This is a genomic window from Streptomyces sp. NPDC031340 (assembly GCF_055569945.1).
Map to the genome: position 1 here is coordinate 1 of NZ_JBVIIE010000015.1, position 54,769 is coordinate 54,769.

The 54,769-nt window shown below is 72.1% G+C and carries 55 protein-coding genes (1 of these 55 cut by a window edge); 36 read left to right on the forward strand and 19 right to left on the reverse strand.

All coding sequences use genetic code 11. The features are described from left to right. Nucleotides 1–218: 218 nt before the first annotated feature. The 6 genes from ACZ5GT_RS13755 to ACZ5GT_RS13780 all read left to right on the forward strand — a co-directional run bounded on the left by ACZ5GT_RS13755 (nucleotide 219) and on the right by ACZ5GT_RS13780 (nucleotide 7,151). Nucleotides 219–1,049: a tryptophan 2,3-dioxygenase family protein gene (locus ACZ5GT_RS13755; protein WP_469020823.1), complete on the forward strand. Its 831-nt coding sequence runs from the start codon at nucleotides 219–221 to the stop codon at nucleotides 1,047–1,049. Then, on the forward strand, nucleotides 1,042–2,235 hold the full coding sequence (kynU, locus tag ACZ5GT_RS13760; protein WP_469020828.1) for a kynureninase: 1,194 nt from the start codon (nucleotides 1,042–1,044) through the stop codon (nucleotides 2,233–2,235). The genes ACZ5GT_RS13755 and kynU overlap by 8 nt, the downstream gene beginning before the upstream one ends. Before the next feature lie 307 nt (nucleotides 2,236–2,542). Then, the gene (locus tag ACZ5GT_RS13765) at nucleotides 2,543–3,412 is read left to right on the forward strand and encodes an alpha/beta hydrolase (protein ID WP_469020831.1); all 870 of its coding nucleotides are present in this window, start codon (nucleotides 2,543–2,545) and stop codon (nucleotides 3,410–3,412) included. A 455-nt stretch (nucleotides 3,413–3,867) separates the two neighbouring features. Further along, nucleotides 3,868–5,217 (forward strand): sensor histidine kinase, encoded by a 1,350-nt coding sequence (locus ACZ5GT_RS13770; RefSeq protein ID WP_469020837.1) that lies wholly within the window; start codon nucleotides 3,868–3,870, stop codon nucleotides 5,215–5,217. Next, nucleotides 5,214–5,879 carry a response regulator gene (locus tag ACZ5GT_RS13775; protein ID WP_469020843.1) on the forward strand — a complete coding sequence of 222 codons (666 nt, stop codon included), beginning with the start codon at nucleotides 5,214–5,216 and terminating at the stop codon, nucleotides 5,877–5,879. The genes ACZ5GT_RS13770 and ACZ5GT_RS13775 overlap by 4 nt, the downstream gene beginning before the upstream one ends. 66 nt (nucleotides 5,880–5,945) lie before the next feature. Then, nucleotides 5,946–7,151 carry a cytochrome P450 gene (locus ACZ5GT_RS13780; RefSeq protein ID WP_469020846.1) on the forward strand — a complete coding sequence of 402 codons (1,206 nt, stop codon included), beginning with the start codon at nucleotides 5,946–5,948 and terminating at the stop codon, nucleotides 7,149–7,151. Between the two features lie 90 nt (nucleotides 7,152–7,241). Here ACZ5GT_RS13780 and ACZ5GT_RS13785 read toward each other — a convergent pair whose 3' ends face one another. Both ACZ5GT_RS13785 and ACZ5GT_RS13790 read right to left on the reverse strand, forming a co-directional pair. Then, the gene (locus ACZ5GT_RS13785; RefSeq protein ID WP_469020849.1) at nucleotides 7,242–8,846 is read right to left on the reverse strand and encodes an ABC transporter permease; all 1,605 of its coding nucleotides are present in this window, start codon (nucleotides 8,844–8,846) and stop codon (nucleotides 7,242–7,244) included. Beyond that, nucleotides 8,843–9,736, reverse strand: a complete 894-nt coding sequence (locus ACZ5GT_RS13790; RefSeq protein ID WP_469020852.1) for an ABC transporter ATP-binding protein — start codon at nucleotides 9,734–9,736, stop codon at nucleotides 8,843–8,845. The genes ACZ5GT_RS13785 and ACZ5GT_RS13790 overlap by 4 nt, the downstream gene beginning before the upstream one ends. A 73-nt stretch (nucleotides 9,737–9,809) precedes the next feature. Between ACZ5GT_RS13790 and ACZ5GT_RS13795 the strand changes: the two genes are divergently transcribed. Both ACZ5GT_RS13795 and ACZ5GT_RS13800 read left to right on the forward strand, forming a co-directional pair. Next, nucleotides 9,810–10,343, forward strand: coding sequence for a GbsR/MarR family transcriptional regulator (locus tag ACZ5GT_RS13795; protein ID WP_469020855.1), 534 nt, complete (start codon nucleotides 9,810–9,812; stop codon nucleotides 10,341–10,343). A 76-nt stretch (nucleotides 10,344–10,419) separates the two neighbouring features. Further along, nucleotides 10,420–11,031, forward strand: coding sequence for a Uma2 family endonuclease (locus ACZ5GT_RS13800; RefSeq protein ID WP_469020860.1), 612 nt, complete (start codon nucleotides 10,420–10,422; stop codon nucleotides 11,029–11,031). Here the strand turns inward: ACZ5GT_RS13800 and ACZ5GT_RS13805 are convergent. Further along, the gene (locus ACZ5GT_RS13805) at nucleotides 11,009–11,848 is read right to left on the reverse strand and encodes a diacylglycerol kinase family protein (RefSeq protein WP_469020863.1); all 840 of its coding nucleotides are present in this window, start codon (nucleotides 11,846–11,848) and stop codon (nucleotides 11,009–11,011) included. The genes ACZ5GT_RS13800 and ACZ5GT_RS13805 overlap by 23 nt on opposite strands. Before the next feature lie 196 nt (nucleotides 11,849–12,044). On the opposite strand from ACZ5GT_RS13805, the gene ACZ5GT_RS13810 reads away from it, so the two are divergent. Together ACZ5GT_RS13810 and ACZ5GT_RS13815 are read left to right on the forward strand one after the other, a co-directional pair. Continuing rightward, nucleotides 12,045–13,328: an adenylosuccinate synthase gene (locus ACZ5GT_RS13810; protein ID WP_360745625.1), complete on the forward strand. Its 1,284-nt coding sequence runs from the start codon at nucleotides 12,045–12,047 to the stop codon at nucleotides 13,326–13,328. A 206-nt stretch (nucleotides 13,329–13,534) separates the two neighbouring features. Next, nucleotides 13,535–14,014 carry a hypothetical protein gene (locus ACZ5GT_RS13815; protein WP_469020867.1) on the forward strand — a complete coding sequence of 160 codons (480 nt, stop codon included), beginning with the start codon at nucleotides 13,535–13,537 and terminating at the stop codon, nucleotides 14,012–14,014. Nucleotides 14,015–14,116: 102 nt separating this feature from the next. On the opposite strand, the gene ACZ5GT_RS13820 is transcribed toward ACZ5GT_RS13815, so the two are convergent. Further along, nucleotides 14,117–15,151 carry a GNAT family N-acetyltransferase gene (locus ACZ5GT_RS13820; protein ID WP_469021398.1) on the reverse strand — a complete coding sequence of 345 codons (1,035 nt, stop codon included), beginning with the start codon at nucleotides 15,149–15,151 and terminating at the stop codon, nucleotides 14,117–14,119. Between the two features lie 161 nt (nucleotides 15,152–15,312). Here ACZ5GT_RS13820 and ACZ5GT_RS13825 point away from each other — a divergent pair, with 161 nt between their 5' ends. Continuing rightward, entirely contained in the window at nucleotides 15,313–16,101 is a 789-nt protein-coding gene (locus ACZ5GT_RS13825) for an SMI1/KNR4 family protein (protein ID WP_469020873.1), read from the forward strand. Nucleotides 16,102–16,132: 31 nt separating this feature from the next. Here the strand turns inward: ACZ5GT_RS13825 and ACZ5GT_RS13830 are convergent, their stop codons facing one another. Both ACZ5GT_RS13830 and ACZ5GT_RS13835 read right to left on the reverse strand, forming a co-directional pair. Then, nucleotides 16,133–16,498 carry a hypothetical protein gene (locus ACZ5GT_RS13830; RefSeq protein WP_398274258.1) on the reverse strand — a complete coding sequence of 122 codons (366 nt, stop codon included), beginning with the start codon at nucleotides 16,496–16,498 and terminating at the stop codon, nucleotides 16,133–16,135. Nucleotide 16,499: 1 nt separating this feature from the next. Continuing rightward, the gene (locus tag ACZ5GT_RS13835) at nucleotides 16,500–16,985 is read right to left on the reverse strand and encodes a TetR/AcrR family transcriptional regulator (protein ID WP_469020882.1); all 486 of its coding nucleotides are present in this window, start codon (nucleotides 16,983–16,985) and stop codon (nucleotides 16,500–16,502) included. A gap of 506 nt (nucleotides 16,986–17,491) precedes the next feature. Between ACZ5GT_RS13835 and ACZ5GT_RS13840 the strand changes: the two genes are divergently transcribed. From ACZ5GT_RS13840 to ACZ5GT_RS13850, 3 genes are all read left to right on the forward strand, one after another. Beyond that, nucleotides 17,492–18,070 carry a chymotrypsin family serine protease gene (locus ACZ5GT_RS13840; protein ID WP_469020889.1) on the forward strand — a complete coding sequence of 193 codons (579 nt, stop codon included), beginning with the start codon at nucleotides 17,492–17,494 and terminating at the stop codon, nucleotides 18,068–18,070. Continuing rightward, nucleotides 18,064–18,564 (forward strand): hypothetical protein, encoded by a 501-nt coding sequence (locus ACZ5GT_RS13845; protein WP_469020895.1) that lies wholly within the window; start codon nucleotides 18,064–18,066, stop codon nucleotides 18,562–18,564. The genes ACZ5GT_RS13840 and ACZ5GT_RS13845 overlap by 7 nt, the downstream gene beginning before the upstream one ends. A gap of 211 nt (nucleotides 18,565–18,775) precedes the next feature. Continuing rightward, nucleotides 18,776–19,621 carry a hypothetical protein gene (locus tag ACZ5GT_RS13850; RefSeq protein ID WP_469020898.1) on the forward strand — a complete coding sequence of 282 codons (846 nt, stop codon included), beginning with the start codon at nucleotides 18,776–18,778 and terminating at the stop codon, nucleotides 19,619–19,621. 159 nt (nucleotides 19,622–19,780) lie between these two features. Here the strand turns inward: ACZ5GT_RS13850 and ACZ5GT_RS13855 are convergent, their stop codons facing one another. Further along, on the reverse strand, nucleotides 19,781–20,350 hold the full coding sequence (locus ACZ5GT_RS13855) for a TetR/AcrR family transcriptional regulator (RefSeq protein WP_469020901.1): 570 nt from the start codon (nucleotides 20,348–20,350) through the stop codon (nucleotides 19,781–19,783). 154 nt (nucleotides 20,351–20,504) lie between these two features. Here ACZ5GT_RS13855 and ACZ5GT_RS13860 point away from each other — a divergent pair, with 154 nt between their 5' ends. Both ACZ5GT_RS13860 and ACZ5GT_RS13865 read left to right on the forward strand, forming a co-directional pair. Then, nucleotides 20,505–22,007: an aldehyde dehydrogenase family protein gene (locus tag ACZ5GT_RS13860; protein ID WP_469020903.1), complete on the forward strand. Its 1,503-nt coding sequence runs from the start codon at nucleotides 20,505–20,507 to the stop codon at nucleotides 22,005–22,007. A gap of 145 nt (nucleotides 22,008–22,152) precedes the next feature. Continuing rightward, entirely contained in the window at nucleotides 22,153–22,692 is a 540-nt protein-coding gene (locus tag ACZ5GT_RS13865) for a GNAT family N-acetyltransferase (protein ID WP_469021401.1), read from the forward strand. 82 nt (nucleotides 22,693–22,774) lie between these two features. Here ACZ5GT_RS13865 and ACZ5GT_RS13870 read toward each other — a convergent pair whose 3' ends face one another. Next, nucleotides 22,775–22,960, reverse strand: a complete 186-nt coding sequence (locus ACZ5GT_RS13870; RefSeq protein ID WP_469020905.1) for a DUF397 domain-containing protein — start codon at nucleotides 22,958–22,960, stop codon at nucleotides 22,775–22,777. After that, a complete protein-coding gene (locus tag ACZ5GT_RS13875) occupies nucleotides 22,957–23,793 on the reverse strand; it encodes a helix-turn-helix domain-containing protein (RefSeq protein ID WP_469021404.1) in 837 nt (278 codons plus the stop codon). Before ACZ5GT_RS13875 ends, ACZ5GT_RS13870 begins: the two co-directional genes overlap by 4 nt. Nucleotides 23,794–23,917: 124 nt before the next feature. Between ACZ5GT_RS13875 and ACZ5GT_RS13880 the strand changes: the two genes are divergently transcribed. From ACZ5GT_RS13880 to ACZ5GT_RS13895, 4 genes are all read left to right on the forward strand, one after another. Further along, nucleotides 23,918–24,307, forward strand: coding sequence for a hypothetical protein (locus tag ACZ5GT_RS13880; protein WP_469020907.1), 390 nt, complete (start codon nucleotides 23,918–23,920; stop codon nucleotides 24,305–24,307). A 140-nt stretch (nucleotides 24,308–24,447) separates the two neighbouring features. Then, on the forward strand, nucleotides 24,448–25,293 hold the full coding sequence (locus ACZ5GT_RS13885) for a hypothetical protein (protein WP_469020909.1): 846 nt from the start codon (nucleotides 24,448–24,450) through the stop codon (nucleotides 25,291–25,293). Between the two features lie 114 nt (nucleotides 25,294–25,407). Continuing rightward, nucleotides 25,408–25,671, forward strand: coding sequence for a hypothetical protein (locus tag ACZ5GT_RS13890; protein WP_232108223.1), 264 nt, complete (start codon nucleotides 25,408–25,410; stop codon nucleotides 25,669–25,671). A gap of 5 nt (nucleotides 25,672–25,676) precedes the next feature. After that, nucleotides 25,677–26,081, forward strand: a complete 405-nt coding sequence (locus tag ACZ5GT_RS13895; RefSeq protein WP_469020911.1) for a PIN domain-containing protein — start codon at nucleotides 25,677–25,679, stop codon at nucleotides 26,079–26,081. A gap of 60 nt (nucleotides 26,082–26,141) precedes the next feature. On the opposite strand, the gene ACZ5GT_RS13900 is transcribed toward ACZ5GT_RS13895, so the two are convergent. From ACZ5GT_RS13900 to ACZ5GT_RS13915, 4 genes are all read right to left on the reverse strand, one after another. Beyond that, nucleotides 26,142–26,792, reverse strand: coding sequence for a hypothetical protein (locus ACZ5GT_RS13900; RefSeq protein WP_469020914.1), 651 nt, complete (start codon nucleotides 26,790–26,792; stop codon nucleotides 26,142–26,144). 104 nt (nucleotides 26,793–26,896) lie between these two features. After that, nucleotides 26,897–29,338, reverse strand: a complete 2,442-nt coding sequence (locus ACZ5GT_RS13905) for a glycosyltransferase (RefSeq protein ID WP_469020917.1) — start codon at nucleotides 29,336–29,338, stop codon at nucleotides 26,897–26,899. Then, nucleotides 29,335–30,036 carry a GntR family transcriptional regulator gene (locus ACZ5GT_RS13910; protein ID WP_469020923.1) on the reverse strand — a complete coding sequence of 234 codons (702 nt, stop codon included), beginning with the start codon at nucleotides 30,034–30,036 and terminating at the stop codon, nucleotides 29,335–29,337. Before ACZ5GT_RS13910 ends, ACZ5GT_RS13905 begins: the two co-directional genes overlap by 4 nt. 151 nt (nucleotides 30,037–30,187) lie before the next feature. Then, a complete protein-coding gene (locus tag ACZ5GT_RS13915) occupies nucleotides 30,188–31,543 on the reverse strand; it encodes an aminotransferase class III-fold pyridoxal phosphate-dependent enzyme (protein ID WP_469020930.1) in 1,356 nt (451 codons plus the stop codon). A gap of 223 nt (nucleotides 31,544–31,766) precedes the next feature. Here ACZ5GT_RS13915 and ACZ5GT_RS13920 point away from each other — a divergent pair, with 223 nt between their 5' ends. From ACZ5GT_RS13920 to ACZ5GT_RS13930, 3 genes are all read left to right on the forward strand, one after another. After that, nucleotides 31,767–32,372, forward strand: a complete 606-nt coding sequence (locus ACZ5GT_RS13920; protein WP_469020936.1) for a DJ-1/PfpI family protein — start codon at nucleotides 31,767–31,769, stop codon at nucleotides 32,370–32,372. After that, nucleotides 32,369–32,827: a MarR family winged helix-turn-helix transcriptional regulator gene (locus tag ACZ5GT_RS13925; RefSeq protein ID WP_469020940.1), complete on the forward strand. Its 459-nt coding sequence runs from the start codon at nucleotides 32,369–32,371 to the stop codon at nucleotides 32,825–32,827. Before ACZ5GT_RS13920 ends, ACZ5GT_RS13925 begins: the two co-directional genes overlap by 4 nt. A gap of 81 nt (nucleotides 32,828–32,908) precedes the next feature. After that, nucleotides 32,909–34,939 carry a serine/threonine-protein kinase gene (locus ACZ5GT_RS13930; RefSeq protein WP_469020943.1) on the forward strand — a complete coding sequence of 677 codons (2,031 nt, stop codon included), beginning with the start codon at nucleotides 32,909–32,911 and terminating at the stop codon, nucleotides 34,937–34,939. An 816-nt stretch (nucleotides 34,940–35,755) separates the two neighbouring features. On the opposite strand, the gene ACZ5GT_RS13935 is transcribed toward ACZ5GT_RS13930, so the two are convergent. Then, entirely contained in the window at nucleotides 35,756–36,508 is a 753-nt protein-coding gene (locus ACZ5GT_RS13935; RefSeq protein WP_469020949.1) for an SLATT domain-containing protein, read from the reverse strand. A 305-nt stretch (nucleotides 36,509–36,813) separates the two neighbouring features. Here ACZ5GT_RS13935 and ACZ5GT_RS13940 point away from each other — a divergent pair, with 305 nt between their 5' ends. The 7 genes from ACZ5GT_RS13940 to ACZ5GT_RS13970 all read left to right on the forward strand — a co-directional run bounded on the left by ACZ5GT_RS13940 (nucleotide 36,814) and on the right by ACZ5GT_RS13970 (nucleotide 43,334). Next, nucleotides 36,814–37,158: a YbaB/EbfC family nucleoid-associated protein gene (locus ACZ5GT_RS13940; protein WP_324789863.1), complete on the forward strand. Its 345-nt coding sequence runs from the start codon at nucleotides 36,814–36,816 to the stop codon at nucleotides 37,156–37,158. Nucleotides 37,159–37,218: 60 nt separating this feature from the next. Further along, complete coding sequence (recR, locus tag ACZ5GT_RS13945; RefSeq protein WP_189786115.1) at nucleotides 37,219–37,818, forward strand: recombination mediator RecR; 600 nt, start codon at nucleotides 37,219–37,221, stop codon at nucleotides 37,816–37,818. 58 nt (nucleotides 37,819–37,876) lie between these two features. After that, nucleotides 37,877–38,539 (forward strand): DUF5063 domain-containing protein, encoded by a 663-nt coding sequence (locus ACZ5GT_RS13950; RefSeq protein ID WP_469021407.1) that lies wholly within the window; start codon nucleotides 37,877–37,879, stop codon nucleotides 38,537–38,539. A gap of 225 nt (nucleotides 38,540–38,764) precedes the next feature. Continuing rightward, the gene (locus ACZ5GT_RS13955) at nucleotides 38,765–40,042 is read left to right on the forward strand and encodes an aspartate kinase (RefSeq protein WP_469020954.1); all 1,278 of its coding nucleotides are present in this window, start codon (nucleotides 38,765–38,767) and stop codon (nucleotides 40,040–40,042) included. Then, nucleotides 40,042–41,100, forward strand: coding sequence for an aspartate-semialdehyde dehydrogenase (locus ACZ5GT_RS13960; protein ID WP_469020957.1), 1,059 nt, complete (start codon nucleotides 40,042–40,044; stop codon nucleotides 41,098–41,100). The genes ACZ5GT_RS13955 and ACZ5GT_RS13960 overlap by 1 nt, the downstream gene beginning before the upstream one ends. A 504-nt stretch (nucleotides 41,101–41,604) precedes the next feature. Beyond that, entirely contained in the window at nucleotides 41,605–42,180 is a 576-nt protein-coding gene (locus tag ACZ5GT_RS13965) for a SigE family RNA polymerase sigma factor (RefSeq protein ID WP_360745752.1), read from the forward strand. A gap of 113 nt (nucleotides 42,181–42,293) precedes the next feature. Further along, nucleotides 42,294–43,334 (forward strand): hypothetical protein, encoded by a 1,041-nt coding sequence (locus ACZ5GT_RS13970; protein WP_469020961.1) that lies wholly within the window; start codon nucleotides 42,294–42,296, stop codon nucleotides 43,332–43,334. Nucleotides 43,335–43,368: 34 nt separating this feature from the next. Here the strand turns inward: ACZ5GT_RS13970 and ACZ5GT_RS13975 are convergent, their stop codons facing one another. Then, complete coding sequence (locus ACZ5GT_RS13975) at nucleotides 43,369–44,154, reverse strand: SURF1 family protein (RefSeq protein ID WP_469020967.1); 786 nt, start codon at nucleotides 44,152–44,154, stop codon at nucleotides 43,369–43,371. A 219-nt stretch (nucleotides 44,155–44,373) separates the two neighbouring features. Between ACZ5GT_RS13975 and ACZ5GT_RS13980 the strand changes: the two genes are divergently transcribed. Further along, nucleotides 44,374–46,206 (forward strand): S9 family peptidase, encoded by a 1,833-nt coding sequence (locus tag ACZ5GT_RS13980; RefSeq protein ID WP_469020973.1) that lies wholly within the window; start codon nucleotides 44,374–44,376, stop codon nucleotides 46,204–46,206. Between the two features lie 223 nt (nucleotides 46,207–46,429). Here ACZ5GT_RS13980 and ACZ5GT_RS13985 read toward each other — a convergent pair whose 3' ends face one another. Beyond that, on the reverse strand, nucleotides 46,430–48,331 hold the full coding sequence (locus ACZ5GT_RS13985) for an NAD(P)-binding protein (protein WP_469021418.1): 1,902 nt from the start codon (nucleotides 48,329–48,331) through the stop codon (nucleotides 46,430–46,432). 185 nt (nucleotides 48,332–48,516) lie between these two features. Between ACZ5GT_RS13985 and ACZ5GT_RS13990 the strand changes: the two genes are divergently transcribed. Next, nucleotides 48,517–49,542 (forward strand): permease, encoded by a 1,026-nt coding sequence (locus ACZ5GT_RS13990; protein WP_469020977.1) that lies wholly within the window; start codon nucleotides 48,517–48,519, stop codon nucleotides 49,540–49,542. Beyond that, nucleotides 49,539–50,312, forward strand: a complete 774-nt coding sequence (locus ACZ5GT_RS13995; protein ID WP_469020980.1) for a TIGR03943 family putative permease subunit — start codon at nucleotides 49,539–49,541, stop codon at nucleotides 50,310–50,312. The genes ACZ5GT_RS13990 and ACZ5GT_RS13995 overlap by 4 nt, the downstream gene beginning before the upstream one ends. Nucleotides 50,313–50,336: 24 nt before the next feature. Here ACZ5GT_RS13995 and ACZ5GT_RS14000 read toward each other — a convergent pair whose 3' ends face one another. The 3 genes from ACZ5GT_RS14000 to ACZ5GT_RS14010 all read right to left on the reverse strand — a co-directional run bounded on the left by ACZ5GT_RS14000 (nucleotide 50,337) and on the right by ACZ5GT_RS14010 (nucleotide 51,915). Beyond that, on the reverse strand, nucleotides 50,337–50,996 hold the full coding sequence (locus tag ACZ5GT_RS14000) for a DUF305 domain-containing protein (protein ID WP_469020983.1): 660 nt from the start codon (nucleotides 50,994–50,996) through the stop codon (nucleotides 50,337–50,339). A 99-nt stretch (nucleotides 50,997–51,095) separates the two neighbouring features. Continuing rightward, on the reverse strand, nucleotides 51,096–51,515 hold the full coding sequence (locus ACZ5GT_RS14005; RefSeq protein WP_469020986.1) for a DUF6153 family protein: 420 nt from the start codon (nucleotides 51,513–51,515) through the stop codon (nucleotides 51,096–51,098). Nucleotides 51,516–51,537: 22 nt separating this feature from the next. Next, a complete protein-coding gene (locus tag ACZ5GT_RS14010) occupies nucleotides 51,538–51,915 on the reverse strand; it encodes a helix-turn-helix transcriptional regulator (RefSeq protein ID WP_469020990.1) in 378 nt (125 codons plus the stop codon). Between the two features lie 156 nt (nucleotides 51,916–52,071). On the opposite strand from ACZ5GT_RS14010, the gene ACZ5GT_RS14015 reads away from it, so the two are divergent. The 3 genes from ACZ5GT_RS14015 to ACZ5GT_RS14025 form a co-directional block, all read left to right on the forward strand. Next, nucleotides 52,072–52,707 carry a universal stress protein gene (locus ACZ5GT_RS14015; protein WP_469020994.1) on the forward strand — a complete coding sequence of 212 codons (636 nt, stop codon included), beginning with the start codon at nucleotides 52,072–52,074 and terminating at the stop codon, nucleotides 52,705–52,707. Nucleotides 52,708–52,836: 129 nt separating this feature from the next. Further along, nucleotides 52,837–53,847 (forward strand): TerC family protein, encoded by a 1,011-nt coding sequence (locus ACZ5GT_RS14020; RefSeq protein ID WP_469021000.1) that lies wholly within the window; start codon nucleotides 52,837–52,839, stop codon nucleotides 53,845–53,847. 251 nt (nucleotides 53,848–54,098) lie between these two features. Further along, on the forward strand, nucleotides 54,099–54,769 hold the 5' portion of the coding sequence (locus ACZ5GT_RS14025) for an MFS transporter (protein WP_469021004.1). It continues 589 nt past the right edge of the window; 671 of the gene's 1,260 nt are visible here — the first part of the coding sequence; it begins with the start codon at nucleotides 54,099–54,101; its stop codon lies beyond the right edge, outside the window.

Genomic DNA, 54,769 nt, shown 5'->3' on the forward strand with positions numbered 1-54,769 from the left:
AACGCTCGGCTGGGAAACCCCAGCCGAGCGCCTGCATAAACTGCTCGCGGCCTGACCAACACGACCACGTGTTGCGACGACCCCTAGAAAGCGCCGGTGCTCAGGCGGGCCTTGCCTTTTCGGCGGACCATCGAAGAAGATGCCCGGCGGGGACCGGGGCCCCCGTGTCGGTAACGGCAGGGGCGGACCGCTACCCGGAGCAACAACAGGAGACAGCGATGTCACACGAGGCCCACGCGCCCGAGACCCCGCATCTCGACTTCGCAGGCACGACGCCGTACGAGGACTACGTCAAGGCGGACGTGCTCACCCACCTCCAGCACACCCTCTCCGACGATCCCGGAGAGATGGTCTTCCTGGTCACGACCCAGGTCATGGAGCTGTGGTTCACCGTCATCGTCCACGAGTGGGAGACCGCGGCCCGCGCCCTGCGCGGCGACGACGTACCGACCGCGATCGCCGCGCTGAAGCGGTCCGTACGGGAGCTGGAGGCGCTGAACGCCTCCTGGAAGCCGCTCGGGCAGCTCACGCCCGCCCAGTTCAACTCCTACCGCGGCGCCCTGGGCGAGGGGTCCGGCTTCCAGTCGGCGATGTACCGCCGGATGGAGTTCCTGCTCGGCGAGAAGTCCGCGTCCATGCTGGTTCCGCACCGCGGCGCGCCCCGCGTCCACGCCGAACTGGAGAAGGCGCTGCACGAGCCGAGCCTGTACGACGAGGTGCTGCGGCTGCTCGCCCGGCGCGGCCACCCGATCCCCGACGCGCTGCTGGACCGCGACGTCTCCCTGCGCTACGAGCCGTCCGACGCCGTGGAGGCCGTCTGGGCCGCCGTCTACGCGGGCGACGAGAGCGACGAACTCGCCCGGCTGGGCGAGGCGTTGTCCGACGTGGCGGAGCTGGTGTGGCGCTGGCGCAACGACCATCTGGTCGCCACCCGCCGCGCGATGGGCGCGAAGCCCGGCACGGGCGGCTCGGCCGGGGTCGCCTGGCTGGAGAAGCGCGCGCAGAAGAACGTCTTCCCCGAGCTGTGGACGGCGCGGTCCCATGTCTGAACTCATCTCGCGGGCGGCGGAGTTGGACGCCGCCGACGAACTGGCCGGGCTGCGCGAGCGGTTCGTGCTCGACGACGCCGGCGACACCGTCTACCTGGACGGCAACTCGCTCGGCGCGCTGCCGGTGACCGTCCCCGGGCGGCTGGACGACGTCGTCCGGCGGCAGTGGGGCGAGCTGCGCATCCGGTCCTGGGAAGAGAGCGGCTGGTGGACGGCGCCGGAACGGATCGGCGATCGGATCGCCCCGCTGGTCGGGGCGGCGCCGGGGCAGCTCGTGGTCGGCGACTCGACCAGCGTGAACGTCTTCAAGGCCCTGGTCGGGGCGGTGCGGCTGGCCGGTGAGGCCCGCGACGAGATCCTCGTCGACGCGACGACCTTCCCCACCGACGGCTACATCGCCGGTTCGGCGGCGCGGCTGACCGGGCGCACGGTCCGCCCGGTGGCGCCCGCGGACGTGCCGGCGGCGCTGTCGGACCGTACCGCCGCCGTGCTGCTCAACCACGTCGACTACCGCACCGGGCGGCTGCACGACCTGCCGGCGCTGACCGCGGCCGTGCACGCGGCGGGCGCCGTCGCGGTCTGGGACCTGTGCCACAGCGCGGGTGCGCTGCCGGTCGGGCTCGACGAGCACGGCGTCGACCTGGCGGTCGGCTGCACGTACAAATACCTCAACGGCGGCCCGGGTTCGCCCGCCTACCTGTACGTGCGCGAGGAGTTGCAGGACCGCTTCGACTCGCCGCTGCCCGGCTGGAACTCCCACGCGGAGCCCTTCGGCATGCGGCCGGACTACGCGCCGGCTCCCGGCGCCGTGCGCGGCCGGGTCGGCACCCCCGACATCCTGTCCATGCTCGCCCTGGAGGCGGCGCTGGAGGTCTGGGACGGGGTGCGGGTGGAGGCGGTGCGGGCCAAGTCCCTCGCGCTGACGGACTTCTTCCTGCGGTGCGTGGCGGAGTACGTCGCGCCGGGCCGGGTGGAGTCCCTGACGCCGGTACGCCACGAGGAGCGCGGCAGCCAGGTCGCCCTGCGCTGCGACGACGCCGGTGAGGCGATGAAGCGGCTGGTGGAACGCGGGGTCGTGGGCGACTTCCGGCACCCGGACGTGCTGCGTTTCGGCTTCACGCCGTTGTACGTCGGGTTCGGTGACGTGGAGCGGGCGGCCCGGGTGCTGGGAGAGGTCCTGGCGTAGCGGCCGACGGGGCCGGTGCGACCGGCGGGGTCGGTTCGGGCTCGTCGAGTTCGGGCCGGCCCGGCCGGTCTGCCGGGTCGGACAGGGCGGAGGGCACGGACGGCACGGGCGGCACGGACGGCACGGACAGGGTGGACGGGTCGGTACAGAACCGCTCATGCCTGACCGTGCGTCACATGCCGGTGTCCTCCCATGTCACCGGCCTGATACCGTCCCCGCCAACGGCCGAACATCACCTGGTCCGTCAAACCCTCCCCCAGTGCCCAAAGCCTGGGAGGTACCCGCATCGTCGCTGAGAGGTTGGAGCATGCCGGACGCGTCCGCAGCATCCCGAGCCGCCGCGGAAGAGGAGTCGGCCTTCTCGCACCCGGCGGTCGATCCCGACGCCACCGCCGCGTACGGTGACCACCCCGATCAGGTGATCGACTTCTACGCCCCGCGCCGCGAGCAGGTCCCCGGCTCTCCCGCCCCGCTGGTCGCGGTGGTGCACGGCGGTGCCTGGCGGGCGCCGTACGACCGCCGTCACATCTCCCCGTTCGCGGCCTTCCTGGCCCGCCGGGGCTTCGCGGTGGCCAGCATCGAGTACCGCAGGGGCGCGGCGGGCGGCGGCTCTGCGGCCGGGCGGTGGCCCGAGACGTTCGACGACGTGGCCGCGGCGCTGGACGCGCTGCCCGGGCTGGTGCGCGAGGCGCTCCCGCAGGCCGACCCGCGGCGCACGGTGGTCACCGGCCACTCGGCCGGCGGGCACCTCGCCCTGTGGGCCGCGGCGCGGCACCTGCTGCCCGAGGACGCCCCCTGGCGCACCGACGGTCCCGCGCCGTTGCGCGGCGTGGTCGCCCTCGCACCCATCGCCGACTTCGAGGTCGCCGACAAGCTGGACGTGTGCGGCGGTGCCGCGCGCCAGTTCCTGGGCGGCGACGACGCGTTCGCCGAGCGCCGCCCGTACGCCGATCCGGCGCTGCTGCTGCCCACCGGCATCGCGACCACGCTGGTCCAGGGCCGCACCGACGTCGACGTGCCGCAGGCGGTCGCCGAGTCCTACGCGGACGCGGCGGCGAAGGCCGGCGAGGTGGTGGGCCTCACGCTGCTGGAGGACGTGGGCCACTTCCCACTGATCGACCCGGCGGCGGACGCCTGCGCGGTGGTGGCGGAGGAGATCGCCCAACTGGCTTGGTGACGCGGACCCCGGCGGGCGCCCGGTTGCCGTCGGCACCGGCAGGCGCCGACGGGCCCGCGCGTCCCCGACGGATGCCGGTAGGTGCCGATGGCCCCCGACGGGTGCCGACGGGTACCGATGGGCTCCCGACGGGCTCCCGGCGGGCCCCCGGCGGGTGTCGACGGGTGCCGACGGGCCCGCGCGTCCCCGACGGATGCCGGTAGGTGCCGATGGCCCCCGACGGATACCGACGGATGCCGACGGGCCCCCGGCGGGTGTCGACGGGTGTCGACGGATGCCGACGGGCCGACGGGCCGATGGGCCCGCGCGTCCCCGACGGGTGCCGGCGGGTTCCGGCGGGCGTCCCAGCCCTCGGCGCCGACGCCCTTCACCGTCCGTAGTACCTGAGGAGGACGGGGCAGGACCCTTCTCGCAGGGGACGACGCCGCTCCCCGTCCCCGCCTAGCGTGTGCGACGTGACCGAGACGACACCGATGCAGCCGACGTCGGCTCCGGGCGCGGGCGGGCCCCGCGGCGCGGAGTTCCGGCTGGCCGCGGGCGCCTTGCGCGGGCTGCGGCAGGACCTGTTCCACGACGCCTTCGCCTACCGCCCGCTGCCCCCCATGGCCGTCGACGGCCCGCTGACCCGGCGGCTGCCCCCGCGCATCCGGCGGGAGTACGCGGTCTGGACGCCGCACGCCCTGGTGGTGGCCGCCGGACTGCTGACCACGGCCCTCGCGCTGGCCTCGGCGGACGTCGGGAACGGCCTCGGCGCGCTGCTGGGGGCCCTGCTGGCGCTGGGCCCGGTCCTGCTGACGCTGCTGCGGCCGGTCGGCGCGTTCTGGTGCTCGCTGGCCGCCGCCCCGTTCTCCGATCTGCTCGTCAGCCAGGGGGGCGGCTGGCCGTGGCAGCCGGGCAGCATCGTCTGCCACCTGGTCGTACTGACGGTGGTGGCGCTGCGCACCAGGCCGCGCACGGCGGCGTGGATGTGGGTGCTGACCGCGGTGTACGGTTTCGGCGCCGAGATCCTGGTCGGCAGGCCCTACACGTCGGCGACCGGACCGCTGCTGGTCGTCTCCGCGCTGGTGCTGCTGGCCGTCGCCGTCCTCCAGGTGCGCCGGCAGGCCGCGCGGGAGGTGACCGCCCAGCAGACGGCGACCCAGCACGAGCGCTCCCGGCGCACCCTGCTGGAGGAGCGCACGACCATCGCCCGGGAGCTGCACGACGTGGTCGCCCACCACATGTCGGTCGTCGCCATCCAGGCGGAGGCCGCCCCGTACCGGGTGGAGAACCCGCCGCCGGAGCTGGAGAAGGCGTTCGCGACGATCCGGGAGAACGCGGTGGCGGCGCTGGCCGAACTGCGCCGCGTCCTGGGCGTGGTCCGCGCCGAGGACTACCAGGCCCCGGACGCCCCGCAGCCCACCCTCGCCGACCTGGACGCGCTGCTCGCCAACGTGCGGGACGCGGGCCTGAGCGTCGAGAAGACGGTCACCGGCGCGGTGCGCGAACTGCCGCAGGGGGTGGAGCTGTCGGCGTACCGCATCGTGCAGGAGGCGCTGAGCAACACGCTGCGCCACGCGCCCGGCGCGAGCGCCCGGGTGGAGATCGGCTATGTGCTGGGCGGCCTGGGGCTGCGTGTGGTCAACGGTCCGCCGCCGGAGCCGTCGCTGGTCAAGCCCTCGCCCGGCGCGGGCCACGGCGTCACCGGCATGCGCGAGCGGGTCTCCATGCTGAACGGCGAGATGACCGCGGGCCCGTCGGACGACGGAGGCTACGAGGTGACGGTGTTCCTGCCGGTCGCCCGGACCGGCGAGGACGGGGCATGACCATCCGGGTGCTGGTCGCGGACGACCAGATGATGGTGCGCGAGGGCTTCTCGGTGCTGCTGAACGCGATGCCGGACATCGAGGTCGTCGGCGAGGCCGTGAACGGGCGCGAGGCGGTCGACCGGGTGCGTGAACTGGCCCCGGACGTGGTGCTGATGGACATCCGCATGCCCGAGCTGAACGGCATCGAGGCGACGCGGGAGATCGTGGCCGCGGACGGCGCGTCGAAGGTGCTGGTGCTGACCACCTTCGACCTGGACGAGTACGTGTACCAGGCGCTGCGGGCGGGCGCGTCCGGCTTCCTGCTCAAGGACGCCTCGGCCCGCCAACTCGCCGATGGCGTAAGGGTGGTGGCGTCCGGGGAGGCGCTGCTCGCGCCGTCGGTGACCAGGCGGCTGATCACCGAGTTCTCGAAGCTGTCCAAGGCCCCGCGCCCGTTGTCGTCCGCGCACGCGGCCTACGGCGACCTGACGGAACGGGAGACGGAGGTGCTGGTGCTCATCGCGCAGGGGCTGTCCAACGCGGAGATCGCCGGGCGGCTGGTGGTCGCCGAGTCGACGATCAAGACGCACGTCAGCCGCATCCTGGTGAAACTGGGCCTCAGGGACCGTACGCAGGCGGCGGTGTTCGCCTACGAGGCGAGGCTGGTCACGCCGGGCTGAACGGGTCCCGGTGCGGCTGTCCGGGCGCCTCTGGTCAGCGCGGGGCGGCCGGGTTAGCGTCGCCGTATGGCAGCCTTCGACCCGTGGGACCCGGCGTTCGTCGCCGATCCCTACCCCGCCTACGCCGAACTGCGTGCCCGGGGCCGCGTGCACTACTACGAGCCCACCGACCAGTGGCTGGTGCCGCACCACGCGGACGTCTCGGCGCTGTTGCGGGACCGGCGTCTGGGCCGGACCTACCTGCACCGCTTCACGCACGAGGAGTTCGGCCGCACCCCGCCCCCGCCGGAGCACGAGCCGTTCCACGTGCTCAACGACCACGGCATGCTCGACCTGGAGCCGCCGGACCACACCCGGATCCGGCGGCTGGTGTCGAAGGCGTTCACCCCGCGGACGGTGGAGTCGCTGCGCCCGTACGTCGAGCGGCTGGCCGGGGAGCTGGTGTCCGGCCTGGTGGCGGCGGGCGGCGGCGACCTGCTGACGGACGTGGCGGAGCCGCTGCCGGTGGCGGTGATCGCGCAGATGCTGGGCATCCCGGAGGCGGACCGGGCGCTGCTGCGGCCCTGGTCGGCGGACATCTGCGGGATGTACGAGCTGAACCCGTCCGAGGAGACGGCCCGCCGGGCGGTGCGGGCGTCGGTCGAGTTCTCCGACTACCTGCTGGAGCTGATCGCGGAGCGCCGCAGGCGGCCCGGCGACGACCTGGTCTCCGGGCTGATCGCGGCGCACGACGAGGGCGACCGGCTGACGGAACAGGAGATGATCTCGACCGCGGTGCTGCTGCTGAACGCCGGCCACGAGGCCACGGTCAACGCCACGGTCAACGGCTGGTGGGCGCTGCTGCGCCACCCCGGCCAGTTGGCGGCGCTGCGCGCGGACCACTCCCTGGTCCCGACGGCCGTCGAGGAGCTGATGCGCTTCGACACCCCGCTCCAGCTGTTCGAGCGCTGGGTGCTGGACGACATCGAGATCGACGGTACGACGATCCCGCGGGGTGCGGAGATCGCCATGCTCTTCGGCTCCGCCAACCACGACCCGGAGGTCTTCGCCGCGCCGGAGACGCTGGACATCACCCGCCGGGACAACCCGCACATCTCCTTCAGCGCGGGGATCCACTACTGCATCGGCGCGCCGCTGGCCCGCATCGAGCTCGCGGCGTCGATGCGGGCCCTGCTGGAACAGGCCCCGGCCCTGACCCTGGCGGCGGAACCGGAACGCAAGCCCAACTTCGTCATCCGGGGCCTGAAGGCCCTGGAAGTGGAAGTCGCCTGACGGCATACCGCTTGTGCCTCCCGGCGTCGGACGCGACACCGGGAGGCACAAGCGGTACAGCGGCCGGCAGACCCCGGGCCCCGGGGCGGTTCAGGAGGTCATGTCGCGGCGGCGCAGGCCCGCCAGGCCCGCTGCCAGCAGGGCCACCGCGAGGGCGAGCAGGATCAGTACCGGCGCCCACTCCATGTCGGCGCCCGGGAGCTTCGGCAGGTGGCCGAAGGGGGACAGGTCCAGCACCGCCTGCGGGGCGTCCAGCGCCGGGCCGACCCAGCCGATCAGCAGGACCGCGCCCGCGACGCCCCAGGCCGCCATCGCCGCCCGCGGCAGCACGCCGTACAGCAGGACCGCCAGTCCGCCGATCACCCACACCGCCGGGAGCTGCACGAGGCAGGCCCCGAGGATCGGTCCGGCCTCCTTGCCGTAGCCGGCGATGAAGCCGAGCCCGGCGAACAGCATGATCAGGGCGGAGCCGCCGAAGGCGACGATCAGGTGGCCGGTGGCCCAGCGCAGCCGGCCCACGGCGTTCGCCAGGATCGGTTCCGCCCGGCTGGACGTCTCCTCGCTGTTCAGGCGCAGGACGGAGGCGACGATGTACAGGGACGCGACCAGGCCCAGCATGCCGATCATCGACGCGAGGAACGCGTCCGTCAGCCCGGACTGGCCGCCCATGCGCTCGAAGATGTCGCGGGCGCCCTGGTTGTCGCCGATGAGGTCGGCCACCCCGTCCGTCAGCCCGCCGTAGACGACCCCGGCGAGGAAGAAGGCGATGCTCCAGCCCAGCAGGCTGCCGCGTTGCAGCCGCCAGGCGAGGGCGCCGGCCGTGCCCATCCGGCCCCGTGCCGGTCCCGGCCGGGACGGCAGGAAGCTCATGCCGATGTCGCGGCGGCCGGCCAGTTCGTAGGCGACCGCGGCCTGCACGGCGGCCGCCGCCACGAACACCAGCAGCACCCACCACCGTTCACCGGCGAAGGAACGCAGGTTCTCCAGCCAGCCCAGCGGCGACAGCCAGGTCAGCACCGACGAGCCGTCGTCGGTCGCCGAGTCGCCCGCCGCGCGCAGCACGAACGCCGCGCCCAGGGCCGCCGAGGTCAGGCCGCGGGCGAGCCGCGCGCTCTCCGTGAGCTGGGCGACGATCGCCGCGAAGGTGGCGAAGACCATGCCGACGCCCGCGAGGCCGAGGCCGAACGCGAGCGCGCCGGGGGCGCCCTGGCCGGCGAGACCGCCCGCGACCAGCAGCGCCAGGACGCCGTTGGCGACGGCCGCCGCGAGCAGGGCGGCCGTCAGCGGGGCCCGCCGGCCCACCATCCCGGACGCGATCAGCTCCTGGCGTCCGCTCTCCTCCTCGTCCCGGGTGTGCCGTACGACGACGAGCAGGCTGGTCGCCGCCGCGAGCAGGCCCGCGTAGGCGCCGGCGCGCCAGGCCGTCAGCGCGCCGATGGAGGTGTCGAAGACCGGGCCGGTCAGCGCGCGGAAGGAGGTGTTGGTGGTGACCTGGCGGACCAGGTCGGCGCGTTCGGCCGCGGTGCCGTACAGGCCCTTCAGGGTGTTCGGCATGGAGAGGATCATCATGGCGTTCACCGCGACCCAGGCCGGGATCATCACCCGGTCGCGGCGCAGCGCGAAGCGCAACAGCGTGCTGGTGCCCGCCAGCTGGCGGGACCCGCCGCCCGGCGCCCGTACCGCGAGAGTGGTCATCGGGACACCTCGTCCTGGTAGTGCCGCAGGAACAGCTCTTCCAGCGTGGGCGGGGTGGAGGTCAGGGACCGCACACCCGACTCGCTCAACTGCTTGAGCACGCCGTCCAGTTTGTCGCTGTCGACCTGGAGGCGGACCCGGCGGCCCTGGACGTCGAGGTCGTGCACGCCGGGCAGGTGAGCCAGCCCGTTGGGCGGGCCCGCGAGTTCGGCGGTCACGCTGGTGCGGGTGAGGTGGCGCAGCTCGGTGAGCGAACCGCTCTCCACGGTGGCGCCCTTGCGGATGATGCTGACCCGGTCGCAGAGCTCCTCGACCTCGCTGAGGATGTGCGACGACAGCAGGACGGTCCGGCCGCGCTCGCGCTCCTCCCGGACGCAGCGCTGGAACACCTCCTCCATCAGCGGGTCGAGGCCGGACGTCGGCTCGTCCAGGACGAGCAGGTCGACGTCCGAGGCGAAGGCGGCGACCAGGGCGACCTTCTGCCGGTTGCCCTTGGAGTAGGCGCGGCCCTTCTTCGTGGGGTCCAGCTCGAAGCGCTCGATCAGCTCGGCGCGCCGTGCCGCGTCCAGCCCCCCGCGCAGGCGGCCGTAGAGGTCGATGACCTCACCGCCGGAGAGGTTGCGCCACAGGGTCACGTCACCGGGGACGTACGCGATGCGGCGGTGCACCTCCACCGCGTCCCGCCACGGGTCGCGGCCCAGCACCTGCGCGGCGCCGGAGTCGGCGCGCAGCAGGCCGAGCAGGATGCGGATGGTGGTGGACTTGCCGGCGCCGTTCGGGCCGAGGAACCCGTGGACCTCGCCGGTCGCCACTTCCAGGTCGAGCCCGTCCAGGGCGTGGGTCTTGCCGAACGACTTGTGCAGTCCGGAGACGGTGATGGCCTTCGTCATGCTTCAGAAGATACGCTACATTCAGAAATTTGTGAAGATACAGAATGGTCTGAATGCCCGGTAAGCTAAGAGGATGACGGACGACTCGAAGGCGGCCCCTGACACGATCCCGGACGCGACCCCGAACGCGGCGGAGCGAGACCCCGAAGGGGTCTCGCGTTTTGTCGAGCACTTCGCGGCGCAACTGGTGGAGGCCGGGCTGCCGCGCATGCCCGCCCGGGTCTTCGCCGCGCTGCTCGCCTCCGACGACGGCGCCCTGACCTCCGCCGAACTCGGCGAGCAGCTGCAGATCAGCCCCGCGGCGGTGTCCGGAGCGGTGCGCTACCTGGCACAGGTCCACATGCTCTCCCGCGAGCGCGAGCCCGGCTCCCGGCGGGAGCGTTACCGGGTGCACAGCGACCAGTGGTACCAGGCGCTCACCAACCGCGAGGCGATCATCAAGCGCTGGGAGGACGCCATGCGCGAGGGAGTCACCAGCCTCGGCGCCGAGACCCCGGCGGGCCGCCGGCTCGCCGAGACCCTCGCCTTCTTCGAGTTCGTCGAGCAGGACATCGCCGAGATGATGGAACGCTGGCGAGTCCACCGCGAGAAGCTGTACGGAGGGTGACGGGGCGATTTCATTTCTTTGTGACCGGTCGGCTACTCTGAGTTCCGGCTGGTCTGCGGCAGAGGGAGGGCGCATCATGACCTTGATGACTGAGCGACCGACGATAAGCGGCACCGAGCCCCAGAGTTTCGAGGAGCTTCTCGACGCCCTCGACGAGCTGGTTGTGCCCGACGGCTACAAGGCCGAGATCATCAGGGGGAACATCGTCTTGTCGCCGTGGTCGAAGGGGTACTACCGCCGTGTGATGGAGCTGGTGTGCAAGCAGTTGGAGCCGCACCTTCCGCAAGGCCATGTCATCGATCGGTCACCGTTCCTGTACGTCTTCCCGGGCGACGAGCGAGCGTACGGCCCCGACATCCACGCCGCCCACGAGCGGACCTTCGAGACGACGGGCAGCCACCTCGACGGCGAGGGCCTGTCGTTCGTGGCCGAGCTGACCTCCCCCTCCACCCGTGACGACGACCTCACCGACAAGGTCCTCGTCTACGGAAGGGCGGGCATTCCTGTCTACCTGCTGCTGGACATGCAGGAGAAGCAGGCGACCGTCTTCTCGACCCCGTCCGCCAAGGGCTACGAGGCCCGCTGCACCAAGCCGTTCGGCGAGAAGCTGCCCCTTCCGCAGCCCTTCGACTGCCTCCTCGACACCGCGGGCTTCGAACCGCCCGCTACGCAGCCCCCGGCAGCGTGAGACGCCAGGCGCCCTCCCACACCGTCCACGTCCGCCGGCGCACCGGGCCCGCGACCGCCGCGTCCGCCCAGTAGCGGAAGTCCACGCCGGACACGGTCACCGTGCGGCCCTCCGACCGCAGCGGCGAGGCCTCCGCGCCCACCGACAGCGGCCGCACCTCCACCTCGGCCACCCCGGTGCAGCCCGGCGTCACCGACACCGCCTCCAGCGGCTGGTCCAGGTCCACCAGCATCACCCCGTCGACCTCCACCCGCAGCCGGGCGGCCCGCGGCGCCGGGAGGGACGTCTCACGGGCCGGGCGGGCCGGCACCAGGGTCCGCACCAGGGACTGGCAGGTCCGCAGCCAGGGGTGCCCGGCGACCGCGGCGGGCGGCTGCCGCACCACCGGCGGGATCCGCAGCGCGCCCAGCACCACCCCGTCGCTGTCGTCGACCAGCAGGTCCAGCCGCCGCTCCGCCCCGTCCAGCACCGCCCGCGCCGCCGCCACCGCCCCCGTCGGCACGCCCAGGGAACGCGCCACGGAGAGCGCGCCGCCCACCGGCACCACCGACAGCACGCACCCGGCCAGCTCCCGCTGCCGGTGCAGCACCGCCACCGCCCGCATCAGCGCACGGTCGTCACCCACCACCACCGGCCGTCGCGAACCCCTGCGCAGCAGCGCCCGGGCGAACTCCTCGGGGCCCTCCGGAAGGCACAGCTTCGTCGACGCACCCGCGCTGAGCACGTCTTTCGCGATACGGACCGACTCTCCGTCGGTCCGCCGGGCGACCGGATCGATGACCACCAGCAGCTGATCGGAAGTCGCTGAAGTCGCCACCTCGGTCCTGCCTCGCTTCCTCGGGTAGCATCTTTGTGCAAGAGCCCCTTGCGCTATTGCGCCAGGGGCTTCGTCTATTCCGGGGCATCCGGTCCGACGGTTGTGCGACCACGGCGGTCGCGGTGGTACGCGGCGGTGAACCTTACGCCCACGCCCCCGACCTTGGACATGCCCCGCCCGGAAGGGGTGTACGCGCGTGCCCGCACTTGTGCTGCTCGGTGCTCAGTGGGGTGACGAAGGCAAGGGAAAGGCGACCGACCTGCTCGGTGGCTCGGTGGACTATGTAGTGCGATACCAGGGCGGCAACAACGCCGGCCACACGGTCGTCGTCGGCGACCAGAAGTACGCACTGCACCTCCTCCCTTCCGGAATCCTGTCTCCCGGCTGTACGCCGGTCATCGGAAACGGCGTCGTCGTCGACCCGTCGGTCCTGCTCTCCGAGCTGAGCGGTCTGAACGAGCGCGGCGTCGACACGTCCAAGCTCCTGATCAGCGGAAACGCGCATGTCATCACGCCGTACAACGTGACGGTCGACAAGGTGACGGAACGCTTCCTCGGAAAGCGCAAGATCGGCACCACCGGCCGCGGCATCGGCCCGACCTACGCCGACAAGATCAACCGCGTGGGCATCAGGGTCCAGGACCTGTACGACGAGTCGATCCTCACCCAGAAGGTGGAGGCGGCCCTCGACGTCAAGAACCAGATCCTCACCAAGCTCTACAACCGGCGCGCGATCGCCGTCGGCCAGGTGGTCGAGGAGCTGCTCGGCTACGCCGAGAAGCTGGCGCCGTACGTCGCCGACACCGTCCTGGTCCTGAACCAGGCGCTGGAGGAGGACAAGGTCGTGCTGTTCGAGGGCGGCCAGGGCACCCTCCTCGACATCGACCACGGCACGTACCCCTTCGTCACGTCGTCCAACCCGACCGCGGGCGGCGCCTGCACCGGCGCCGGCGTCGGACCGACGAAGATCAGCCGGGTCATCGGCATCCTCAAGGCGTACACGACCCGAGTCGGTGCCGGCCCCTTCCCCACCGAACTCTTCGACGACGACGGCGCCGCGCTGCGCCGCATCGGCGGCGAGCGGGGCGTCACGACGGGCCGCGACCGCCGCTGCGGCTGGTTCGACGCGGTGATCGCCCGCTACGCGACCCGGGTCAACGGCCTGACCGACTTCTTCCTCACCAAGCTCGACGTCCTCACCGGCTGGGAGCAGATCCCGGTCTGCGTGGCGTACGAGATCGACGGCAAGCGCGTCGAGGAGCTGCCGTACTCGCAGTCCGACTTCCACCACGCGAAGCCGGTCTACGAGATGCTCCCCGGCTGGTCCGAGGACATCAGCAAGGCGAAGACCTTCGCCGACCTGCCGAAGAACGCCCAGGCGTACGTCAAGGCGCTGGAGGAGATGTCCGGCGCCCCGATCTCCGCGATCGGCGTGGGCCCGGGCCGCGACGAGACGATCGAGATCAACTCGTTCCTCTGAGTCTCCCTTTCCCGGGGCTCGGGGATCTGATGGGATGGCCGGTGCGGAGAACCCGCCCGGCCGTCCCGCCCTCCGCGGTGCCGACCGGGCCGGGGAGGCGCCCACTCTGTCCGTCGTGAAGGAAGCGGGGTGCTGCTGAGATTCCGGGTGGCCAACGTCCGGTCCCTGCGCGACGAGCAGGAACTGGTACTGAGGTGAAGGTGCGTGTGAGAAAGCGAGTCCTCCTGCTGACCGGCGCCGTACTCGTCGTCGCCGGGATCGCCGCGGCCGTGTGGTGGAACTGGTTGCGGGCGCCCTACGCCCTGGCCGACGCGCCCACCGTCGACGTCACGGTGCGCGCGCAGAAGTCCGTCTACCCCGACGTGCAGGAGACGGCCGAAGACGTCGACACCCTCGTCCGGATCTATGTGCAACGGCTCAAGGCCGGCGACGCCGAGGGAGTCGCCGAACTTGCCGGACCCGCTTACAAGGAACCCGGACCCACCGCGGCCCAGTACGTGCGCGAATACGGCGGGGCCGCGGGCGGACACGTTGACATCACCGTGCTGGAAGGCTCCGTCGACTACTTCAACCCCATCACGGTGACCTACAAGCAGACCGGGCAGCGGCAGGAACTTCTGCTGGTCAAGGACGACGGACACTGGTGGATCGGCCTCGGCGACGGCGACCCGGCGGCAGGACAATAGCCGCACTGGCGCCACAGGCACGAAAGCACAGGTGATCAGGTGACGGCCGGACCTGCCGGATCGTCGGTGTGGGCATGGGAAGACATCAGCCCACCCACACCGTCAGAAGGGCAGACCGAGCAGGTCCACGCTCACGGTGGGCCGAGGCAGCACGGCCAGGTCGTACGTCATGGTGGTCAGGGGACAGAGCCGGGTACCGGCGGGCTGCCGCAAGCTGACCGGCGCAGACACCTGGCGCCATCCGAGCTGCGTGCAGAGCGGGACCAGCTCCGGGCGGCACAGCAGCATCACCGTCTCGGCCCCGGCGGCCCGTGCGTGTTCGACCGCGACGCTGAGCATGGTCCTGGCAATGCCCCGGCCCCGATGAGCAGGGTGCACCAGCACACTGCCCAGCCCGGCGACACGGCGCGGTGTCCCATCGAACGCCATGTCCCGCAGCAACCATCCCAGAGAAGCCACCGGCCGACCCTCACAGACGGCCGTGAGCGTGTGTTCCTTGTCCGCCCGGACCAGACCGAGTCCGCTGACTTCGAAGGGGTCGGGCAGACCGCTGCGGAGTGCGGCGTCGTCCTCCCGATCGCCTGGGCCGGGCGCATAGCGCAGTCGGAGCTCCGCATCACCGCCATCACCGTCGCCCAACGCATGCCCCGTCGCTGCCGGGCCGGCGGTGGGGTCGAACCGGTACCGCAGACAGTGCAGACCGCTGGACCGGACGGTCCCTGCCTCCTGGGCACCCAGGCGGCGCAGCACTGCGATCGAGGCCGCGTTGCCGGGCAGGACGAATGCGAAGACGGCCGGGAGCGCGAGCCGACGAAACGCCAGGTCCAAGCAGGCACGGCCTGCCTCCCTCGCGATGCCGCGGCCCTGCGCACGTGGATGCACGGCGAAGCCGAGGTCGGCCCCGTAGTAGGCCCGGTTGCGCAGTCCCACCCGTCCGAGGAAGGCGTGGGTTGCCGCGTCCCTGACCGCGAAGTCGCCGTAGCCGTGCCTGGCCCAGTGCGCGACGTGATCGTCGCACATGGACTCGGCCGCGGACCGGCCGTCCGCCCGGCCGGTCGCCAGCCACCGCATGACGCTGTCCTGACTGACCACAGCCTCGAAGAGATCGTGGCTGTCCTGGCGGCGGATCGGCTCCATCACCAGCCTCTGAGTGCGCAGAACAGGTCCACGTGACCGAACCACTCGGCAACTCCCCTCAGCCAACGCGAGAGTACCCGGCGACGCCTTGGAGGGATCTGGCCGGCAATCGGTGGCCGGTACGGTGTACCGGCCGGCCCAGCTCGCTACGTGAGGAAACCGTGGATCTCCAGTACCACCAGCAAGCCCTCCAGTTGGCCGGCCAATCGGCCGCTGTGTCGAGCGCGGCGGTCGTCGCGCTCGACGAGTTGGAGACCGGGCACGACATCACCCTGCCCGCGTCGGTGCGGGAGTGGTACTCGCTCGCCTCGGCGGTGGAGATCCTGCGGCGTTACAGCAACGACGACCGCCCTTACCGGATCGAAGAGCTCGGCCGGCCAGCAGACGAGGAATCGGACTGCCCCGACCCGGTCGCGTCGCAGGGGCTGCTGCCGTTCATGGTCGAGAACCAGGGCGTCTGCTACTGGGCCGTGCGGCTCGACGGCTCCGCGGACCCGGAGGTCGTGGTGTCGTTCGAGGACCTCGACCCTGACAGCTGGCTGCCACACGCCCGGAGCTTCTCCGAGTTCGTCCTGACCCAGATCTGGGACCGGCCGACCGGAGACGAGAACCGCCACGTCCACTCGAAGGGGGAACAGCCGACACCAGCCGACCTGACAGCCCTGGGGGAGCTGTTCGAACGCCTGCCGAGCACCGCCAACAGCACCACTCATCGGTTCGTCGGAGCCGCGGGCGACCAGCGCATCACCCTGCTCGAGGAGATGTGGGGCGGCTGGGCCTGCTACCTGTGGGCCACGACGGACCAGTTGCTCCGCGAGCTCATCACCACGCTGCGGACCAGGACCAGCCTGGCACAGGCGCTGAGATCGTACGACGATCAGTCGGCCGGGGCTCGCCTCATCGCCGCGCTGCCCCCGGCTGCCTCAGAGGTGCCGTCGAGAGCGAAGTAGCGCAGCGCGGTGACCTGAGACTCGATCCGGTTCAGGCGCGGGTGATGGACTGCTCGATGAGGGCCACGGTGGCGCGCGGATCGTCGACCTCGATGACGAGGCGGTCGTAGCTCTCGCCGTCGGCGAGTTCGATGACGACCGCCTTGTCCGGGTTCTTCACGTCCCAGAAGAGGCGTTCACCGTTGTGCCGGAAGCGGCCGGCGGTGATCACACCGGGGAAGTAGGTGCCGGCGACGCGCATGCCCTTCGGCTCGCGGGCGATGCCGGGGTCGTGGGTGGCGCCACGCACGTGGGTGAGGGGGATTTCCAGGCGGCTCTTGAGAGTCCAGAGCTTGTCGAGGCCCTGGAACTCAGCTATCAGCAGGCCGCGTTCACGGTCGATGGAGATCAGGGCCATGTCAGTGCTCCTTGGGGGCGGCCGGCCGGGCGCGCAGCCGCAGGCGGGTACCGAGGACGGTGGAGGCGAGTTGGGGGGCGGCGTCACCGTGGGAGGGGCGCAGGGCGTCCTCCAGCGCGGTGATGCCTTCGGTGACCAGCGCTGCGACCTCGGGGTCGTGGGCGGCGCGTTCGGCGGCGGCCAGGAGGAGAAGTCCGGCGGCCGGGCCGCTGTCGTACGAGGCGATGGCTGCCGCCAACGCCTGCGCGGGGTCGGTGAGGGCGGCGATGGCGGCGGTGGCCGGGTGGATCTCGTGATCGAGGTGGTTGCGGAGGGCGGTCAGATGCAGGCCCCGCTTGGAGCCGAAGACCTTGTAGAGACTGCCTCGGTGGATGCCGGTGGCTGCGACCAGGTCGTCCACCGAGGTGCCCTCGTAGCCGTGAGTGGCGAAGACGGCGGCCGCGGCACTGACGGCCTGCTCGGTGTCGAAGGCGCGTGGTCGTCCCATGCCCATGACCGTATGCGATTCAAGAACGATCAGTCAAGAACGATCGTTCTTTTACGGGGATGCTGGAGGCGTGAGAGGTAGGCGAGCTGACCCGCGCCTGCTGGGCCGCGGGCAGGTGTGAGGGCTGTGCGGTCAAGCCGGTGAAGCTCTAGTTCAGTGCCATGTACGCCACCGTCATGCCAGCCATCCCGCTCCTGTTCGGGTCGAACGGGCTGTGAAATCGACTGACCTGCATTTTTCACGATGTCGGGCCTTGATCATCGCATTCTCATCACATTCGATGCGAGGTGTGAAGCTCTCCTCTCTGGCGTCCGTAAGGGCGACACGATCCACTTCTTGGTAGATTCCGGGGTCCCGTTCTCACTCAAAACCGACAGCCTGTCAACTGGTCCTGGCTGAGGCCGGGTTGAATCAAGATCGCAGGGCGCTCCGTATGTTCCCTATGGGGTATTTCAATATTTCCTCCTGCTGACAGCGCTGGGCACTGCACCTACGCCGACGGCTACATGGACAGTTGGGACAACACCTCACCTGACAACTCGGTCACCGTCGGTTTCGTCGATGTCGACAATTACGCCCAGGGCAAGGGCTCAGTCAAACTCTCCGGCCAGAGCTACTGGTCAGGAGACCTGTCGCTGATCGAGGTCCGCGAGAACACGTACACCGTATCCGCCCGTATCTACAAGAAGGACAGCGTGCTGCGCCGCGTCGACAATCGGTTCACCACACGCTCGAAGAAGGGCCAAAAGTTCTGCACCGGCGGAGCCCGCTCCAGCGAGGTGTGCGGATGGAAGGTCACAGCAGGCAAGATACGGGTCAAGTATGGCAACGAGATCGTCCACAACATGACCGAGGGCCAAAAGAACTCCGGTTCCTGCGTGATCAAGGGTGACTCCGGCGGGCCCGTCTACACCGTGAAGTCCAACGGCCACGTCAATGCCAAGGGGATCATCTCCGGCGCAGGCTGCGCCACGAGGACCGACGACGGCGAGTGCAGCGACGCGTGGGACGGCAAATGCACCGTGTACTTCACGGACATCGCACTGGCGGAGAAGGCACTCCCAGGAGGGGTCAAGAAGTGGTGAGCTACACCATGAGGCTGAGTGTCTGGGCAGCCGTTGTTGCAGTGATCTCGACCGCATCGGCGTGCGCCGACTCCAAGCCGTGCGCCGGCGTGGTCGTCAAGTCCGGCGTAGGGGTGATGTTCCTCCAGGAGGGCTACACCGACCTCGATGGTGCCTCCTACGAATTGTGCGCACGGAACAAGTGCGTGAAGGGCCGGCTCCAACAGGAAGACATCACGCATGTAAGGCTCCCCCTGCCCGACGACGTCGACCCCGCCACCGGCACAGTCCGCTTCCGGGTCACCCCGAAGGGAAGCAGCAGCCCCGAAATCGACGCCTCCTCCGATGTGCGGCTCGAGCACCAGTCCGACGGCTGCGGCGGCGGCGCCTACACCCGCGGACTCGCCTTCACCAAGCACGGCGGACTGACCACAAGAATCCCGCCGAGCGTGTCGGCCGCCTGGCGCGACCACCTCAAGTCACTTGCATCACCCGCCAGTTCCGAATCCCCCTGACACGGGCGCCCCTCCACAGCCGGCAACCGGCTGTGGAGGGGCGCTGATCAGACCAGCACCCTGCTCGGCACCGGGCAAGCCGGGATCGATGCCTTTCATAGCAAGATCACGTACCCCTCACCGTCCCCCACCCTCTAGGCTCACCCTCACCAGCGGACCCTTGTTCTGGAGCGCACTCGCCCAGGGGCTCGCTGCCAAAGGTGGGGAACACATGCGAAAGCTCGCCATAGGCGCAGCCCTGTCCGGCGCCCTGGCTCTGACCGGCCTTGCCGCGCCTCTCGCCTCGGCCGCCACCACCAGCCCGGACCTGGTCTTCTCCGACGTCACGGTGAACCTGGGCAAGGGGATCGTGGTCGGTACGACCGCCACGGTGAAGGTGCCGGTGACGTACACGCTGACCCGGCCGTCCGACCTGGTGATCGACTACAAGACGACCTTCGTCGGCGTGCTGCTCTACCGCGGCAAGCTCAGCGACATGGCGAACAGCATCGACCCCGACGCCGCGCCGACCTGCACCACCACTGCCACGACGGACACCACGGTGAGCGAGGCGTGCACGGAGACGATCACCGTCGACCCCTGGGACAGCCTTCACGCGCCCGCCGACGCCACCACCTGGAAAGCGGGCGGCTTCTACAGCCACGTCAACGAGGACAGCGACGACTCCGACGGCCACGTCAGCTACGGCTACGGCTACGACATCTGGGGCAACCTCGGCACCCTCCAGATCAAGCGCGCCGCGAAGCTCACCGCCGACGCGGCACCGGAGCCCGTGGTCAAGGGCAAGACCCTCACCGTCAAGGGCAAGCTGACCCGCGCCAGCTGGCCCACGGGCACGTACACGGGCTACCAGGGCCAGTCGGTGAAGCTGCAGTTCCGCCCGGCCGGCAGCACCACGTACACGACCGTCAAGACGGTGACGTCCGGCACCGGCGGCGCCCTGTCCACCACGGTCAAGGCCACCAAGAGCGGCTACTTCCGCTACCAGTTCGCGGGCACGGCCACCACCGGCGCGAAGACGTCCACCGGCGACTACGTCAAGGTCAACGCCGGCTGAGCGGACGGTGGAGGAAGGCGGCCCAGGCCTCACCGGAGACGGTGAGGTGTGGGCCGTCCGCGTTGGCGCGGGTCTTTACGGGGAGACGAACGCCGACTACCCGCTCCTTCTTGTGGCCGTGGGGACGCCGCTGCCTTCACCGCGCGGTCGGCGCTCCGCTCATGACGTGGCTGCGTTCGGGCGCAGGCCGTCGAGCAGGATGCGGATCAGGGCGCCGGGGAAGTCCGGGTCGTTGTCGATGCCGGCGAGTGCGACGAGGCCGTCGAGGATCTGTCCGAGCGAGACGTCGTCGCGTACTTCTCCGCTGCGTTGCGCGGCGCGGAAAAGGGGTTCGCCGGCCGCGATCGTGCGGGAGCGGCTGGCGCGGAGGATGGGGGTGCCGTTGGCGGACTCGGCGAGGAGGACGGAGGCGAGAGGGCCTTTGCGGGTGCCGATGGCGTGGAAGCGGATGAGCCAGGCGAAGAAGGCCTCGCCAGGCGTGTCGCCGCTGACGGATTCGGCGGCTCGGCACATGTCGTCGACGGTGTGACGGAAGAGTTCCTCGACCAGTTCGAGTCTGCCGGGGAAGTTGCGGTAGAGCGTGGCCATGCCGACGCCGGCACGTCGGGCGATCTCGGCCATCGACGGTGCGGCACCGGGTTCGGCGAAGGCCTCGCGGGCGACCGCGATGATCTTCGACCGGTTGCGCTCCGCGTCGGCACGTCGGGCAGGTGCGGGCTCAGCGCTCACGGCGGATGCTTCCTTCCTTCGGCGTCCAGAACCTCAGCGTACCGGACACCCTTCTCACTTCCTCTTGTAAACGGACAGCCTGTCCGTTACGTTAAATGGACAGGCAATCCGTTTAGGTGGATCTGCTGATCAGGACACCAGGAGAGGAACAACCATGGCCGCAACTGTGAGCGTCCCGCGCGTCGCCGACACCGCCAGCCGTGACATCCCCGCGTTCGTACGGGCCGGGGAGCGGATGATGTGGATCGGAGGCCGACAGGTCGCCGCAGTCTCCGGACGAACGCTGCCGAACACCGACCCGGCCACCGAGGAGGCGCTGGCCAGTGTGGGGCGCGGCGAGGCAGCCGACATTGACGCCGCGGTCAGGGCCGCGCGCGCGGCGTTCATCGATCCCGCCTGGGCGGATATGAGCCCCGACCGGCGCGGCCGGATCCTGAACCAGATCGCCGACGTCATCGAGGAGCACGCCGACGAACTGGCCACCATCGACTCGGCCAACATGGGCGCACCCCGCATGCTGACCGCACACATGCTGGCCGAGGCGAGTGAGGTCTTCCGCTACTACGCGGGCTGGCCCACCAAGCTGTCCGGCGTGAGTGTTCCCGCAGGCAAGGACCGCATGGCCTACACCCGCAAGGAGCCCCTCGGTGTCGTCGGCATCATCTGGGGCTGGAACGGTCCGATGGGCCAACTGCCCGGCAAGCTCGCCCCGGCCCTGGCCGCCGGTAACACCGTCGTGCTCAAGCCGGCCGAGACCGCCTCGCTGAGCACGCTGCGCCTGGCCGAGCTGCTGGCCGGCACCGACCTGCCGGCCGGTGTCGTGAACGTCGTCACCGGCCTGGGCGCCGAGGCGGGCCAGGCGCTGGTCGCGCACCCCGGTGTCGCGAAGATCGCCTTCACCGGGTCGACCGCGACCGGCAAGCTGGTCCAGCGCCAGGCCACCGACACGCTCAAGCGCGTCACCCTCGAACTCGGCGGCAAGTCGCCGTCCATCGTCTTCGCCGACGCCGACCTCGACGTCGCGGTCCGCGGCGTGGCAGCCGGCTTCCTGGGCAACGCGGGCCAGGCCTGCGTCGCCGGATCACGGGTGTTCGTCGAGGAGGGCATCCGCGAGGAGTTCGTCGAGAAGCTGCTGAAGACGATGGAGGCATTCACCCCGGGCGACCCGCTGACCCAGGGCACGCTGGTCGGACCGCTCTCCACCAAGGCGCAGTTCGACCGCGTCAGCTCCTACCTCGACGTCGCCCGCGAGGAGGGTGCGAACGTGGTGACCGGCGGCGGGCGCTTCGGTGACCACGGATACTTCTTCGCCCCCACCCTCCTCGACGACGTCCGCCCCGACATGCGCGTCGTCCGCGAGGAGATCTTCGGCCCCGTCGGTGTGATCACCACCTTCACCGACATCGACGACGCCATCGCCCAGGCCAACGACACCGACTACGGACTGGCCGCCTCCGTGTGGACCACCGACCTCACCACCGCACACCGCATGGCCGCAGCCATCGAGGCCGGCACCGTCTGGATCAACACCTGGGCCGAGATGAGCACCGGCAACCTCCCCTTCGGCGGTTACAAGCAGTCCGGCCTGGGCCGCGAAGGCGGCCTGGAAGGACTCGACACCTACACCCAGGTCAAGACCGTTCGCATCGCGCTGTGACCACGCCACCTTTGGGTTCTGTCCGCCCGTCCGCGTCCGCGTCCGGGGCGGTGGGGCTGGTGCTGTCTCGCGGGCCGGCGCGGTGCTGATGGTGGAGGGTTCGCGAGTCTTGATCGCTGCTGAGCCTGCTGATTGGCTGGCCGGCATGAATGATCTCGGGCCCGTTGCGTGGCCGCCTGCGCCGATCAAGACCGAGAGGCTCGTGCTGCGTGAGCCCGAGGCCCGGGACCGTGAGACATTCGTCGAGTTGTTGGCGTCGCCAGATGTGCACACCTACCTGGGCGGACCACGCCCTCGCGCCGAGCTCGAGCGCGAGTTGCCCGAAGTGCCGGAGCAATGGCCCGGGAGCTTCGTCGTCGATCTGGACGGGGCGATGATCGGCCAGCTCCTGCTCAGGAGAGCCACGGAGCACCGTCGCCCTGCTGCCGTGGGGATGGTCGACCTCGGCTACCTGTTTCTGCCACGGGCGTGGGGGTTCGGATATGCCACCGAGGCGTGCGCGGCGGCACTTGACTGGCTCGGAGGTGTCTTTCCCGGTGAGCCGGTGGTGCTCGCCACTCAAACGGCCAACGCCGCCTCGATGCGCCTCGCCGCGAAGCTGGGGTTCACCGAAGTGGAGCGGTTCCGGGCCTGGGACGCCGATCAGTGGCTCGGCCTGCGGGCCTCGGTCACGCCCTTCGACTGAGCTCGCGGGTCATCCCGAAGAGTGTGGGGGCGGCCTGGTACACCCCCTGACTTCGGGCGACCCTCCACAGTCGGCAACCGGGTCAACGCCGGGTGAGCGGACGGTGGAGGAAGGCGGCCCAGGCCTCACCGGAAACGGTGAGGTGTGGGCCGTCGGCGTTCTTGGAGTCACGGACGTGGACGGCACGGGGGCAGACGGCTATCTCGACGCACTCTCCGCCGCTGTCGCTGCTGTGACTGGACTTGAACCACCGGAGGGTGCTGGTCACTGGATTTCTCCTGCCAACCGCTCGATGAGGCCCAGCGATTCACGAGGGCCCAAGGCCTGTGAGCGGATCTTCGCATAGCGCTGGGAGTATGTCGTCACCTTTGCGGGATCGCTCACGAGGAGGCTCTCGTCCTGGGGCTCCAGGTAGACGAGGTGCTCGTGTCGTGGAGTATCCACCAGGGTCATGTCGCTCCGGCAGCCGAAGTGTTCACCGTCCAGCCCGCAGTCCATCGGCAGCACCTGGAGAGTGACGTTGCGGCGCTTGGCGCACTCGGCGAGGTGCAGCAACTGCCCGTGCATGACAGCTCGGCTGCCGATCGGACGGCGCAACGCGGACTCTTCGACGACCAACTCGATCAGGGCCGTGGGCTCTCGGTCGAACAGGGCCCGCCGCGCCATCCGCCCTTCCACCAGCTCCTCGACGCGCTGGTCCTTGAGGGGCGGATAGCCGCCGCCGATCAGGGCGCGGGCGTAGTCCTCGGTCTGGAACAGCCCGTGGACCACGAAGGTCACGTACGTCGAGAGCGTCAGCGCGCGCTGCTCCAGCAACACGTAGTCCTTGAACTGCGCCGGATATTTGTCCAGCCGCATCAAGGTACGCGCCTTCTCGAACACCCCCAGCCCGCCACCGATCGCCTCCTCCAGCTTCGCCAGCATCTGGTCGCTCGCGGGCTGTGCGCACGTCTCCATCGCGCTCACCGCCGACGCCGTGTAGCCGATCAGCCTGCCCAACTGCTCCTGGGAAAGGTCCTGTTGCTCTCGCAACGCCTTTGCCAGGGCGGCGACGAGATGTGCCGTGCCGCCCGCCTCCGTCTTGTTCTCGGCCCGCGCCATCGCGGTCACCCCCGGATTCAACCGAACTCAACCGGTCATGACCCGCTGCCGCCGGTATCCAACCGTGGTTGACCGGCGACTCAGAGTCATGAAGAAAGTAGCCGCGCCTGCCGAAACTCTCCCTATGAACACGGAAAGTGCATGGATTCCGGCGAGGGGTATCCAACTCCGCAGAGCTGGAGTTCAGTTCGACGCGGTACGGGTCGACGGCGACGAAGGCCGCGCCCTGGCGGACCGGCTCGCGCGGATGACCTGCGGTGATCCCGGGCCCGTGGTGGAGGAGGCGAACGGGCGCCGGGCGGTCTACTTCCTCGTGCCGGTCGGCAGTACCTCCCACCGCGCCTGGCCGGACGGCGTCACGCGGCTGACCGCGGGTCCGCACCACGTCTCGTACATCCCGGTTCCCGCGCTGGATGGGGATACCTGGCCGCTGAGTTGGCGTTATCAGCCCACCGGATGCGACCGGCTCGTCCACACCCTGCTCCTGCGCTCCGCGCTTCACTCGCCGGAGTGAAAGACGGGAAGTTCCGCCTGGTAAAAGCCCGTTCCGGCTTGCGCTCGTCGCTCTGCGTGCCCATAGAGTCACGGCAGCAAAGAAACGCCCCCGCGGTGCGCCAACACCCGGGGGCTCGACACCAGGAGCTGAACCTCCCGATGCGCATTCATCGTACGACGCCCACGCGCGCCTTTTCCGTCTTCTCCAACGCTCTCCTGCGTGATCGCAGCATCTCCTGGTGCGCGGTCGGCGTACTGACGTACCTATTGAGCCTCCCGAACGAGGCCCGGGTCACCATCCGCACGCTCGCCGAGCAGCGCAAGGAAGGCCGGGCGCGGATCGCCGCCGCGCTGCATGAACTGGAGGAATCCCGGTATCTGCGGCGGGTGGTGCGGAAGAGCCGGGAGAACGGCCAACTCTTCACCGTCTACGAGGTGTTCGACACCCCGTACGAGGACGAGCCACCCGCGGGTGAAGAGGAAGAAGTCCAAGACCTGGCCTCCGGCGTGGCGGACGGCGAGCCCTCGGGCCCGCTCCCTTCGGGAGAAAAGACCGGGGAACAAGAACCTCCCTCCCCGCCTCCGCCGCCCGTGGCCGAGGCGGACGACGCGGCCGAGCAGGCCGCGATCGGTGAACGCACGGCGCTCGCGGCGAAGTTGCTCGGCTCGCTCGGGCGGGCCGAGCCTCGGCTCACCCTCGGCGCCGCCGACGCGCTGCGGCTTGCGCCGCTGGTGGAGGAGTGGTGGGACGCGGGGGCGAGCAGCGCGCAGGTGCGGGCCGCGTTGGTGGACGGTCTGCCGTCCCGGGTGTACTCGGCCGCCGCGATCGTGGAGAACCGGCTGCGCCGCAAGCGCCCGGCCGGGCCGACGGCGGTGCCGGTAACGGCCGTCGAGGTCGTGGCGGCCGAGTTCCGCAGGCCCGGTCCGTCCGCCTACCGGGAGGCCGCGCGGCGTGGCGGCGCGCTGGCCCGCGCCCTGCTGCGGGGGCAGCCGGCGCCCGCGTAGGCGCACAAGCTCCCGGCCGCACACCCGTGTGGCCGGGTTGACCCGACAGAGAGGAATGTGATGACCGCAGTACTTGAGAGGCCCGAAACGGTATACCGGCGGTATACTTGCGTCATGGCTGACACCACCGTCAAGGTCGATCCCGCTGTCCGTGACCGCCTCATGGTGCTTGCCCGCGAGCGGGGGATGACCATGCGCGACCTGATCGCCGAGCTGGCGGGCGCCACTCCCACGCAGGAGGAACTGCGCAAGCGGTACGAGGAGACGAAGGCGTACTGCGAGACGCACTTCGGTGTGACGCTCACGGACGAGGACCACGACAGGGTGGAGAAGGTCTGGCAGGACCTTGAGGCTGGCCGGCCGGTGGACAGCCTGTGAGCGGCATGAGGGCAGGGTCGACCGGCGTCGTCTTCGACGAGTCCGCCCTGCTGGCGCTGGGGTCGGGGAACCCGCTCGCCTCGCAGTTCGTCGCGAACACCGAGCACGGAGCCACCCGGCACGTCTACGTGCCCGCGCTCTGCCTGGCCGCTGCCGACGGCATGCGCAAGGGGCTCGCCGAGCACGTCGGTGCTCTTCCGGCCGTCGAGATCGTCGAGCTGGACTTCGCGGGTGCCTCGACCGTGGGGGCGCTGCTGCGTGACGGGGTGGAATGGCGGCTCGGCCACGCGGTCCACCTGTCCAGGCCGACCGTGGACTGGCCGGACGGACGGCACGTCTTGACCGCGGACCCCGGCCTGTACGCGGACATGCCACTCGTCCGCACGATCAAGTTGCCGCGCGGGCGGTGAGTCGGAAGGGCACCCGCCCGCGCGGGTGCCCTTCCCTCCGGCCGGCGGCGGACGACCCGCTCAGCTGAAGACGATCATCGAGCCCTGGGCCAGGGATCGGGTCGCCGCCGCGTGCAGGCCCAGCCAGACGTGGCGTTCGCGGGCGAAGGGGCTGGGGTCGTACGGGGCGGGGACGGCCGGTTCCTCCAGCTCCGTGGGGGCCGACGGGGGCGCCGGGGCGGCCGGCGGGTTGGCCGGGTCGATGCCGATCGACGGGGCCACGAACTCCAGCTCCCGCAGCAGCGCCTGGGAGGAGCCCAGCGGGCCGCCGTTCGCCAGCAGGTCGTCGTTGGACAGCGGGGCGGGGAAGTCGACGGGGACGTACGCGCCCGCGTGGTCGTAGTGCCACACCAGGTGCGACTGCTGCGCCGTCGACTCGAACATCTCCAGCAGCTGCTCGTAGTCGCCGCCCAGGGCGTCGACCGGCGTCAGCGGGAGCCCGCACAGTTGGAGGAGGTAGACGCGGCGCAGGAAGTGCAGCGCGTCGTAGTCGAAGCCGGCCACCGGGGCGACCTCGCCGGACAGCCCCGGCATGTACTGGTAGACCGGCACCGGCGGCAGCCCGGCCTCGGCGAGCGCCTTGTTGTATTGCGCGAGTTCCTCGGCGAACGGGTTGTCGGGCGTGTGGCACAACACGTCGACGAGCGGTACCAGCCACAGGTCACAGGCCAAAGAGGGCTCCTCAGACAACAAGCTCGGACAGCAAGCTCAGACAGCAGCAGGGTGGTCATGGCAGGGTAGTCGGTGCGGCCCGGGGCGAGCCCCCTCCGTTCGCGTCAGCTCGCCTCGCGCGGATGCGCGTCGTGCAGGTCCCATACCCACACGCCGTCGACCCACTTCCCTTCCCGGCCCACGAGTTCGGTGACGGCCTTGCGGAGGGCGTCGTCGTGTGGCTGCGGGGCGACGACGACTACGCCCGCCTTCCAGAAGGCGAAGTCCCGGCGGGCCTGCGCCCGCCAGTTCTCGCCGATGGCCGGGACCACGCCCGTGTAGCGGACCTCGCGCAGCATGTTCGAGGTGTAGCGCGGCACCGCCCCGTAGATGCCGATGCGGTCCTCGCCGTAGGGGCCGTTGAAGTAGCCGCCGGGCAGCCGGAAACCGAGGCCGGCCTCGGTCTGCCAGTGCAGCGCCTCCGCGTTGCCGGGGTCCGGAAGCGGCACGGTGACCAGCGACTCGCCGTCGCGGACGTAGCGCTTCCACGCCCCGTCGGTGAAGAAGGCCGGGGTCTCGGCCCGGTCGACCGCCTTCAGCGGGGCCGGGATCAGCGGCAGCAGGGCGAGGCAGACGCCGAGCAGGCCGATGTACTGGGTGCCCGGGGTGCGGGTGGCCGCCAGCCTGTCCACCGCGAGCGCGAGCAGCATGCCGAGCACCGGCGCGCAGATCATCGCGACCCGGCCCTCGATGACCGACTCGAAGAGCGGCTTGTGGGCGAGCAGTGCCCAGGGGCCGGGGTAGACCTGGTCCGTCATCGGGATGCGGAACTTGGGGCCGAGGGAGAGCACCGCGGCGGCCACCGCCGTGAACGCCAGCGCCTTGACCAGCGCCTGCTCCCACAGCCGTACGACGATCGCGAGGGCGACGGCGACCAGCGGCCAGCCGTAGAAGGCGTTCTGCTCGGTCGGGTTGAGCGAGAGGGCGTTCGCGCGGGCCGCGTCGCCCCACATCAGGGAACGCTCGGCGAACGACAGCAGGGCGAGGGGGCTGTTGCCCGCGTTGTCGCCGTGCAGCACGCTCTGGTAGCTCTGCGGGCCGGCGAACTGCCAGGCCAGGGGGAGGGCGACCAGCGGCAGGCAGACCGCCGCGCCGATCCCCAGGCCCTTCAGCAGCGGTCGCCGGGCGGCCCGTACGACATCCCGCCGCGCGACCCCGTAGGCGCCCGCGAACAGGACCATGCCGATCGACGCGAGCAGCAGCGGCTCCTCGCCGAGGAAGACCTGGTAGGCCGCCATCAGCCCGAGCACGATGCCGTCCCGCACCACCCGGGTGCCCGCGCACAGGCGCAGGGCGCGGTCGACGATCAGCGGGATCATGAACAGGATCACGAAGTTGGGGTGCGCGTTGGCGTGGCTGACCATGGGCGGCGCGAACGCGGCGAGGGCCGCGCCGGTGAAGGCCGCGGCGCGGCGTCGTACGACCCGTTTCACGATCAGCCAGTACCAGGCGGCGGCCGTGGCGGCCAGGCCCAGCGCCATGGCGACGCTCAGCGAGATCGCCGGCCCGGCGAGCAGGGTCAGCGGGGCGAACGGCACGGACAGGCCCAGCATGACCGTGTTGGCCATGAGGTTCACGCCGTCGGGGAAGCCCTGGAGGTCGGTGAAGAGCGGGTTGCGCAGATGGGCGACGTTGTCGGCGGTGACCGCGAAGAACCACTCCCACTGGTTCTGGTCCTGGAGGGAGTCGGGGAGGTAGCGGTGGCCCGGGTCGGTCAGCCGGCCCGAGTACAGGGCCGCCGACATCAGCAGGAACAGGGTCACGGCCAGCACGTCGGCCGGGCGCACGGCGCGGGCGCGCAGCAGGGTCAGTTCGGCGAGGACGTGGAGGTAGTCGAGGGAGCGCACCTTCGAGCCGGGCTGGTGGGACCAGCGGACGGGGACCTCGGCGATCTGCCGGTCGGCGCGGTGCAGGTGGCGCAGCACCTCCACGTCGATGCCCCAGCCGTTGAGCCGGGAGGCGGCGAACGCCTCGCGGGCCCGGTCGCCCTCGAACAGCTTGAAGCCGCACTGGGTGTCCCGTATGCCGGGCACGGCTGTGCGGCGTATCAGTACGTTGCCGGCGCGGCCGAGCAGTTCACGCAGCCGGTGCTGGCGGTCCTCTATGGTCGCGCCGGGCACCGAACGGGAGCCGATCGCGGCCGCGTTGCCCTCGCTCAGCGCCTTGTCGAGCTTCTCCAGCTCCTCGATCGGCGCCGCCAGATCGGCGTCCGTGACCAGCACACGGCGCCCGGTGGAGGCGGCGACGCCCAGGCGCAGGGCGCTGCCCTTGCCGCGGTTGCGGGGGCCTGCGACCAGCCGGACGCGGGGGTCCTCGCGCGCGGTGACCAGGTCCCGGGTCCCGTCGCTGGAGCCGTCGTCGGCGACGACGACCTCCCAGGTGCCCCAGCGGCCCTCGTTCTCGCTCAGGTAGCGGGTGACGGCGTCGAGCGTCGGCCCGAGCCGCCGCTCCTCGTTGTAGGCGGGAATGACCACGGAGAGGTCGACGACCTCGGCCGGCCCGCTCACCGGGCGGCCAGCCGCTCGATGAGGGCCAGCGTGTGGGCGTCGTACGCCTGGACGATGCCGCGGGCGGTCGCGGTGTCGCGCTGCGCCAGGGAGTCGACCAGATCGGTGTGGCGGTACCACAGCACACCGCGCAGGTCGGCCAGCCGGCGCAGGTGCTGCACCGCGCACACCCAGGACTGCACGCGCAGCCGGTGCAGGAAGTCGGAGAGGTAGGGGTTGCCGAAGAGGGCGCCCAGTTCGCGCCAGAACCGCAGGTCGTAGCCGATCAGTACGGTCAGGTCGCCGGCCAGCGCGGCCCGCCGGGCCTCCTCGGCGCGGCGCCGCACGCCCGCGAGGGCGGCCGCGGCACGCGGGGCGTCGGTGCGCCGGAAACGTTCGTGGCCGCGCTCGATGGCGTCGAACATGCCCTCGGTGACCAGGGAGCGGGCCTCGACGATGCCGCGGTAGTCCGTCACGGAGTACTCGTGGACGTGGAATCCGCGGTGCTGGTCGGCGTCGAGGAGTCCCTGCGCGGCCAGGTCGACCAGGGCCTCGCGGACGGGGGTCGCGGAGACCCCGTACTGCTCGGCGATCTCCTTGACGGTGAACTCCTGCCCCGGCTGGAGCCGCCCCGCCAGCACCTCGTCGCGGAGCGCGTCGGCGATCTGCTGCCGCAGGGTGCTCCGGGTGACGGCGCCGCTTCCGCTGCTGGGGGGCATGGGTCGGGCGTCTCCTCGTCGCGGTCGGGTGGCGTGCTCGCGCACGTGCTCGTATACCTTTACGAGCACGCCACCTTACGCGTTCGGATTCCCCGGGTTGCGGCGGACGCCCGACTGTGGGCGGCCGGCGGCGGAAAGCCGGAGCAGGCCGTCAGACCGTGTACTCGTCCGCCACGGTCAGCGCGGCGTCCAGTGCCGCCAGCCCCTCCTTCAGCTCGGCCTCGCTCGTGTTCAGCGGCGGCACGACGTGGGTGCGGTTCATGTTCACGAAGGGCCAGATGCCGTGCTTCTTCGCGGCGGCGGCGAAGGCGGCCATCGGGGCGTTCGCCTCGCCGGCCGCGTTGTACGGCACCAGCGGCTCGCGCGTCTCCCGGTTCTTCACCAGTTCGACCGCCCAGAACATGCCGGTGCCGCGGACCTCGCCGACGCTGGGGTGCCGCTCGGCCAGCTCGCGCAGGGCCGGGCCGACGAGGGACGCGCCCAGGTTCCGGGCGTTCTCCACGACGCCCTCCTCCGCCATGGCGTTGATCGTCGCGACGGCGGCCGCGCAGGCCAGCGGGTGACCGGAGTAGGTCAGGCCGCCCGGGTAGGCCCGCTTGCCGAAGGTCTCCGCTATCGCGCCGGAGATGGCGACGCCGCCCAGCGGCACGTAACCGCTGTTGACGCCCTTGGCGAAGGTCATCAGGTCCGGGACGACACCGAACAGGTCGGCCGCGAACCACTCGCCGGTCCGCCCGAAGCCGGCCATGACCTCGTCCAGGACGAACACGATCCCGTACTTGTCGCACAGCTCGCGCACCCCGGCCAGGTACCCGGGCGGCGGCACCATGATCCCGGCCGTGCCGGGGATGGTCTCCAGGATGATCGCGGCGATGGTGCCGGGCCCCTCGAAGGCGATGGTCGTCTCCAGGTGCTCGAGCGCCCGCGCGCACTCCTGCTCCTCGGTCTCCGCGTAGAAGCGGGAGCGGTACAGGTAGGGCGCCCAGAAGTGCACGACTCCGGCGGTGGCGCTGTCGGAGGCCCAGCGCCGGGGGTCACCGGTGATGTTGACGGCCTGCTGGGTGCCGCCGTGGTACGAGCGGTACGCCGACAGCACCTTGGCCCGCCCGGTGTGCAGCCGCGCCATGCGTACCGCGTGCTCGACGGCGTCGGCGCCGCCGTTGGTGAAGAAGATCTTGTCCAGGTCGCCGGGCGTCCGCTCGGCGATCAGCCGGGCCGCCTCGGAGCGGGACTCGACCGCGAAGGCGGGCGCGAACGTCGTCATCCGCGCGGCCTGCTCCTGGATCGCGGCGACGACCTTCGGGTGCTGGTAGCCGATGTTCGTGTAGACGAGTCCGCTGGTGAAGTCCAGGTATCGCTTGCCGTCGTAGTCCCAGAAGTACGAGCCCTCGGCGCCGGCGACGGCGAGCGGGTCGATGAGTTCCTGCGCGGACCAGGAGTGGAACACGTGCGCACGGTCCGCGGCCTTCACGGCCGCGCCGGCCTCGGGGTTTGGCTGAGGGGTCATGGCGGCGAGCGTAGGCGCCCGGGAGGGGGAGGCGACATCGGCGTTCTGTCCCGGGGTCGGCGGGGCGGCGCGACAGTCTGTCGACGGGGCGGCGCGACAGCCTGGCGACGCGGGCGGGCGGGCGCCGCTCCCCGGCCCGACTCCAGACCCCTGTTCCTCTTTGACAGTATGCTGCGTAAATGACAGCATGTTGTCATATTCGGACCCGTGTCGAGGAGGACCCGTGAACCGTCACCCCGTACACCTCGCCGTCTACGACACCCTCGCCGACTGGGAGACCGGGTACGCGACCGCGTATCTCGCCCGGGCCGGGTACGCGGTGCGGACGGTCGGGGCCTCGGCGGACACCGTGCGCAGCATCGGGGGGCTGGCCGTCCGCCCCGACCTGGTCCTGGACGACGTACGGCCGTCGGGCAGCTCGCTGCTGATCCTGCCGGGCGCCGATCTGTGGGACGCGGGCGACCGGCTCGCGCCCTTCGCCCGCAAGGCGCGCGAGTTCCTCGACGCGGGGGTGCCCGTCGCCGCGATCTGCGGGGCCACCGCCGGGCTCGCCCGCGAGGGGCTGCTCGACGAGCGGCGGCACACCGGCGCGGTGTCCTTCTACCTCGCCGCCACCGGCTACCGGGGCAGCGGGCGGTACGTCGACGCCGACGCCGTCACCGACGGCGGCCTCGTCACCGCCGGGCCCACCGAGCCGGTCGCCTTCGCCCGGGAGATCCTCCGGCTGCTCGGGGTGTACGAGGGCGAGGTCCTGGACGCCTGGTACCGGCTCCACCACGACTCCGACGCGGAGGCGTACGCCGTGCTGCAGCGGGCCGGTTCCGCGTGAGCCGGGAGCGCCAGGAACTGTTCAGCCGCGGCGCCCTCGGGATCTTCCGGCTCAACGGCCAGTTCCTCGCCGTCGCCGAGGAACTGGCGCGGCCGGCCGGGCTCACCGCCGCCTGGTGGCAGGTGCTCGGCGCGGTCCTCGCCGAGCCGCTGCCGGTCTCCGGGATCGCCCGCGCGATGGGCATCACCCGGCAGAGCGTCCAGCGCGTCGCCGACCTGCTCGTCGAGCGAGGGCTCGCCGAGTACCGGCCCAACCCCGCCCACCGCCGCGCCAAGCTCCTCGCGCCCACCGAGGCGGGGCGGGCCGCGGTCGGGCGGATCGGTCCCGGCCACGCGGCCTTCGCCGACCGGCTGGCGGAGGCCTTCGGCGAGGCCGAACTCGCCGACGCGGTACGGGCGCTGGAACGGCTGTCCGAGGTGCTCGACCGGCTCGGCACTGCTGTTACGGAACCGTAGAGACCGCCCTGCCCGCCGCCGGGACGGCCCCACTATCGTGGGGGACCGTTGCAACAGGGGCGGCACGGGGGAGGGCCTGCGATGGAGAAGCTGCAGGCGGGGGATCCGCAGCGGATAGGCGCGTACCGGCTGCTGGCGCGGCTCGGCGCCGGCGGCATGGGGTACGTCTATCTGGCGCGGTCGGACCGCGGGCGTACCGTCGCCGTGAAACTGGTGCGCGAGGAACTGGCCGCGCAGGAGGAGTTCCGGGCCCGGTTCCGGCAGGAGGTGCAGGCCGCGCGGCAGGTCGGCGGCCACTGGACGGCGCCGGTGCTGGACGCCGACACCGAGGCGCCGGTGCCGTGGGTCGCCACCGGGTACGTCGCCGGACCGAGCCTCCAGCAGGTCGTCGGGCACGACCACGGGGCGCTGCCCGAGCGTTCGGTGCGCATCCTCGCCGCCGGGCTCGCGCACGCGCTGCAGGACATCCACGCCGCCGGGATCATCCACCGCGACCTGAAGCCGTCCAACGTGCTGGTGACCATCGACGGTCCCCGCGTCATCGACTTCGGCATCGCGCGGGCCATGGAGACGGTGACCGACGGCGGGCTCACCCGCACCGGCGCGCTCGTCGGCTCGCCCGGCTTCATGGCGCCCGAGCAGGTGCGCGGCGACCGGATCACCCCGGCCTGCGACGTCTTCTGTCTCGGCTCCGTGCTGGCCTACGCCGCCACCGGCCACCTCCCCTTCGGCAGCGCCAACAGCGGGGTGCACGCCCTGATGTTCCGCATCGCCGAGGAGGAGCCGGACCTGGAGGGCATGCCCGAGGGGATCGCCGACCTGGTGCGGGACTGCCTGAAGAAGGACCCCGCGGCCCGTCCCACGCTGGAGCAGATCCTCAGCCGCACCGGGGCCGACGACACCGTCGCGGACGGGCGGTCGCGGGACCCGTGGCTGCCGGGCGCGCTGGTGGCCCAACTCGGGCGGCACGCGGTGCAGTTGCTGGACACGGAGGATCCGCAGCGGACGTCGGAGACATCTCTCCGCAAGCCCGAGGCCGCCGCCCCCGGGCACGCGCCCGCCGCCGGTGAAGACGGCGGCATGGGGGAGGCTGCCGGCATCGGCGCGGACGCCGAGCCGGCGCAGGCGCCTCAGCCGCAGCAGCCGCAACCGCAGCAGGCGCCTCAGCAGGCGTCTCAGGCGGCGCCGTTCGCGGTTCCGCCGCCGCCGGGGCGGCCGGGCGACGGCGCGCCGCTGAACCACCTCCCGACGATGGCCGCCGGCCAGGCGCTCCCGCCCGCGCCCGCGCACCCGGCATACGGCGCGCCCCAGCAGCACCCCCAGTCCCACGGCTACGGCTACCCCCAGCAGCCGGGCGCCTACGGCCACCCCCAGCAGCAGCCCGGCGCCTACGGGTACCCCCAGCAGTCCCCGGGCGCCTACGGCGCGCTCGGCTCCACCCCGCCGTACGGGCCCACTCCGCCCTACGGCCCCACCCCGCCGTACGGCCCGTCGTCGGGCTCCGGCGCGGGCACCCCGCCGGAGCCCCCGCGCCGGAACGGCCGCTCCACCGCGGCCCTGATCGCGATCGCCCTGGTGGTCGCGCTCGGCGCCGGCGGCACGGTCTACGCCCTCATGAACGGCGGCGGCGACGACCGGGCCGACGACAAGCACTCCCCGGCCCCCACCACCAGCGCGTCCCCCACACCCGGCCCGACCACGCCGACGCCGACGACCGCGTCGCCGTCCCCCTCCGACTCCGCCTCAGCCTCGCCGGACGGCGCGATCCCGGTCGGCTACCTGGGCACCTGGACCGCCACGATCACCAACGCGGACGGCGAGCACACCCGCCGGCTGACCATCCAGCAGGGCGAGGTCGGCGACACGGTGCTCTCCCTGACCGCCGACGGGCCCACCAGCAGCGGCGACTACCACTGCGTGTTCCAGGCCACGCTCAGCGAGAAGCCGGCCGACGGCGGACCGCTGGAGATCGGCCCGTCCACCGTGACCTCCGGCGGCGACTCCGGCTCCTGCTCACCCGGCGGCTCCACCGAGATCACACTGCGCCCGGACGGCACCCTGGACCGCGTCAACACCAGCAACGGCGAGTCCCTGACCTACACCAAGCAATAACCGACGCACCCGCGGGGCCGCCGTGCTTGCGGGACCCGGTTCACCTGTTCGACCAGGCCGCCCGGGCCGCCCGCGCGGCCACCCGTCCGGTCGACCTGCTCGGGCTGACGTACCTGCGGGGCTCGGTGCACCTGCGGGACCGATTCCTGCGAGGTCGGCGCACCTGTGGGGGTCTGCGTACCGGCGGGGGCCGGCGCGCCTGCGGGGGACGGGGCGCACCCGCGGGGTCCGGCGCCCGCGCGGGGCCGGCGTACTTGTGGGGCCCGGTTCACCTGCGGGGCTCGGTGCACCTGCGGGATCGATTCCTGCGAGGTCGGCGCACCTGTGGGGGTCTGCGTACCGGCGGGGGCCGGCGCGCCTGCGGGGGACGGGGCGCAGCCGCAGGGTCGGCGCCCGCGCGGGGCCGGCGTACTTGTGGGGCCCGGTGCACCTGCTGGGCCGACGCACCTGCGTACCAGCGGGGGCCGGCGCGCCCGCGAAGGACGGGCGCAGCCGCAGGGTCGGCGCCCGCGCGGGGCCGGCGTACTTGTGGGGCCCGGTTCACCTGCGGGATCGATTCCTGCGAGGTCGGCGCACCTGCGGGGGGCTGAGTACCGGCGGGGGCCGGCGCGCCTGCGAGGGACGGGCGCAGCCGCAGGGTCGGCGCACGCGCGGGGCCGGCGCGTACCTGCGGGGACCGATTCCCCTGCGGGCCCGCGCACCTGCGGCGGTCTGCGCACCCGCACCCGCACCGGCGCACCCGCGAGGGGCCGGCGCGCCCGCGGGACCGGCTGACCTGCGGCCGGCCGGCTGGCCGACCGGGCGGCGCACCTCCGCTCAGCGGGGCTCGGGTGGGCGTTGGCGGGGCATGTTGGGGCGGGCGCTTGCCGGGCCGGGCGGCAGCGGGAAACGTGTGTGGCCGTTCACCTGCTCGTGCCGTCCGCCGGTCGGGACCGCCGACTGGATGCCCATCGGCGCCGGGCCCGTGCGGAACTCCACCATCCAGCCGGCGGTCTCCGTGCGCACCAGCTCCGCCACGTCCTCGGAGAACCGGCGCAGCACGCCCAGGCACCGCTCGGCCGCCTCGCTCGCCGTGCCGTCCGCGGGACCGAGCACCTCCCGTACGTTCTCCGACGCCCAGTCGAACTGGAGCGCCTGCAGCCGCCGCTGCACGGCCTGCGCGGTCGCGACGTCCCGCATCCAGCCCGAGGTGAACCCGAAGACCCGGTCCAGGGCCACGCACGCCACCGCCAGCAGCAGCGCCGGATACCCCCACACGGCCGCCCCGTCGGCCCACCCGGTCAGGTCCAGCAGCGGCAGCGCGGCCCCGGTGACCGCGCCCGCCGCGGCGCCCGCCCGCAGCGCCCGGGCCGCCCGCCGCTTGCCGACCCGGTCGGCGAGGTACCAGGCCGCCGTCTCCAGCGCGCCGCGCTCCGCCCAGCGGTACAGCTCGTGCAGCCGCTCGGCGGGCTCCCCCCAGTCCCCGACGGGAAAGGGCCGTCCGGTCTGGTCGCCCGGCCGCAGCCCGGCCGGCTCCTCGCCCCGCTCGTCCTGAGGCGGACCCTCGGGCTGCATCTCCGGCTGACCCACCCGGCACTCCCTACTGATCCGAACCCGCCGGTCCCGGACCCTGCCGGTCCCGAACCCGCCGGTCCCGAACGAACGTCGCCTGACACCGTGACGCGTGTTGCCGATGCGCCGGATCCTTCCTACCGCCCAATGGGTGGCGAAGCGGCGTCTTTCTCCTCTTTTCCGCCCGGAAGAGGGTCTTGATCAGGTATAGGACTCGGAATCCACTCACCCGAAAGAGTGCCGGGGCGGTGCGTGCGCGGACCGCGTAGGCTCGGGGCGGACGGCAAGACCCTGTGCGGAACTGTGCGGACAAGGAGCTGATCGTGATCCCCGGTGGTGGCCAGCCGAACATGCAGCAGTTGCTGCAGCAGGCCCAGAAGATGCAGCAGGACCTGCAGAACGCGCAGGAGGAACTGGCGCGGACCGAGGTCGACGGCCAGGCCGGCGGCGGTCTGGTGAAGGCCACGGTCACCGGCGCCGGAGAACTCCGCGCGCTGAAGATCGACCCGAAGGCGGTGGACCCGGAGGACACCGAGACCCTCGCCGACCTGATCGTCGCGGCGGTCCACGCGGCCAACGAGAACGCGCAGACGCTGCAGCAGCAGAAGCTCGGCCCGCTCGCCCAGGGCCTGGGCGGCGGCAGCGGTATCCCCGGACTGCCCTTCTAACCGGGGCCGCGGCCAACTACCGTACGTACCGTAAGGCACCTCAGGAAGGACGGCAGTCCGTTGTACGAAGGCGTGGTCCAGGACCTCATCGACGAGCTGGGGCGGCTGCCCGGCGTGGGTCCCAAGAGCGCCCAGCGGATCGCCTTCCACATCCTCCAGGCGGAGCCGACGGACGTACGGCGGCTGGCGCAGGCGCTCCTCGAGGTCAAGGCGAAGGTCCGCTTCTGCGCGACCTGCGGCAACGTCGCGCAGGAGGAGCTGTGCAACATCTGCCGTGACACCCGCCGCGACCTCTCGGTGATCTGCGTGGTCGAGGAGCCGAAGGACGTCGTGGCGATCGAGCGCACCCGCGAGTTCCGCGGCCGGTACCACGTCCTCGGCGGGGCGATCAGCCCCATCGAGGGAGTGGGCCCGGACGACCTGCGGATCCGGGAGCTCCTCGCGCGGCTCGCCGACGGGACGGTCACGGAGCTGATCCTGGCCACGGACCCGAACCTGGAGGGCGAGGCGACCGCCACCTACCTCGCCCGCATGATCAAGCCCATGGGCCTGAAGGTCACCCGCCTGGCCAGCGGCCTCCCGGTGGGTGGCGACCTGGAATACGCGGACGAGGTGACCCTCGGACGCGCCTTCGAGGGGAGACGACTCCTAGATGTCTGAGATGTCCGACGTCACGCTGTCCGACGCCACACTGCCCGAAGACACACTGTCCGAAGCCATGTTGTCCGACGTCGCGCTGCACTCCGCGGCGCACGACCCGGACGACTTCGCGGTCCAGATCGCCGACCAGATCCAGAGCTTCCTGGTGGCCGTCACGGAGGTCGCGAAGGGCGACGAGCCGGGCTCCGCGGTCCCCTTCCTCCTGCTGGAGGTCTCCCAGCTGCTGCTGGCCGGCGGCCGGCTCGGCGCGCACGAGGACATCGTGCCGGACGAGCGCTACGAGCCCGACCTCGGCCCGGAACCGGACGTCGACGGACTCCGCGAGAACCTCGCCCGGCTGCTGGACCCGGTCGACGTCTACTCGGAGGTCTTCGACCCCTACGAGCCCCGCAAGGCCCCGGTGCCGGCCCGCATCTCCGACGACCTGGCCGACGTCATCACCGACCTGCGCCACGGCATGGCCCACTACCGCGCGGGCCGGATCACCGAGGCCCTGTGGTGGTGGCAGTTCTCCTACTTCTCCAACTGGGGCTCCACGGCCTCCGGGACCCTGCGCGCCCTGCACTCCGTCCTCGCCCACGTCCGCCTGGACCAGCCGCTGGCGGAACTGGACGGCCTGGACACCGACCAGGGCATGGGCGAGGAGACGCTGGAGTTCGAGGCGGGCCAGGTCATGGAGCAGGAGATCGGCGGGCCGACGGGCGTGCGCCCGGGCCGGTAGGCGCCCTCGCCCTCCGGCGACGCGACACGTCGTGCGACACGTCGTGCGACAGTCGTGCGGCCTGTCGTGTGACACGTCCCACTTCTTCGCGTGGCTCCGCTCCCTCCTGGGCATGTGCCCGTCCGGGACGAGCGGCCGTGATGTCTCACGATGCGACATCGCGGCAGGGAATTTCGGACGCTCGTTAGACTGAGCCGACAGAGGAAGACCTAGCGAGGAGCGCACGTGGGCCTTGTCGTGCAGAAGTACGGAGGCTCCTCCGTAGCCGATGCCGAGGGCATCAAGCGCGTCGCCAAGCGGATCGTGGAAGCGAAGAAGAACGGCCACCAGGTGGTCGTGGTCGTTTCCGCGATGGGCGACACGACGGACGAGCTGATCGATCTCGCCGAGCAGGTGTCGCCGATGCCTGCCGGGCGCGAGTTCGACATGCTGCTGACCGCGGGAGAGCGTATCTCCATGGCGCTGCTGGCCATGGCGATCAAAAACCTGGGCCACGAGGCCCAGTCGTTCACCGGCAGCCAGGCAGGCGTCATCACCGACTCGGTCCACAACAAAGCCCGGATCATCGACGTCACGCCCGGCCGTATCCGCACGGCCCTCGACGAGGGCAACATCGCCATCGTCGCCGGCTTCCAGGGCGTGAGCGCGGACAAGAAGGACATCACCACGCTCGGCCGTGGCGGTTCCGACACCACCGCCGTCGCGCTCGCCGCCGCCCTCGACGCCGAGGTCTGCGAGATCTACACCGACGTCGACGGCGTGTTCACCGCCGACCCGCGCGTGGTGAAGAAGGCGAAGAAGATCGACTGGATCTCCTTCGAGGACATGCTGGAGCTCGCGGCCTCCGGATCCAAGGTGCTGCTCCACCGCTGTGTGGAGTACGCCCGCCGCTACAACATCCCGATCCACGTCCGCTCCTCCTTCAGTGGGCTCCAGGGCACGTGGGTCAGCAGCGAGCCGATCGAGCAAGGGGACAAGAAGGTGGAGCAGGCCATCATCTCCGGTGTCGCGCACGACACCTCCGAGGCCAAGATCACGGTCGTCGGTGTGCCGGACAAGCCGGGCGAGGCCGCCTCGATCTTCCGCGCGATCGCCGACGCCGAGATCAACATCGACATGGTCGTGCAGAACGTGTCCGCCGCCTCCACCGGCCTGACGGACATCTCCTTCACGCTGCCCAAGACCGAGGGCCGCAAGGCCATCGACGCGCTGAAGCGGGCGAAGACCGCGATCGGCTTCGACTCGCTGCGCTACGACGACCAGATCGGCAAGATCTCCCTGGTCGGCGCGGGCATGAAGACCAACCCGGGCGTCACCGCGTCCTTCTTCGAGGCGCTGTCCGACGCGGGCGTGAACATCGAACTGATCTCGACATCCGAGATCCGTATCTCGGTGGTGACCCGCAAGGACGACGTGCCGGACGCCGTCCGCGCCGTGCACACCGCCTTCGGGCTCGACTCCGACTCCGACGAGGCCGTCGTCTACGGGGGCACGGGCCGCTGATGGCGCCGACCGGCAAGCCGACGCTCGCGGTCGTGGGGGCGACCGGGGCCGTCGGCACGGTCATGCTCGAGATCCTGTCCCAGCATGCGGACATCTGGGGCGAGATCCGGCTGGTCGCCTCGCCCCGCTCGGCCGGCCGCAAGCTGGCCGTGCGCGGCGAGCAGGTCGAGGTGATCGCGCTCGCCGAGGAGGTCTTCGACGGCGTCGACGTCGCCATGTTCGACGTGCCGGACGAGGTCGCCGCGCGGTGGGCGCCGCTCGCCGCCGCCCGGGGCGCGGTGGTGGTCGACAACTCCGGTGCCTTCCGGATGGACGCGGACGTGCCGCTGGTCGTGCCCGAGGTCAATCCGCACGCCACGCGCAGGCGCCCGCGCGGAATCATCGCCAACCCCAACTGCACGACGCTGTCGATGATCGTCGCGCTGGGCGCGCTGCACGCCGAGTTCGGGCTGCGCGAGCTGGTCGTCTCCTCGTACCAGGCCGTCAGCGGGGCCGGGCGGGCCGGGGTGGAGACGCTGCGCCGGCAGCTCGCGCTGGTCGCCGGCACGGAGCTGGGCACCAGCCCCGGGGACGTGCGGCGGGCCGTCGGCGACGACACCGGGCCCTTCCCGGAGCCGGTCGCGCTGAACGTCGTGCCGTGGGCCGGTTCGGTGCGCGCGGACGGCTGGTCGTCGGAGGAGATGAAGGTGCGGGACGAGACCCGCAAGATCCTCGGCCTGCCCGCCCTGCCGGTCGCGGTGACCTGTGTGCGGGTGCCGGTGATCACCACGCACTCGCTGACGGTGCACGCCCGTTTCGAGGGCGAGGTCACCGTCGACAAGGCGCGGGAGATCCTCGCCACCGCCCCCGGGGTCGTCCTCTGCGACGATCCGGCCGCCGGGGAGTTCCCCACCCCGGCCGACGTCGTGGGCACCGACCCGACCTGGGTGGGCCGGGTCCGCCGGGCCCTCGACGACCCCACCGCCCTCGAACTCTTCGTTTGCGGCGACAATCTCCGCAAGGGGTCGGCGCTCAACACCGCGCAGATCGCGGAGCTGGTGGCGGCCGAGCTGACGTGACGTCCGCCGGGCGGCACAACCGCGGTGCGCGCGGGCGCGGACAGGAAAAGTCCTGGCCGTTCCGGAATCGGTTTGTAGGATCTTCGAGTTCGATGTGAGCCGGGCAATGGTCCGGACCACTTGAAGTGGGAGCCCTCGGCGTCCGAAGATTTCCCTCCCCGCTCTTCGCAACCGCGCGAAGGGCGGGGAGCGTCTTTGCGAACGCCCTTCAGGGCGTGCGGGTATGCGTGACCGGGCGTGGGGACGCCCGGTCATTCAAGCTACAGGGGAAGAGCGGGTAGGCATGAGGGCGTTTGACGCACGGTCAGCCGTGCTGCCTGAAAACGGGCGGCCGATGGACCCGCCCGAAGAGAAAGTGACGCTCGGCACGTACAACCCTCACGGGGGTGAACGTGTCCAACAGACGTGGCAGAGGTACTCGACATTCCCGCGGCGACGCGCACCGCGGCCCTACGGCCGCCGCGGCGCCCCCTGCGGCCCCGGCCGGCCGGTGCGCCCGGCGGCATGCCGGTGATCGCCCGCATGCCCGCAGCGCGGCCCGCCCGCATACCGAGTCAGCGTGACGGCGCCGACGACACCGTGGCGGCCGGAACCACCGTCGACCACCTCACCGAGACCTACCGGGCGCACTACCGTTCGCTGCTCGGTCTGGCCGCGCTCCTGCTCGACGACACCGCCTCCTGCGAGGACGTCGTCCAGGAGGCGTTCATCCGGGTGCACTCGGCGCGCAAGCGCGTCCGGGACCCGGAGAAGACGCTCGCCTACCTGCGGCAGACGGTCGTCAACCTGTCCCGCTCGGCCCTGCGCCGCCGCATCCTCGGCCTCAAGCTGCTGTCGAAGCCGATGCCGGACATGGCGAGCGCCGAGGAGGGCGCGTACGACCAGCTGGAGCGCGACTCGCTGATCAAGGCGATGAAGGGGCTGCAGCGCCGCCAGCGCGAGGTCCTGGTGCTGCGCTACTTCGCGGACATGACCGAGGCCCAGGTCGCCGAGACGCTCGGGATATCGCTCGGCTCGGTCAAGGCGTACGGCTCCCGCGGCATCGCCGCCCTCCGCATCGCGATGGAGGCACCGGCATGAACCGCGACGGCCAGGGAGGCGGCTCCCACGAGCGCCACGAGCCCTACGCATGGCACGAGCCGACGGGGAAGCACACGCACAACCACACGAAATCGCACGCTGGGAACGGAACTGTGAACGACGGCCCCGACGAACAGAGCCTGGACGGGCTCGACTCGGACGAGCTGGATCTGCGCAGCATGCTGCACCAGGCGGTGCGGTCGGTGGAGCCCCGCGACGGCACGCTGGACCACCTGCGGCGGGCGGTGCCCGCACGCCGGGCCCGCAAGCGGCAGGCCGCCGTCGGCATGGCCGCCGCCGCCCTGTTCATCGGCACGGCCGTCCCGGCGCTGGTGCACGTCTCCAACTCCACCGGGTCCGACGTCAACCCGTCCGTCGCCGGCCAGGCCTCGCAGGCACAGGGCGGCGCCGGGCAGGGCAAGAGCACGGACGACGGACACAGCTCGGCCGGCGACGACTCCGGCAAGGCCCCGGACAAGGGCAAGAACGGCGACGGCGGCGACGGCAAGACCAAGGGCACCGACCCCGGCGCCGGCAGCAGCGCCGGCACCGACCCGGCGGCCACCGGCCCGGCGGACGCCCCGGTGTGCACGTCCGCCCAGCTCGGCGCCACCACCGACGCGGCCACCGCCCCCGACTCCACGGGCACGGTCTACGGCGGCTTCCGCGTGGTGAACGTCTCCACCGCCGCCTGCACCGTCGACGGCCCCGGCTCGGTCGGCGTGAGCGCGCAGGGCGCCGCGGACCCCGCCCGGATCGGCACCGCCCGGCACGCGGCCGGGGACGCGGCGACGGGCCTGCCCGACCCGTCCACCGAGGCCGCCACGCTGGTCCTCCAGCCAGGCGCCGCCTACGCGGTGAAGTTCGCCTGGGTGCCCTCGGAGACCTGCCCGTCCGGCGGCTCCACCGGCGGCGACACCGGTGCCCCCTCGCCGGACCCGAGCCCCAGCCAGGACGGCGGCACCACCTCCGGCGCCACGACCACCGGCACGGGCAGCGGTGTGACGACCCAGCTCCTCGCCGAGGACGGCACGTCGGACGGCAGCGTCGTGGTGACCCACACGGCGCAGGCCGGAGCGCCCTCGGTCTCGGCGACGGTGTCCGGCGCCTGCGCGGGGACGGTCTACTACACGGGGCTGCTGGCGGGCTCGTAACGCGGGGATTCTCGGTGAGGGAAGCGGGCGTCGGTCACACCGTCACGCCCGTTTCCTCGTTCTCCGGGGCCAGCCCCATCGCCGCGTCCCGCGCGAACTCCAGCTCGCGCCGCAGCAGCCGGAACCACATGAACACCACGAACCCGGCGAAGACGAACCACTCGCCGGTGTAGCCGAGGTTCTGGAACGCCTTCAGGTCCAGCCCCGTGCCGGACGGCGCCGTCGCCGGGACGGCCTTCATCCCGGAGTCCGCCGTGCGCAGGGTGACCCAGGCGTCGTACACGCCGTACGGCACCAGGTTCACCAGCGACGCCGAGCTGATCGCCGCGGTCTGCCCGGCCGGCAGCCCGCCCTGCGCGCTGACCCCGTTGTCGCCGGGCGTCTCGGACGCCTGCAGCGCGCCGGTGACGGTGACCTCGCCCTTCGGCGGGGCGGGCGCCTTCGCGGCGGCCGCGGCGCCGGGCAGCCAGCCCCGCACCACGGGCAGCGCCTTGCCGCCGTCGGTGCGCAGCATGGTCAGCACGTAGAAGCCCTGCCTGCCGTCCAGCTCGCGGCCCGGGACGAGCAGCTGCTCGCCGTACCGTCCGGTCGCGGTGGCCTGCCTGCCGGAGGTCGCCTTGGTCACCGGCAGCAGCTCGGCCAGCGGGCGGGGCGCCTCCCGCCCGGCCCGGGCGGCCTGCGTGGCCGCGTCCCGGTGGTCCTGCACCCGGTCCTCGAACCGGCTCAGCTGCCAGGACCCCATGAAGACGCAGAACGGGATGGCGAGCAGCACGAAGACGTTGATCCCCCACCAGCGGGGCGTCAGCAGAAACCGGTACACGCCTCCAACGGTACGGCTCGGCCGCGCGCGGCCGAACCGCGGGGGGTTCGCTGTTCGGCCGGTCCCGGACGGCGGGACGCTGAGGGCCGTCCGGGCTGTCCGGGCCGTCCGGGCCGTCCGGGCTGTCCGGGACCGGTTCGGGTAAGTGATCGGTGCAAGTTGTCCACAGGCTGAGGATCGGGCCAGCGAATTTCCGGGTCGGGCGGGCAGTATGGGGCCATGACTGAGAGCAACGGGTCGACCGCGCCGGATCAGCGGGACCAGCAGGAACCGATCGAGCAGATGCCGGACTGGGAGAGGCGCTTCCGGGCGCCGCGGGTGTCGCTCCCGCACTGGGCGGAGGACGCCCCCGACCGGTCCCTGTTCGTGTCGAACGCGACGGGGACGTACGAGCTGTACGCCTGGGACCGCTCCACCGGCGAGCAGCGCCAGGTCACCGACCGGCCGAACGGCACCACGGACGGCGTGCTCTCCCCGGACGGCGCCTGGATCTGGTGGTTCGACGACAAGGACGGCGACGAGTTCGGCGTCTGGCGCAGGCAGCCGTTCACCGGCGGCGCCGACGAGCCCGCGACACCGGGCCTGGACCCGTCCTACCCCGCGGGCCTGGCCCTGGGCAGGGACGGCCGCACCGCGGTGGTCGGCCGCTCCACCGACGAGGACGGCACCACGATCCACCTGGCGCGCACCGGCGAGGCGCCGGTGCAGATCTACCGGCACCGCGAGTCGGCGGGCGTCGGCGACCTCTCCCACGACGGGACCCTGATCGCCGTCGAGCACACCGAGCACGGCGACGCGATGCACTCCGCGCTGCGCGTCCTGCGCCCCGACGGCACACCGGTCGCCGACCTCGACGACACCAAGGGCGGCACCGAGGAGCTGGGCCTGGAGGTGCTGGGCTTCGCGCCCGTCGCCGGTGACACCCGCCTGCTCGTCGGCCACCAGCGCCGGGGCCGCTGGGAGCCCCTGGTGTGGGACGTCGCCACCGGCGAGGAGACCGACCTGGTCCTGGAGCTGCCCGGGGACGTGAGCGCCGAGTGGTACCCGGACGGCAGCGGGCTGCTCGTCGTCCACAGCTTCGAGGCCCGCAGCGAGCTGTTCCGCTACGACCTGGCGAGCCGCGCGCTGGAGAAGGTGCCGACCCCGCCCGGCTCGGTGTCCGGGGCGACGGCCCGGCCCGACGGCAGCGTGGAGTACCTGTGGTCGTCGGCCGCCGAGCCGCCGGCGGTCCGCTCGACGACGGGCCGGGTCGTCCTCGACCCGCCCGGCATGAAGTCGCCGGGCTCGGTGCCCGTCGAGGACGCGTGGGTGGAGGGCCCCGGCGGCCGCATCCACGCCCTGGTGCAGAAGCCGGCCGGCGCGACCGGCCCGCTGCCCACGGTCTTCGACATCCACGGCGGCCCGACCTGGCACGACAGCGACGCCTTCGCGGCCGCCCCGGCGGCCTGGGTCGACCACGGCTACGCGGTGGTCCGCGTCAACTACCGCGGCTCCACCGGCTACGGCCGCGCCTGGACCGACGCCCTGAAGCACCGCGTCGGCCTGATCGAGCTGGAGGACATCGCGGCGGTGCGGGAGTGGGCGGTGGACTCCGGCCTCGCCGACCCGTCCCGGCTGATCCTCACCGGCGGTTCCTGGGGCGGCTACCTCACCCTCCTCGGCCTCGGCGTCCAGCCCGACGCCTGGGCGCTGGGCATCGCCGCGGTGCCGGTCGCCGACTACGTCACGGCGTACCACGACGAGATGGAAGCGCTGAAGGCGATGGACCGCACCCTGCTGGGCGGCACCCCGGAAGAGGTCCCCGAGCGCTTCGAGGCGTCCTCCCCGCTCACCTACGTCGACCGGGTCGAGGCCCCGGTCTACATCTCGGCCGGCGTCAACGACCCGCGCTGCCCGATCCGCCAGATCGAGAACTACGTCAAGCGCCTGGAGGCCCGCGGCGCGGTCCACGAGGTGTACCGCTACGACGCCGGACACGGCTCCCTGGTGGTGGACGAGCGCATCAAGCAGGTACGCCTGGAACTGGAGTTCGCGGAACGCCACCTGAAGTGACGAGCCGCTGGCGCGGGGCGGTGCGAGGGCCGTCACGCGGCCGGGCGGTGCCCGTGCGGGTCAGCAGTCACCGCGCGCCGACGGCGGCGACCGCTTGACCCTCGGGCGGGCGAGGCCGCCGCGTTCGGGCGTATCGAGCAGGGCTCGGCGGCCGGGCCCGCCGGAGGGTCCGGGCCGCGGGCCGGTGCGGTGGCCGGGGCGCGTGCGGGGCGTCCGCGTCCGCTCAGTGGCGGGGCCCGGGCGCGGTGGTCGCCGGGGGTGTGCGTTCCGGTGGGCGGCGGCCCAGCAGTTCCGCCAGGCCCCGGCGGGTGGCGGCCAGCACCACCCGGTCCGTGCCGTGCAGGACGTACGTGTCGGGCAGGTCCCACACCAGCCCCGACACCCCCGGCCCGCGCACGTCCTCGTACGCCTCCTCGGCCGCCGGCTCCCCCCGGCGGGCGCCGGAGACGGCCGTGTCCAGCGCCAGCACCCGCCAGGCGCCGGCCCGGAACGCCTGCGCGACCGTCTTCCCCTCCAGTTGCGGATGCCCGGCCACGTCCACGGCCGCGAACAGCAGCACCCGCCGTTCGACCGGGATGGCCCCGAGGATCTGCCGCCCCATCATCGCGGCGGCGAAGGCGGGCGCCGCCAGATGGGAGACGCTGCGGCTGCGGGTGGACGCCCGGGGATGGGCGGCCCGCAGGGTGCGGTACACGGCGGTCGCGAAGTCGTCGTCGTACAGCCGGAGCACGACCCGCAGGTCGGGCCGCACGGACCGGGCGTACAGCGCGGCCTCCAGGTTCGTCGTGTCGGAGCTGGTCACCGACAGCAGCGCGTGCGCCCGGTGGATCTTGGCGGCCTCCAGGACCCCCTCCTGCGTGACGTCCCCGAGCACCACCGGCACCCGCAGCCGCCGCGCCGTCGCCAGGCCCCGCGCCTCGGGGTCGGCCTCGACGCACACCACGGGGATCTGCAGCTCCCGCAGCCGCGTCAGCACCCGCGTGCCGATCTTCCCCAGCCCGAGCAGCACCACGTGCCCGCTCAGCCCGCGCGGCGGTTTGCGCAGCGCGGACGTGGTCCGGAAGGTGCCCAGCGCCTCCAGCACCGCGGCCAGCAGCACCGGCAGCAGCAGCAACCCGACCAGCCCGGACAGCAGTTGCAGGATCTTCCGCCCGACGGACTGCCCGATCGCCGGGTCGTCGATGGCGAACAGGTCGAGCAGCGTCAGATAGCCCGCGGTCAGCGGATGCATCCCGGTCACCACCGACAACGCCACCGCGAGCGCGACCACGCACCCCACGAGTCCCGCCAGCGACCACCGCAGCCGCCGCGAGAACAGCGACGCGAACGGCACCGCGCCGCGCGCGGGCGGCAGCGCCGGCCCGGCGTACGCCACCTGTTGCAGCACGACGGTCCCGCGTCCGGTCGCGTCCCGCACCTCCGCCGCGTCGGGCAGCAGCCGCGGCCCCTGCTCCTCGCGGTTCTCGCCGGTCTCCGCGCCCTCCGCGGACAGCAGCGCCAGCGTGGCCAGCCCCGGATCGGCCACCTGCCCGGGCCCCGGCGGCTGCCGCTCCACGGCCCGCAGCAGCAGCCCGTCGGTCTGTACGACCTTGCTGGTACCGGCGACGGCGGTGGCGACCAGCGCGGGCGCCGCCGTGTCGGCGTCGGACAGCACGGTGGTCGAAGCGTCGCCGTGGGCGTCCCGGGCGGCCAACGCGGCCGCCTGGTCGAGGAGTTCCTCGATGTGCTGGCCCAACCTGCGGTTGTACAGCCGCAGTACGAGCCGCAGCCGGGGGTTGAGGCGCCGGGCGGTGAGGGCGGCGCGGATGTTGGTCTCGTCGTCGTCGTACACCAGCGCCAGCGCGGCGGCCCGTGCCACGCCCGCCTCGCCGAGCGCGGCCTCGGTCGGCTCGGCGGCCTCCACGACGCGCTCGCCGTCGCCGGGTTCGCCGTTGCCGCCGGCCCGGTTCACGGCCGCGCTCACCCGGTCCAGCAGGGCGGCCGTCGTCGCCCGTGCCCGTCCCACCGCCCGCTGCCGCGTACCGCGCTCGGAGGGCGGCACGACCAGTGTCACCTGCTCGCCGTAGACACCCCTGAGTTCGGCGGCCAGCCGGTGCGTCAGCCCGTCGTCCCCGCACACCACCATGTGCGCGCCGGCGTCCGCGCTCGGTCCACCCTGATTCGGAACGCTCCCCACGAGCAGACAGACTGCCCTACCGGCAGGGGCGGTTCCACCGGCGCCGGTCCGGTCCGCTGAACGGCCGCCGCCGTCCGGCCGTACGCAAAGGGAGCGAAACCGCACCCTTCCGCAACAACGGAGGTACCCCGCCCGTGGCCATCACCAAAGCAGCACCGCCGGACGCGGAGGCGGAGACAAAGGCGGACGCCGAGCACCCGGAGGGGCGGCGGTCCGAGTCGCGGTCGCCGCTGCTGCTGACCATGGTTCTGCTCCTGCTGGTGCTGGGGCAGGGCCCGGTCCGCGGGGCGCTGTCGGCGCCGGTGATGCAGAGCTGGATGACGGTGTTCGTCGCCGTGCTGGTGCAGGCGCTGCCCTTCCTGGTGCTCGGCGTGCTGCTGTCGGCGGCGATCGCGGTGTTCGTGCCGCCGTCGTTCTTCGCCCGCGCGCTGCCCGCCCGCCCCGCGCTCGCGGTCCCGGTGGCCGGGCTGGCGGGCGCGGTGCTGCCGGGCTGCGAGTGCGCGTCCGTACCGGTGGCCGGCGCGCTGGTCCGCCGGGGCGTCACCCCGGCCGCCGCGCTGGCCTTCCTGCTGTCCGCCCCGGCGATCAACCCGATCGTGCTGACGGCGACGGCGGTCGCCTTCCCGCGCAATCCCGAAATGGTCCTGGCCCGTTTCGCCGCCAGCCTGCTCGTGGCCTGCGCGATGGGCTGGCTGTGGCAGCGTCTGGGCCGCACCGACTGGCTGCGCCCGCCGGGGCGACCGCACCACGAGGGCCGGAGCAAGGGCGAGGCGTTCTGGGGCTCGGTCCGGCACGACGTGATGCACGCGGGCGGTTTCCTGGTCGTCGGCGCGATGGCCGCGGCGACGCTGAAGGCGGTGGCCCCGGCGAGCTGGCTGCGCACGGCGGCGGGCAACCCGCTGGTCGCGGTCCTGGCGCTGGCGGTGCTGGCCGTGCTGCTGTCGATCTGCTCGGAGGCGGACGCGTTCGTGGCGGCGTCGCTGACCCAGTTCTCGCTCACCGCCAAGCTGGCGTTCCTCGTGGTCGGCCCGATGATCGACCTGAAGCTGTTCGCGATGCAGGCGGGCACGTTCGGCCGCGGCTTCGCGCTGCGCTTCGCCCCCGCCACCTTCGCCCTCGCGATCGCCGGAGCGGTCCTCACCGGGGCGGTGCTGCTGTGAACCGGCAGGCACAGGCGGCGGTCCTGTTCCTCACCGGCGCGGCCCTGCTGCACGCCGGCCTCACCGACCTGTACCTGCGCTACGTCAAGGCGGGCCTGCAACCACTGCTGCTGCTGTCGGGCGCGGTACTGATCGCGGCGGCGACGGCGACGGCGTGGTACGAGTGGCGCCGGGGGAGAGGGAACGCGCCCGCGGACGAACACGGAGACGGGCACGGAGACGAACCCGGAGACGAAGCCGGAGACGGGCACGGAGACGTCCACCGCGAACCCCGGATCTCCTGGCTGCTCGTCCTGCCCCTCTTCGCCCTGATCCTGGTCGCGCCCCCGGCCCTGGGCTCGTACAGCGCCATGCGCACCGGCACGGCGCTGCAACAGCCGTACGGCTACGACTCCCTGCCGGCCACCGGCCCCCTCCGCCTCAGCGTCGTCGACTACGCGAGCCGCGCGGTCTACGACCACGGCCGCCTGCTCGACGGCCGCGAGATCAAGGTGACCGGCTTCGTCGCGCTGGACCACGCCGGCCGCCCCTACCTGGTCCGCATGGCCCTCAACTGCTGCGCCGCCGACGCCCAGCCGGTCAAGATCGCCCTGACCGGCCGCATCCCGCCGGTCCTGCAACCCGACAAGTGGCTGGAGGTCACGGGCACGTACACCGCGGAACGCACCCGTGACCCCGTCAACGGCGGTCCCGTCCCGTACATCCGGGCCACCGCGGCCCGTCCGGTGCCGACACCGGCGGACCCGTACGACGAGACGTGGAACAACTGACGCCGACGCCGGCGTCCGTCGCCGTCAGCTCTTGCCGAGCATCTTGTTCATCTCGGCGATCTCGGCCTTCTGGGTGGTGATGATGTCGCCGGCCATGGCGATGGCGGGACCGTAACGGCCCTTGTCCTGCTCGGTGGTCGCCATCGTGACCGCGCCTTCGTGGTGCTGGACCATCATGGTCAGGAACATGGTGTCGAAGGACTTGCCGGACATGCCGCGCAGCTTGTCCATGTCGTCGGTGCTCATCATGCCGGGCATGGAACCGTGCGTCATGCTGGGCATCGCGGACATGGAGTGGTCGGAGGCGGGCACCTCCTCGCCCCAGGACTTCAGCCATCCGGTCATGGTGGTGATCTCCGGCCCCTGCGCCTTCTCGATGCGTGCGGCGAGGTCCTTGACCTGCGCGGAGGAGGCCCGGTCGGCGGCGAGTCCCGCCATCTCGATGGCCTGCTGGTGGTGCGGGATCATGCCCTGCGCGAAGGCGACGTCCTGGGCGTTGTGCGCCCCGGCGGTGGCCTGACCGCTGCTCGCGGCGGCGGAGTGACTGGCGGAGTGGCCGGCGGACTGGTCGGAAGCGTTGCTGCTGCCGCATGCGGAGAGGGCGAGCGCGGCGGTGGCGCCGGCCGCGATCAGCGCGACGCGGCGGGCGCGCGTGCGGACGGAGACGCGGGGGGTTTTGGACATGGGTGAACTCCTGCGGAAGTGAAAGCGGTTGAGGTGGGCGAAGCCGTGCCGGAGCACCGGGCCGCCACACGGTGGCGGGGCGGTGCCGGACGACGCGCTCTATATCCGCAGGACTTGGAGTTCGGCGTGTGACGGCGGGGCGCGCCCGCCGTCCGGGCCCGTCGCCGCGCGGGGGCGCGGGACGGCGGCGTGTGCGGCGGCCGTGGTGCGGTCGGGCGCGAGCGAGGGCGCCCCCGGCCCGGTGCTCACGGCCCCCGACGCGCAGGTCGGGTCCGCGTGCAGCACATGGCACCCGCCGCCGGAGCCGCCGTGGGCGTGCTCGCCGGACATGAGCATGGCGTCCGCCATGTGCATGCCTTGCGGGTGTCTCTGCACCTCGTGCGCCTGCCCCGGTACGGCACCCCCGGGCGCCAGGGCGTGCATGCCGAGCAGCCCCGCCAGCAGCCCGAGCACGAGCAGCCCCCGCCACCGCCACGAGGGCGGGCACACGGACTGCCGAACGGCACGGGAACTGGTCATCGCCCTCATCGTAGGAGGGGGGTCACGACTGGCGCGCTTCTCCCTGACCCGTACGGGCGGCGCGAGCCTCGGAGAGGCTCACCGGGGGCGTCGGGGCGTCCTCGCGGTGCAGGAAGGTGGTCAGGAGGTCACCGACGGGGTGGTCGGCTTCAGTGGGGTGGCGCAGGGCGACGGTGGGGTCGATGGTGTAGCGGTTGCGGCGGCCGACGCGGGTGCGGGTGAGGTATCCGGCCGCTTCGAGGTCGGCGACGATCAGCTGCACGGCGCGTTCGGTGATGCCGATCAGGCCGGCGACGTCCCGCAGGCGGGATTCGGGGTCGCGGGCGAGCGTGATCAGGACGCGGGCGTGGTTGGTCAGGAACGTCCACTGGTCGCCGCGCGGGCTGGAGGGCAGGCTCATGGCTTTCATCATACGAAGCCGACTTCGCATGTCCAACATCATTTCACGAAAAGTAATTGCCGAAAAAAATTTCATGTAAACCTTGACGCCAATCGGTCGAACGGGTGACGCTGAAAGCACCCCACCCCCCTCCGACCCCGCTGAAAGGGGGTCCCGATGTCCCCCCACATCCACACCCGCACCCAGACCCTGGCCCGCCCCGCGGCCACCGGCGCCCCGGCACTGCCCCTCTCCCTGCCGCACCCGGTGACCGCTGTGATCACCGACCGGCCCGACGATGCCGCCGTGGTGGATGCCGCCGTCCGCCTGGCCGCCGCCCACAAGGCGCCGGTGCTGCTGGTCGCCGTCCTGCCCGCACCGCCGGAGATCCCGGCCCGGGCCCGTGCGGACGCGCGGACGGACCGGGGAGTCCTGGACCGGGTGCTGCCCCGGCTGCGCCGCGCGGGCATCGGCTACATCCCCGTCGCCCACCGCGTCCCGGCCGACGGCGACGGGCGGATCGGACCGGGGGCCGCGGGCGAGGTGCTGGCCCTGGCGGCGCGGCATCACTCGCCGCTGGTGGTGGCCTCCAGCCGGGGCCCGGCGAGGCTGGACGCGCACAGCCTGATCGAAGCCGCACGCCCGCGCGGCGGCCCGTTCGTCTACGCCGTCGCACCCGCCCGCTGGACGGCTCCCGTCGCCGGTGCCGGCCTGGGACCGGCCGAGTTGTCACCCGCCGGGGTGCGCACCGTGTGGACGCTCGCCCGGCGCGGCCCGGCCGCCACCCCGGCAGCCCGCATGACCGTGAGGTGAGCGCCCATGTGAACCGAACCGGCGGCCCGGGCCCGGCACGCCCTCCGTGACCCGAACCCGCCAGGGCCCGGCACCCGCCCCCTTTCTTGCCCCTCCCTCTCGACCTCGTCCGAGGAGGCCGATCAACCAATGAATGGTCTGTCGTTCACCGTCCCGCTGTGGGTGTGGGCCGCCGTCACCCTCGTCATCGCCGTCATGCTCGCCGTCGACCTCATCGCCCACCGCGACAACCATGTGATCGGCTTCAGGGAAGCGGCCGTCTGGTCCGCGGTGTGGATCGCCATCGGCCTCGCCTTCGGCCTGGTCCTCCTCCTGTGGCAGGGCGGAGAGGCGTCGTCCACCTACTACGCCGGCTACCTGATCGAAAAGGCGCTGTCCATCGACAACGTCTTCGTCTTCGCGCTGGTCTTCTCCTTCTTCGCCGTACCGGACGCCTACCAGCACAAGGTCCTGTTCTGGGGTGTCATCGGCGCACTCGCCTTCCGGCTGGTGTTCATCTTCGTCGGCGCCGAACTGCTCCAGCTGTTCTTCTGGACCGCCTACCTGTTCGGCGCGTTCCTGATCTGGACCGGCTACAAGATGGCCGTCTCCAAGGACGCGGAGGTCCACCCCGAGCGCAACCCCGTCGTCCGACTGGTCAAGAAGATCGTCCCCACCGACCCGCGGTACCACGGCGGCCTCTTCTTCACGAAGATCAGCGGACGCCGTGTGGCCACGCTGCTGTTCGTGGCGCTGGTCGCGATCGAGGCCACCGACCTGATCTTCGCCGTCGACTCCGTCGCCGCCGTCCTGGCGATCACCACCAACACCTTCATCGTGTGGACCGCCAACGCCTTCGCCGTCCTCGGCCTGCGCAGCCTGTACTTCTGCCTCGCCGGACTGCTGCGCCGCTTCACCTACCTGCACTACGGGCTCGCGGTCCTGCTCGCCTTCGCCGGCGTCAAGCTCATCCTGTCCGAGACCCCGGTCGGCAAGCTGCCCATCCCGCTCACCCTCGGCGTCATCGTCGTCACCATCACCGTCTCCATCGGCTGGTCCCTGATCGCCACCCGCGGCCAGGACGGCGACACCACGCCCCCCGCCGACAGCCCGGCCCCGGACGGCGCCGAGCCCGCTCCGGCGCACCGCCGGGACGGGTGACCGGTGAGCCGTCCGCCTGCTGCCGACCCGCGCCCATCCCCGCCACCGCTCCCGCGATGGCGGGGTGCGTGCGTGTCGTAGATGTGCACGGTGTCTCCCGGCAGGGCCCCGCACCGCTGATAGCTTGTCCCTCGTGTTCCTCCCCCTGGCATAGGACCCGCTCAGGTCCGCGATCGGCACCCGGCATCCGGCCGTAGCCGTCGCGGCGTATCGGCGTCCCTTTTCGTGCCGCCTCCTGAGGAACCCTTCACATGTCTGCGCCTGCTTCCGCGCGCCCTTCGTACGCCGCCGTTCTGCGTGTTCCATATGTCCGCCGCACCTTCGCCGCCGCGCTCGTGGGCCGGCTGTCGTACGGGACGGTGTCCCTCGCCGTTCTGCTCTCCGTGAGCCGGGCGACTGGCTCGTACGCCGTGGCCGGTACGGTCATGGCGCTCTTCGGAGCCCTGTCGGTCCTGCTCTCACCATTGCGGGCGTCCCTCGTCGACCGGTACGGGCCCCGCCGGGCCCTGCCGCCGTTGGCCCTCGTGTACGCCGGGCTGCTCACCGCGCTCGCCGTGGTGACCTGGCGGCCCGGCGCTCCCGCGCTGCTCGTCGCAGCCTTCGGGGTGGCCGCCGGCGCCTTCCCGCCCCCACTGGGCCCGACCATGCGGGCCGTGTGGAGCGAACTCGTCGAGGACCCGCGGCTGATCCAGCGGGCCTATGGGCTCGACGGCGTGGCCGAGGAACTGCTGTTCGTCTCCGGACCGCTTCTCGTGGGCGCCGTGGTGCGGTGGGCGCCGCCCCCGGCCGCCGTGGCGCTCACCGCCGTGCTGGCGGCCGCGGGAACCCTTCTCTTCGCCTCGTCCCCCGGGACCGCCCGGCTCCACCACCACCGCGAGCCGCAGCCCCGCCCGGCAGGCGGACGGACCAAGGCCCCCCGGGG

Excerpts from the sequence above, each read along its gene's own strand:
- ACZ5GT_RS13755 (WP_469020823.1), top strand. The coding sequence starts at position 219 with ATGTCACACGAGGCCCACGCGCCCGAGACCCCGCATCTCGACTTCGCA.
- kynU (WP_469020828.1), top strand. The coding sequence starts at position 1,042 with ATGTCTGAACTCATCTCGCGGGCGGCGGAGTTGGACGCCGCCGACGAA.
- ACZ5GT_RS13765 (WP_469020831.1), top strand. The coding sequence starts at position 2,543 with ATGCCGGACGCGTCCGCAGCATCCCGAGCCGCCGCGGAAGAGGAGTCG.
- ACZ5GT_RS13775 (WP_469020843.1), top strand. The coding sequence starts at position 5,214 with ATGACCATCCGGGTGCTGGTCGCGGACGACCAGATGATGGTGCGCGAG.
- ACZ5GT_RS13780 (WP_469020846.1), top strand. The coding sequence starts at position 5,946 with ATGGCAGCCTTCGACCCGTGGGACCCGGCGTTCGTCGCCGATCCCTAC.
- ACZ5GT_RS13785 (WP_469020849.1), bottom strand. The coding sequence starts at position 8,846 with ATGACCACTCTCGCGGTACGGGCGCCGGGCGGCGGGTCCCGCCAGCTG.
- ACZ5GT_RS13790 (WP_469020852.1), bottom strand. The coding sequence starts at position 9,736 with ATGACGAAGGCCATCACCGTCTCCGGACTGCACAAGTCGTTCGGCAAG.
- ACZ5GT_RS13795 (WP_469020855.1), top strand. The coding sequence starts at position 9,810 with ATGACGGACGACTCGAAGGCGGCCCCTGACACGATCCCGGACGCGACC.
- ACZ5GT_RS13800 (WP_469020860.1), top strand. The coding sequence starts at position 10,420 with ATGACCTTGATGACTGAGCGACCGACGATAAGCGGCACCGAGCCCCAG.
- ACZ5GT_RS13820 (WP_469021398.1), bottom strand. The coding sequence starts at position 15,151 with ATGGAGCCGATCCGCCGCCAGGACAGCCACGATCTCTTCGAGGCTGTG.
- ACZ5GT_RS13830 (WP_398274258.1), bottom strand. The coding sequence starts at position 16,498 with ATGGCCCTGATCTCCATCGACCGTGAACGCGGCCTGCTGATAGCTGAG.
- ACZ5GT_RS13835 (WP_469020882.1), bottom strand. The coding sequence starts at position 16,985 with ATGGGACGACCACGCGCCTTCGACACCGAGCAGGCCGTCAGTGCCGCG.
- ACZ5GT_RS13840 (WP_469020889.1), top strand. The coding sequence starts at position 17,492 with ATGGACAGTTGGGACAACACCTCACCTGACAACTCGGTCACCGTCGGT.
- ACZ5GT_RS13850 (WP_469020898.1), top strand. The coding sequence starts at position 18,776 with ATGCGAAAGCTCGCCATAGGCGCAGCCCTGTCCGGCGCCCTGGCTCTG.
- ACZ5GT_RS13860 (WP_469020903.1), top strand. The coding sequence starts at position 20,505 with ATGGCCGCAACTGTGAGCGTCCCGCGCGTCGCCGACACCGCCAGCCGT.
- ACZ5GT_RS13865 (WP_469021401.1), top strand. The coding sequence starts at position 22,153 with ATGAATGATCTCGGGCCCGTTGCGTGGCCGCCTGCGCCGATCAAGACC.
- ACZ5GT_RS13875 (WP_469021404.1), bottom strand. The coding sequence starts at position 23,793 with ATGGCGCGGGCCGAGAACAAGACGGAGGCGGGCGGCACGGCACATCTC.
- ACZ5GT_RS13880 (WP_469020907.1), top strand. The coding sequence starts at position 23,918 with ATGAACACGGAAAGTGCATGGATTCCGGCGAGGGGTATCCAACTCCGC.
- ACZ5GT_RS13885 (WP_469020909.1), top strand. The coding sequence starts at position 24,448 with ATGCGCATTCATCGTACGACGCCCACGCGCGCCTTTTCCGTCTTCTCC.
- ACZ5GT_RS13890 (WP_232108223.1), top strand. The coding sequence starts at position 25,408 with ATGGCTGACACCACCGTCAAGGTCGATCCCGCTGTCCGTGACCGCCTC.
- ACZ5GT_RS13895 (WP_469020911.1), top strand. The coding sequence starts at position 25,677 with ATGAGGGCAGGGTCGACCGGCGTCGTCTTCGACGAGTCCGCCCTGCTG.
- ACZ5GT_RS13910 (WP_469020923.1), bottom strand. The coding sequence starts at position 30,036 with ATGCCCCCCAGCAGCGGAAGCGGCGCCGTCACCCGGAGCACCCTGCGG.
- ACZ5GT_RS13915 (WP_469020930.1), bottom strand. The coding sequence starts at position 31,543 with ATGACCCCTCAGCCAAACCCCGAGGCCGGCGCGGCCGTGAAGGCCGCG.
- ACZ5GT_RS13930 (WP_469020943.1), top strand. The coding sequence starts at position 32,909 with ATGGAGAAGCTGCAGGCGGGGGATCCGCAGCGGATAGGCGCGTACCGG.
- ACZ5GT_RS13950 (WP_469021407.1), top strand. The coding sequence starts at position 37,877 with ATGTTGTCCGACGTCGCGCTGCACTCCGCGGCGCACGACCCGGACGAC.
- ACZ5GT_RS13960 (WP_469020957.1), top strand. The coding sequence starts at position 40,042 with ATGGCGCCGACCGGCAAGCCGACGCTCGCGGTCGTGGGGGCGACCGGG.
- ACZ5GT_RS13965 (WP_360745752.1), top strand. The coding sequence starts at position 41,605 with ATGCCGGTGATCGCCCGCATGCCCGCAGCGCGGCCCGCCCGCATACCG.
- ACZ5GT_RS13980 (WP_469020973.1), top strand. The coding sequence starts at position 44,374 with ATGACTGAGAGCAACGGGTCGACCGCGCCGGATCAGCGGGACCAGCAG.
- ACZ5GT_RS13985 (WP_469021418.1), bottom strand. The coding sequence starts at position 48,331 with ATGGTGGTGTGCGGGGACGACGGGCTGACGCACCGGCTGGCCGCCGAA.
- ACZ5GT_RS14000 (WP_469020983.1), bottom strand. The coding sequence starts at position 50,996 with ATGTCCAAAACCCCCCGCGTCTCCGTCCGCACGCGCGCCCGCCGCGTC.
- ACZ5GT_RS14005 (WP_469020986.1), bottom strand. The coding sequence starts at position 51,515 with ATGACCAGTTCCCGTGCCGTTCGGCAGTCCGTGTGCCCGCCCTCGTGG.
- ACZ5GT_RS14010 (WP_469020990.1), bottom strand. The coding sequence starts at position 51,915 with ATGAGCCTGCCCTCCAGCCCGCGCGGCGACCAGTGGACGTTCCTGACC.
- ACZ5GT_RS14015 (WP_469020994.1), top strand. The coding sequence starts at position 52,072 with ATGTCCCCCCACATCCACACCCGCACCCAGACCCTGGCCCGCCCCGCG.
- ACZ5GT_RS14020 (WP_469021000.1), top strand. The coding sequence starts at position 52,837 with ATGAATGGTCTGTCGTTCACCGTCCCGCTGTGGGTGTGGGCCGCCGTC.